Raw genomic sequence first — 57,671 nt, 5'->3', positions numbered from 1 at the left:
AAATGCTACATATGCATTGTTATCAATTAAAAAATAGGGCTGCCGCATTAAATTATGCGGCGCCCTTTTCACATTAGCGATGTTTATCAAGCTAGTAATTGTCTTCTCTAATTTCAAAATAGGAATGTGGATAACCACATATTGGACATTTGTGAGGTGCACAATCGCAGTATTCCATATGTCCACAGTTGGTACAGATCCAGGTAACTTTAGTGCTTTTACAAAATACAGTATCTTTTTTGATATTTTTTGATAATTTTTGAAACTGATTTTCATGATTCCCTTCAATTTTAGCTACGCCATTAAATAGTTCTGCAATTTCCAGATATCCTTCATCTCTTGCGACATTTGCATAATTACGATACATTTTACTTGCAATATAATGTTCTCTTGCAGCGGCTTCTTTTAAGTTTTCATAAGTAGATGGGACTTCGCCGCATTTCAGGCATTTTAGCCAGATTTTAGCGTGTTCTTGTTCATTCCATGCGGTTTCATCAAATATATTACCAATTTGTTCATAACCATCCTCCCGTGCCTTTATACTATAAATCTTATATTTTGAACTTGCTTTTAATTCGCCATCAAAAGCAGAGAGTAAGTTATTATAAGTTTTACTGCGTCGAAAATCCAAAACAGACCCTCCTTAGATACTTATTTCACTGATTATTATATTCTATGTAATTTTTTGTAGGGTTGTGCTGAAATAGATGTATAAGTGACTTGATATTCATATGAAAAATAGAATAATTATAATTTGTTTAAGAATATATATACAATATACTTGTGAAAGCAGGAGGATTCTGTTATAATCGGTGTCAATATATCTTTAATTTATCTGATAAATATAAATAATGGAGGACGAAAAATGAATGCAGGAACCTTACAAATATTTATTACCATGAGCTGCTATATGGCATTAGTAATTGGAATTGGTCTGTTTTATGCTAAGAGAGCGAATACGAATTCTGAGAACTATTTCCTGGGGGGAAGATCACTAGGTCCGTGGGTTGCTGCCATGAGTGCAGAAGCATCTGATATGAGTGGATGGCTTCTTATGGGATTACCTGGAGTAGCGTATTGGTCAGGATTAAGCGATGCAATATGGACAGCGATTGGTCTTTTGGCAGGAACATATATAAATTGGTTAATTGTAGCAAACAGATTACATGGATATTCTATTGTGGCAGGAGATTCTATCACTATTCCAGACTTTTTCAGTAATCGTTTCAAAGAGCAGAAAAAGATAATCATGACAATTTCTGCAGTTTTTATTCTAGTATTCTTTACAATTTATGCAGCCAGTTGTTTTGTAACTGTTGGTAAATTATTTAATTCTTTATTTGGTTTTTCTTATCATTCATTGATGATTGCAGGTGCCATATTTGTTATTATCTATACTTTTCTAGGTGGATTTTTAGCTGAAAGTGTATCAGATTTTATGCAGGCAATTGTAATGATACTGGCCCTTATACTTATTTTAATCACCTCAGTTGTATATGCAGGAGGTATTGGTGCAGTTATTGATAATTTAAAGGAGATTCCGGGATTTCTTACTTTCTTTGGAATATCTTCTCCTGAAGTTCTTGATGGAGTTCAACAAGTGAATGGAAATGCAGCAATTTTTGGTGAAGCAAAAACATATGGTCTCATTACCATATTATCAACACTTTCCTGGGGACTGGGCTATTTTGGAGTTCCTCAGGTATTATTACGTTTTATGGCAATCAGAAAACATTCTGAAATTAAGAAATCAAGGAGAATTGCAACTATTTGGTGTGCTATCTCTTTATTTGCAGCAGTATGCATTGGATTAATTGGCAGGTCCATTTATCCGACTCTTTTACTGACGCCAAGTGATGCGGAAAGTATTTTTATCTCAATGTCCACGAGATTATTGCCAACGCTCCTGGCAGGTCTGGCAATGGCTGGTATCCTTGCTGCAACGATCAGCTCTTCCGATTCTTATCTATTAATTGCTTCTTCTGCATTCTCTAAAAATATTTATCAGGGAATATTGAAGAAGAATGCTACTGATAAAGAAGTTATGAATGTATCACGTATTGTATTATTAATCGCTGCGCTCATTGGTATCATTATCGCTTTGGATGAAAACAGTGTGATATTTACTGTGGTATCCTTTGCGTGGGCAGGGTTTGGTGCTACCTTTGGGCCTATTATGCTATTCTCTTTATTCTGGAAGAGAACTACAAAAGAGGGTGCTGTGGCAGGTATGTTGTCAGGAGCAATGATGGTATTCTTATGGAAATTAGTGATTAAACCAATAGGGGGAATTTTTGGCATATATGAATTGCTGCCTGCATTTATAGTTTCCTGTATAGTAATTATTGTTGTTTCATTAGTAACAAAAGAGCCATCGAAAGAAATTCAGGATGAATTTCAACAGGCAAGAGTATATGTTGATTGATTATAATTGACATTTTTATTCTATCTTTGTAAAATAAATATAAGATTTATCTGATTAAATAGGGGAAAGTGAATTTAAATCGCTTTCCCCTTACATATATTAGATTAGGTTAGATAATTGTGAATATCTGGAGGTATAATATGAAAGAACCAGTATTGGTAATAATGGCAGCGGGAATGGGCAGCAGATACGGTGGATTAAAGCAGATTGATCCAGTGGATGAACAAGGTCATATGATTATTGATTTTTCCATTTATGATGCAATTCGTGCAGGATTCAAAAAGATTCTCTTTATTATAAAAAAAGAAATAGAAGAAACATTTAAAGAATCCATAGGAGAAAGATTATCAAAGCATATCGAAGTAGAATATGTTTATCAGGATATTAACAATCTGCCAGTTGGATTTCGGGTGCCGGAAGGAAGGAAAAAACCTTGGGGAACCGGCCATGCAGTTCTAAGTTGTCTTGGTAAAATAGATGGACCATTTGCAGTAATCAATGCAGATGATTATTATGGAAAACATGCATTTTCCCTGATCTATAATTATCTGATCAGAGCAAAGGATGAAGAAAAATATCAATATGCCATGGTTGGATATATACTAAGTAATACATTAACTGATTATGGATATGTAGCCAGAGGTGTTTGCCAAATCAATTCTGATTCGTCTCTGATTGGGATTCGTGAAAGAACACATATTGAAAAGAAGAACGGGAAAGCGTATTATACAGAAGATGATGGAAAAACTTTTAATGAGATCTCAATGGATAGCACAGTTTCAATGAATATGTGGGGATTTACCCCAAGCATTTTAGAGGAATTAAATATAAGATTCCGATTATTTCTACAGGAGAATATAAAAAGCAACCCGTTAAAGGCAGAGTACTTTTTGCCTAATGTGGTTGGAGATCTTATTAATGAAAGCAAAGCAGGGGTTCAGGTTTTAAAAACTCCGGATAAATGGTATGGTGTTACTTATAAAGAAGATAAGGAAGAAGTAGTAAAAGCAATAGCCAGATTAAAAGAGGAAGGGATTTATCCGACCCATCTATGGTAATACGGAGGTAGAATATGTATGTATTAATTACAGGTGCTTCAAGTGGCATTGGTCTAGAAATTGCCAAATTACTGGCAAAAAAGGAATATGACCTGATTTTAGTTGCCAGGCGAAAGAATCGATTATTGGGTTTAAAAAAGCAATTAGAAGCAAGATATAAGGTCAAGGTAATTACGAAAGAATGCGATTTGTCTGAGGAAGAAAATTGCTATCAATTATTTGAAGAAATCAAAAACTTAGATATTACAGTACTGATAAATAATGCGGGATTTGGTAAAATTGGATATTTTGAAAACATATCATTAGAAAATGAACTTGATATGATTCGTACCAATATTATTGCACCTCATATTCTAACCAAGTTATTTATAAAAGTGAAACAAAAAGGGTTTATACTTAATGTGGCAAGTATGGCAGGTTTTCAGCCAGGGCCAGTCATGGCAACTTATGGTGCTACAAAAGCTTACCTTTTAAATCTTAGTCTTTCCATAAATTATGAGCTGCAAAGAAGTAATAAGAATATTCATATTACAACTCTTTGTCCGGGACCTGTGGATACCGAATTTAATAAAGTGGCAAATGCAGATTTTAATTTAAGTTCAATTACTGCAAGACAATGTGCAAAAGAAGCAATTAGGGGATTGTTTCAAAGAAAAGAATTAGTGGTTCCAGGTATGAATATGAAATTATTAAGGATAGCATCAAAATTTGCACCTCTTAAAATCATTCTGCCAATGGAATTCAGAATACAGACTAAGAAAACAAACCTTTGATACCGAAATATAGTAATATTTTGCTATTCGGCATATATTGACAAAGTGCTATTATAATTATAATATAAAATGGTACGTAGAAAGGGGATTTAAGGATGAAACAAAGAGACATAGCAATTAGTGTTATTTTATCAATTATCACATGTGGTATCTATGGAATATATTGGATGATTGTTCTGACCGATGATATTGCAAAAGCAAGTGATGATTATTCAGTTAGTGGTGGTATGGCTTTTCTATTAAGTCTTATCACATGTGGAATTTATTCAATCTATTGGGCATATAAAATGGGACAGAACATTACAATAGCAAAACAAAAGAGAGGAATGGATACGAACGGACAAGATATGTCCATTATTTATCTGTTACTTCAAGTATTTGGTCTCGGAATTGTTAACTATTGTTTAATGCAATCAGAATTAAATAAAATGGATCTATAACGAAAGATTAACGCAGAAAAAGAGTGCTCACGTTTGAGCATTCTTTTTTAATGCAGCAGGAAAGACAGATAAAATATATTTTTATAAGTTTCCATTTTATATTATTGACATATAATATTATATGATGTATAGTATTGATAACAAAATAATATTATATCAATAAAAGGAGATGTTCGGATGATATTCAATACTGGAGCAGCACTACTGGATGCAATTGTTTTGGCAGTTGTTTCAAAGGATAGTGAAGGCACCTATGGTTATAAAATAACCCAGGATGTTAGAGAAGCGATAGACGTATCAGAATCCACCCTTTATCCAGTCCTAAGGCGCTTACAAAAGGATAACTGCCTTGAAGTTTATGATATGGAGTACGGAGGAAGAAATAGACGTTATTATAAAGTAACAGCCAAAGGAATGGTTCAGCTTAAATTATATTATGAAGAATGGAAGAGCTATTCTAAAAAAATCAATAAAATGTTCGAGGGGGTAGAATAATGACCAAAATAGAATTCATGAACCAACTGGAAGAATTATTAAGGGACCTTCCGTCAGAAGAAAGGGAAGCGGCTTTAACATATTATGATGATTACTTCGAAGATGCTGGTCCTGATAATACAGATGCAGTTATCAGTGAATTAGGTTCACCGGAAAGGATTGCAGCATTTATCAAATCAGATCTAAATGATAATTCTTTTAAAGACTCTGAAAAATTTATTTATACAGAGAATGGGTATAAAGATACTACAATTGAAGAAGATCGCTATGAAGTTGTGAGCAATGATTACCAGGAATTTGAAGAGGAGAAATCTTCTGCTGATAGTGAAAGCAAAACCACTTATAGTAAAGTGACCGGTAAGGATAACAATAATACTTCTAAAATACTATTAATCATTATTATTTGTATTGTTGCAATACCGTTGGGTGTCCCTGTTCTGGGAACTGCCTTTGGTCTGATCGTCGGTATATTAGCAACCATATTTGGTTTATTTGTTGCATTAGTAGCCATTGCAGGATCCTTTTTAATAGGTGGCCTGGTATTATTTATAGCAGGTGTGGTGCAATTATTTATTACACCAATCAATGGAATACTAATGTGTGGCGCGGGGCTGATCCTGTTTGGTTTAGGCACTCTTGGTGCTATATTGACAATGTTAGTATGCACCAAAGTAATACCTGTTATGGTAAGAGGAATTGTGGACTTATGCAGAAAACTATTTAAAAAGAGGGGGACGACACAATGAAATCATTTTATAAAGTATGTGCTAAAGTAGCATTAGGGCTTATTGGCATAGGTATCATTCTTACAATTATCGGTATCACCTCAGGTGCATCATGGTATAGTTTAAATGTAGGACCTTTCAGGATACATGACAGAATAATTAACAGAGATAATAACAATAATAATATAAATGATAATAATTCAAATAACTCAAGCGATTCTTTAAAAGAAACTTATAGTGGTGTAAAATCTGTTGATATTGATATTCACTATGGAGAAGTATTGATAAAAAAAGGTGAGGAATTTGCAATTGAATCTAAGAATATAAGTCGGAATAATTTGAAAAGCTATATGGATGGAGACACTTGGAGAGTGGAAGATAAGAGTAATTATAATATAAACTTCTTTGGAATCCATATAGGAAATGATGGCATAGATATTAATAATAGAAAGTCATCTATAACAATTTTCATACCAGAAAATTTTAATGGTGAGAAAATTAATATCAGTCTGGGGGCAGGTGAAATCGAAATTGATGAGATATCAGGAGATGAAGTCACTTTTGATGTTGGCGCAGGCAGAATGCAGGTAAATAAACTTGTGGCATATAAGGAAGCTGATTTAACCGTTGGTGCCGGAAAAATTAATATTGATAATATTCAAGCCGAAGAAACGGATATTGAATGCGGAATGGGTAACATAACAATTAAGGGTGTGATAGCAGGTGATAGCAATGTTGAATGTGGTGTCGGACAGATAAGTATGTATCTGGATGGACAAGAGGAAGATTACAATTATTATATTGATTCTGGTGTCGGAAATGTTATAATTAATGATGATGAATATACATTTACCAGTTCAACAAAGAAAGTTAACGACAATGCAGAGTTCGACTTTAATATAAATTGTGGAGTCGGCAATGTAACCATTAAAGTAGATTAGGAAGGAGTATGATATTATGGGACCAAAAAAACTTTACAGATCTGAAACTAATAAAATGTTATGCGGTGTTTGTGGAGGATTAGCAGATTATCTTAATTTAGATGCGACAATCGTCAGATTATTATTTGTCTTATTTGGTTGCACCGGTACAGGTATCGTAGCTTATGTAGTCGCTGCAATTATCATGCCAACAGAATCAAATATAGTGTAATATGAAATATTATGTTTATATAGAAAAACCGGAGAAACTTTATTGATTCTCCGGTTTTATCTATTATGTTCAATTTTTTTCATCTGCTACTTTAGAAATGATTGAAATAATTTGTTCTGGTTCAAATGGTTTGGAAATATATTCTGTAGCACCATGTTTTAATGCATCCACCATTTTATTCTTTTGACCAGCTGCGGTCACCATAACCACTTTTGCCTTTTCATCTTCATTCATGATCAGCTTTAATGCTTCCAGTCCATCAAGTACAGGCATTGTAATATCTAAAGTCGTAATATCTGGGCGAAGTTCTTTAAATTTAGCAATACCATCTTCCCCATTCACAGCTTCACCTACTATAACATGTCCCTCTGCTTCCAGTAAATTTCTAAGAATTTTCCTTGAAGTTTTAGAATCATCTATTATAAGTATATTAGCCATCTCATATCCCTCCTATAATTTAATTATAAATGTTTATTGTATTACATCAATTGCATTATCCATTGATAATAATAAATCAACTTCATTTCCACTGATCACAACCGGTATAACATAGATATTACCGTTTGCAATTAATTTCTGGCCTGCATATGAAACAGGTGGTAATAAATCAATATCAATATCTTCATCACTTAGCTTTGATGCAAATAAACCATTTATGCAATTTATAAACTCACAGATTGAATCAAAAGCGTCTTCATCGACTTCACTAAAGTTTTCTTTTGCGAAAGGATTTGCAATAGAAAGTAATGAATCATCTTTACCGGCAAAACCAAACAATATATTATGTTCTCCTTTTAAGAATTGGCTTGCTAAATTATCAAAAGAATATTCTGTAACAGAATAGTATTTCTTGATCAAAATCTGATTATCAATAAAACGGATAATATTACGAAGTGCCAAGCCTATATGATCATTACATAATGGATTGTCAGTAGTAGTGAAAATTGGGGCAATTCGATCTATATCGCCGCTTTTTATAGCTTCCAGATTATCATCAGATAAAAGGTTCTCTTCTTGATATCCCTTCACATATTTTTCAATATCCGATTGTGTCATATCTGTTTTGTCTATTAATGCCTGAACAAATTGATGATACGGGCTGCCCTGCAGATTTAATAAGAAATCAACCTGTTCCTCTGTTAAATATCCATGTTCAATAGCAATATCACCAAATCTTTTATCCATTTTGATCTGCAGGTTATTAATCTCATCTGCCTGTCTGCTGGTTAAAAGTTTTTCTGTAATAGCTATAGTACCTAATTTAACTCTTAATGTTTTCTGATATTCAACAATCATATCTAGTTGGGATTTTGTAATAAGATTATTTTTTACAAGATAATCCCCTAAAAAATGTCCGAACATGTTATGTCTCCTTTCGCTATGAGAAATATATTATATATAATATACACTATTTGTTATAAAAAATATAGGGTTTTATGACAAAAAATATAATTTCTTAGTAAATTGTTATATTTTATTAAAAGTATGTATAAATATTGTAAATGTTATCAGCTTCATAACTGGTACTTAATCAGGCGAATCGTCATTGACAAGTAAAAATGGAACTTATATAATAAGCAATAAAAGATAAATAATAAATAAATACAATATTAAATGAAAATTCATTAATAATAAATGTTTATTTATGCTAAGCAAGCCTTGGAGGAAACGATGAAGAAAATAATCGATTTAATTTCAAATGAAATCAAAGAAGCATTTGACAAATGCGGATATGACAAAGAATATGGCATGGTCACACTATCTAACAGACCGGATTTATGTCAGTATCAATGTAATGGAGCCCTGGCAGCTGCCAAAGCATACAAGAAGGCACCTATCGTTATTGCCAATGAAGTGGTAGATATATTATCTGAAAGTAATACATTTAAAGATATTCTAGCGATTATGCCAGGATTTATTAATATTACAATAAGTGAAGAGTTTCTGGGAAATTATATAAATGAAATGAAAACTGCTGATTATTTTGGCTGTGAAAAAACTGTTTCACCGAAAACAATTGTGATTGATTACGGCGGACCTAATGTTGCAAAACCTCTTCATGTAGGTCATCTTCGTTCTGCCATTATTGGTGAAAGTGTGAAAAGAATAGCAAGATTTCTTGGACATAATGTAATCGGAGATGTTCATCTTGGAGACTGGGGATTACAAATGGGCCTGATCATTACTGAGTTAAAGAAACGTAAGCCGGAACTGGTGTATTTTGATGAAAGCTTTGAAGGTGAATATCCGGCAGAGGCTCCTTTTACCATCTCAGAACTTGAGGAAATCTATCCGGCAGCCAATGAATATTCCAAGTCACATCCAGAATATAAGGAAGAAGCCAAGAATGCAACTTTCCTGCTTCAAAATGGGAACAAAGGATATGTTGCTTTGTGGAATCATATTTTAAATGTATCTATTACGGATTTGAAGAAGAACTATGAAAATTTGAATGTTGAATTTGATCTTTGGAAGAAAGAAAGCGATGCCCAGGAGTATATCCCGGATATGGTGGAATATCTAAAAGAGAGCGGACATGCAAGAATAAGCGAAGGTGCTTTGGTTGTAGATGTAAAGGAAGAGACAGATACAAAAGAAATGCCTCCTTGCATGATCTTAAAATCAGACGGAGCTACCTTATATAACACAACAGATCTTGCAACTATGGTAGAACGCAAAAAATTATTTCAGCCAGATGGAATCATATATGTTGTAGATAAAAGACAGGAGCTATATTTTACCCAGGTCTTCAGATGTGCCAAGAAAACCGGATTATTAGATACAGAGGTAGATTTAACGTTCTTAGGATTTGGTACCATGAATGGGAAAGATGGCAAGCCATTTAAAACAAGAGATGGCGGAGTCATGAGACTTGAAAATCTAATATCTTTGGTAAATGAAGAAGTATATAAGATGATTATGAGTAATCGTGAGATGCCTGAAGAAGAAGCAAAGGATATTGCTAAGAAAGTGGCACTGGCGGCAATAAAATATGGAGACTTATCCAATCAGGTATCAAAAGATTATATCTTTGATATTGAACGATTTACTTCTTTTGAAGGGAATACCGGTCCATATATCCTTTATACCATCGTCCGCATTAAATCAATTCTTAACAAATATAAAGAAATAACAGGAAAAGAAATAAAAGAGGATATTAAGATCATGCCGCCTTCAAGTGAAAGCGAGACAGCTCTTATGCTTGAAATAAGTAAGCTTAATGAAACCATATATAATGCATTTGCAGAAAATGCACCAAACAGGGTATGTCAGTATATTTATGATCTGGCGAATGCCTTTAATAAGTTTTATCACGGCAACAAAATCATTTCAGAAGAAAATCCAGAGAGAAGAGATTCATGGATCTCTCTTATTACACTCGCTTATGGTATTCTGAATACCTGTATTGAGCTGCTTGGATTTGAGGCTCCAGAACGTATGTAAATTTATTAATTAATTCATATTTAATATGAGTACAAGAAACGAAGGTTGATAAGATGTATAAATTAACATCAAAGTTAGTAATCTACAGAGATTTTGGTAAGGATTGTATCTTATTAAATCTTGCGGATATCATGAAAGATTATGAGCACGATCATGGGAAGAAAGAAGATATTATCACTAGAATTTATGAACAGATTCATAAGCTGCTTGATATAGCAACAATTTATGGATTTGATGAAAATTTATGGCATAATTATTTAAGCTACCTGATTGCAACCAATGAAAATCCTTTTGCCATTACAAGTGAAAAAGTTGGGGCCAATGAAGGCAGTGTGAATCAATTTGCAAGAAATGATTTTAAAATATTTAAAGCACTTTTTGATTATGATTTTTCAAAAATAGAAGCTGAGTTAGATATTAATTGCTTTCAAATTATTCTAAATTATAAGGCTGTTAAAAAGAGCGGCAAAAGATATAACAAAAGTGTCAGTGATAAAGTAAGGTTATTAAGTAAACAAATCGAAAATAGTAAAGATGAAAATGAAATATTTACAGTCGTGATGAATTTCTATAAAGACTATGGAGTTGGCAAATTTGGTTTAAATAAAGCTTTTCGAATTAAAAAAGAGAAGAATGAAATTGAGTTAGTTCCTATTACGAATACACAGGAGATTCTCCTAAGTGATCTGATTGGATATGAAATCCAAAAGAAAAAATTAGTGGATAATACGAAAGCCTTTGTTGAGGGACGAGAATCCAATAATGTTCTTCTGTTTGGTGATAGTGGTACAGGTAAATCAACAAGTGTAAAAGCTATATTAAACGAATATTATGACCAAGGACTTAGAATGATAGAAATCTATAAGCATCAGTTTGAAGACTTATCAGCGGTAATTGCCAGTGTAAAAGATCGAAATTACAGATTTATTATATATATGGATGATTTATCTTTTGAAGAATTTGAAATCGAATATAAATATCTAAAAGCAGTCATTGAAGGCGGCCTGGAAACAAAGCCAGACAATGTTTTAATTTATGCAACTTCAAATCGAAGACATCTTATAAGAGAGACATGGAGCGACCGCTCTGATATTTCTAAAGATGAGCTGCATCATTCTGATACTATGCAGGAAAAATTATCTCTGGTTGCCAGATTTGGAATTTCTATTAATTATTCCAAACCAACACAAAAAGAATATTTTGAGATAGTGAAAGAATTAGCTAAAAATCATGCAAATATTAAATTGTCAGAGGAAGAATTATGTCGGGAAGCAAATATATGGGAGTTAAGCCATGGTGGAATCTCAGGACGGACGGCACAACAATTTATTAATTATTTAGCAGGGAAAGAAGAAAAGGAAATTTAATTCAGATATGGTTTTGACCGGTTATCAGATAAGAGAGAATAGTCCGTTATTATAAATAGCGGATTATTCTATTTTTTTGTTTGTATCTATATCGAAATATTACACATACTATTCCAGGAAGGAGAATTCTTTATGGAAAATAAAAATTTTGAAGATTTTAATATCGCTAAGATCTCTGAGGAAGATGTTAAAAATATATCTGAATTAGAAAAAACCTTAAGTTCAAAGGCAGAAAATGATATAGTTCTGATTGCATATCAGCCAAAAGATAAAGGGGATTTTGCAAAAAGATAAGATTCTCTGAATATTGAGAAGAACTTTATATTTCTCGAAATATAAAGTTTCTTCTAAATTCCAGAAAATATATTTTGCAAAAGCCCCTTTACCTCATATATAGAAATCTGTGTTACATAGGATAAAATCTTTGTTATAGTGAAAATTTACAGGTAATAAAATGTCAATAATATATTTGATCTTTACCCTGAATGGTATCATATATGGTTTTCTTAGACCAACAGATAGCTCCTTCCACATCTTTCTTTTCAATAAACTGCCAAAGGGTCTCTGTATTTGTAAATAATTTTTCCCGGCCATGGAGAATGCAAAATCTTTCCCAAAGCATAAGCACTGCTTCTTTAAACGAATAATAAACCAGCGGCAAAAGCATATTGCCAGATAGAATGGAAAGCTCATGATGAAATTCGAAGGCTCTTTCACTGGCTTCTTTATTTGTTGAGGATTTTCCAATACCGTCTACATATTTACGAAGAGAGTTTATATCTTTCTCTGTTAGTTTAGGAATGGTCAGTCTGAAGGAAAGTTCACTTAATGCGAGGCGTATTTCAAGGATGGAGCGGATTTCACCAGATCTTAGAACACCACCGTTATATTTAAGTATGGAGATAAGTGTCTCAAGGGTTCCTGTCCGCCGATAGTCTGCTATAAAAGTACCAACACGTGGTTTTATGATCAGAAACCCTTTTCTGGACAATTCCAGAATGCCGCTATTTACAACGGTACGGCTGACTTGCATAGTCTTAGCCATTTCACGTTCCGGAGGCAATTTTTCTCCTACCGCTAATTTTCCAGATAAAATCATTCCTTCTAATTCCTGTACAAATAATTCTTTTAGCGATGGTGCGGATAATTTTGTGAATTCCATATTTTGCTCCTTTCTGTCACTGGTCTGTCCAGGTACCACACTCCAATTATATTGTATCATTTGTCTAAAAACAAGTATGGATTATAATAAAAATGCCGAATAAATTTATAATTATTGACTTTTTTCGAGATTGTTAGATAATAGACATATAGTGGTATATGCATATTGGTATGACCAGATGCAGAACGTATAATGAAGGATAGGGAAAGGGAGCGATAAGATGTTTCGTTTTAATTATGATGCAGGAGCCAGTGCAGTAATGGTCTGGCTTGTGTGGATTTTAGTATTTGCCATATTATTTATAGCAAATGAATTATCAAGAAGATATATATCCGTTGGTTTTATCTGTTTCATAGTATTACCTGGGATTTTATCAGTTTTATGGTTTACCGTTTTAAAAGATACTACATATACAGATTGGTTTCACTTGGCAAAGGTATATTCATCAACAGCCGGCTGCATTGGATTTTGGTGCATAAGACATTTACATGGTACCAGTAAAAAGACCGGAAAAACCTGGAGGTTATCAGAGAATAAATGGGCTTTGTGTTTCCCGCCATTAATTTTAGCAATTAATATTTTAGAAGCAGTAGCCAGAGATATCCAGGTTGGTCTGACTTACCCACAAGGAGGTATCCTTGCGGATGACGCCATGTATGTACTTGGCGGTTCATGGAATTTTATGAATGCAGCAGCAGGGATTTTAAACATTATTACCATTACCGGATGGTTTGGAATCTGTATCCGCAGGGTTACAAAGAAAGATGGCAGCAAAGACATGCTTTGGCCGGATATGCTCTGGTTCTGGATCATTGCATATGATTTGTGGAATTTTGCCTATACATACAACTGTCTGCCGGGTCATGCATGGTATTGCGGATTTGCCTTATTATTAGCTCCGACTTTATGTGCATTTACCATTGGAAAAGGTGCATGGTTACAGCATCGTGCCCAGACATTAGCATTATGGTGCATGTTTGCCCAGACATTCCCGGCATTTATTGATGAGGGCGCATTTGCAGTAGCATCTACATATAATAGAACTCCATTGTTCTTCTGGAGTTTTGCGGCACTTGCTGCCAATATCATTGTTTGTATCTACATGATCTATAAAGCAATAAAAACAAAAAGAAATCCATATACTTCTGAATTATATGTTGACCTGGAGAAATATAAGGAAATAAAAGCATTAGCTGAGTAATCCAAAAGGAGGCTGCAAAACAAAAGAGCATATTATTTGTGTGTTTTGCAATCTCCTTTTTATGTAATAAAGTAAATAGGAGGGAAATTGAATGAGTCAATTTAAAATTTTAGAAATAAAACAGAATGTTTTTGATGACAACAACCGGCAGGCAGAAATTTTAAGAAAAGAACTTAAAAAGAATAAAACTTTTCTATTAAACCTTATGTCTTCCCCTGGCTCAGGGAAAACAACAACATTGGTAAAGACAGTCAATACCTTAAAGGATGAAATGAAAATTGGGGTAATGGAAGCAGATATTGATTCTGATGTGGATGCCCGTACCATCTCTGAAACCGGAGTAAAGGTAATACAGCTTCACACAGGGGGAATGTGTCATCTTGATGCGGATATGACAAAACAAGGCTTAGAGGCTCTGGAGACAGATGAAATAGACTGTGCTATTTTAGAAAATGTAGGAAACCTGGTATGTCCGGCAGAATTTGATACAGGCGCATCAAAAAATGCCATGATTCTCAGTGTTCCGGAAGGAGACGATAAACCGCTAAAATATCCGCTGATGTTTTCTATTGTAGATGTTTTACTAATTAATAAGATCGATGTATTGGATTATTTTGAGTTTGATCTGGAAGCCTGCATAGAACATGCAAAACGTTTAAATCCAAATGTTAAAATTATAACAATTTCGGCTAAAACTGGGGAAGGAATTGAGGAATGGGCGGATTGGCTTCGCAATGAAGTAAAAAAATGGAATGAAAATTAATAAAAACTAAAGGTGGAGGTTTATGGAATGGTAAAAACGAAGGTATTGGAATTGGCAAATCATATCAGTCGAAAGAAAATGGGCTCAAAAAATGGTATTACAGAAAAAGATCCGGAATATATGATCTTAGAACCTGTTGTGACGGAAGAGATGGCGGAAGTAGTACTTTGTATGGAGATACGTAAAAAGACCACTGCCAAAGAACTTGCTCCTTTGTGTGGCAAATCATTAGAGAAAACAGAAGAACTATTATGGAAATTAGCGGATGCCGGTGTCTGTTTTGTAAATGAAATTGATGGGGTGGACACCTATTGGTATGATACCTGGGTTCCGGGAATTATGGAAATGATGGTAAACCACAAGGAAAATGTAAAAAAATTTCCTCAAATTGCGGAAGCATTTGAAGCATATGGAAGAGTAAGAGGTCCTAGAACAACAGGAGCATTTCCAGTTGGCGTTGGTTTAATGAGAGTGATACCAATCGAAAAAGCTATTGATGGAGAAACAAGAAGAGCTTCTTACGAAGAAGTGTCTAAATATTTAAATGACAATAATATCTTTTCTGTTTCTGATTGTTCCTGCCGTACTGCAAGGGAAGCTATGGGTGAAGGATGCGGTCATTTGAAGGAAGATATGTGTATCCAGATGGGCCATGCCGCTGAGTATTATATCCGCACAGGGCGAGGACGCCAAATAACCCGTGAGGAAGCTTTTGAGATTATCAGGAAGGCAGAAGAAAATGGCCTGATGCACCAGATTCCAAATCTGGATGGTTCCGGAAAGACACATGCGATCTGCAACTGTTGTGGTTGCTCCTGTCTGGCTTTAAGAACTGCTGAAATGTTTAAGAATGTGGATATGGTTCGTTCCAATTATGTTTCCCATGTAGATAAGGATAAATGTGTTGCATGCGGTGAATGTGTGGAAACATGTCCGGTAAATGCATTACAGCTGGGTCAGAAATTATGTACGGTTACACCTTTGCCAAAAAAGAAAATAGAAACTCCCCGTGATATGGAATGGGGCCCTGAAAAATGGAATCCTGACTACCGGATCAATCGAAAAGATGTGGTTGATAGCGGAACCAGCCCTTGTAAAACAGAATGCCCGGCCCATATAGCAATACAAGGCTATATTAAACTGGCATCTCAAGGAAGATATACAGAAGCCCTTGAACTTATTAAGCATGAAAATCCATTCCCTGCAGTATGCGGCCGCGTCTGTCCAAGAAAATGTGAATCTGCCTGTACCAGAGGAGATATTGATTCACCTATAGCAATTGATGAAATCAAAAAATTTATTGCAGAACAGGATTTGAACAAAGAGGAGCGTTACATACCTGAAAAACGTCATGAATATGGTAATAAAATAGCTGTCATCGGAGCAGGACCTGCAGGTCTTTCCTGCGCTTATTATTTAAGTATTGATGGATATAATGTCACGGTATTTGAGAAGGAAGAAGTGCTCGGTGGTATGTTGACACTTGGTATCCCTTCTTTCCGGTTAGAAAAGAATATAGTGAATGCGGAAATCGATATACTAAGAGAATTAGGGGTTAAATTCAAAACAGGTATTGAAGTTGGCAAAAATATTACATTAAATGATTTAAGGGATCAGGGATATGAAGCATTCTATCTTGCAATTGGAGCAAAGGCCGGAAGAAAGCTTGGAATTGAAGGAGAAGATGCAGACGGAGTGATTACCGGTATTGATTTCTTACGTAATGTTAATTTAGGAAAAATTAATGAATTTAAAGGTAAGACAGTTGTGATCGGTGGTGGTAATGTAGCAATTGATGTTGCAAGAACAGCCATGAGATTAGGTGAAAACAATGTATCAATGTACTGTCTGGAAAGCCGTGAACAAATGCCTGCTCTGGAGGAAGAGATTGAAGAAGCAATGGCAGAAAACATTGTGATCCATAATTCATGGGGACCAAAGAGAATTCTTGTGAAAGATGGCCGGATCACAGCGGTGGAATTGAAGAAATGTCTTTCAGCATTTGATGAAAATGGCAGATTCTACCCAATCTACGATGAAGATAATACGATCATTGCAGAGGCAGACAATATAGTAATTTCTATAGGGCAGGCTATAGACTATGGCAATCTTATTTTAGATAGTAAGATAGAGTTAAACCCAAACAATACAGTAAAAGCAGATCCGTTTACTTACCAAACCAATGAGCCGGATGTATTCACTGGTGGCGATGTATATACCGGGCCCAGATTTGCAATTGATGCAATTGCAGCAGGCAAACAAGGGGCGATTTCAATTCACCGCTATGTTCAGCCAGGACAAAGTTTAATCATTGGCCGTGATAGAAGAGAGTATCAATCTCTGGATAAACAAAATCTTGATTTTGAAGGGTATGATAGCCTTCCAAGACAGAGTATGGGTCATGTGGATGGTTCCAGATCCAAAGAAACCTTTAAAGATCTACGGGGTACTTTTACTATGGAACAAGTTATGGAAGAAACAAAAAGATGTCTTAGCTGTGGCGCTACTGTAGTAGATGAATTTTTATGTGTAGGATGTGGCGCATGTACGATGAAATGTAAGTTCGATGCAATATCACTGATACGGAAATATGACGGCGAAGGGGTAGCCTTTGAAAATTTAAAACCTGTAGTATTAAAACACATCATAAAACGTAAGGGAAAGATTGCAGTGAAAAAGGCAGTGAATATCTTTCAAAGAGATTAACATTTCTTATAATATTAAGCCTTAAACAGAGGAGAGAAGTAATATGCATGAGATCGGAGTTTTACTGGAAGTTGTAAAGAGTGTAGAACGATATGCATTAGAGAATGATGTTAAAAAAATAGAAACTTTGGTTTTACAAATAGGTGAGCTCTCTTCAATGATTCCTAAATATATGATGAAACTTTATCCGGCAGCAGTTGATGGAACCATATTAGAAGGTTCTGAGTTAGAAATTGAAGTTTTATCTGCCAACGGGTTGTGTACGGATTGTAAAAAAGTGTTTAGAGTTTTAGAGAATCATGGCATATGTACAGTATGTGGAAGTAAAAACTTTGAGTTATTAAGTGGAAAGGAATTCTATATAAAGGAAATAGAATGTTATTAAATATATATCACTTATAAAATGAAGAGGATTGCTGATTGATATGCTATATTGAATTTTGTGTAAATTTATATTAGTATACAGGTAGATTGAATTTGTGAAGGAGTATAAGAGATGAAACCTACGTTGGTTAAAGTTTTATTTGGACTTAGTATTGTATTACTGATATGTTTTTTGGGTGGTTTAGTATATATACATTATGATTATTATAATAAGACCCTCCCTTCATATGGTTCTACGCCGATTGATGTTTATTATGTCATTCATGGAGTAATATTTTTGATACCTAGTATTCTTTGTTTTGTAATTTCTCTAATATTAAATTTTACTGTAAAGAAGAAATAATAAATTAAGATTATATGTGATAATATCGAAACAGCGTATATTATAACGAGGGTACGATTATACCATAGTTATATATACGCTGTTTTTGATTTATTAAGCTTTAAATGGAGGTACGTAACAATTGCGGCAGCGGGGTTCATAGCTGTCAGTATCTCCGATCAATTCGATGGGTCCTTCTTTGGCAGGAAAACCATCTACTAATCTTTGGGTAAAACGGGCAGGGCGTCCACAGCATGGGCAGAATGCAGTCTTTTTAATTACTTCATCTGCAATTGTCATTAATTCTCCCATATAGCCAAAAGGTTTGGCTCTAAAATCAAGATCAAGTCCCGCTACAATAACATGACTGCCGCGATAAGCAATTTCCAATACAATATCAACAATTTTTTCACTAAAGAATTGCGCCTCATCAAAAGCTACGATATCACAGCCTTTACTTGACTTAAGTATTTCTTCTTCCAAATCATCATTAATCATCTTATTGATAGAAACAGCTTTCATTTTAAGCCCTAAACGACTTACGATTTCATCTTCGGCAAATCGATTATCATTACTTGGTTTAAATGCGATCACTTTTTTACCGGCATATTTTTCTTCTTTCATACATCGATTGACCAATTCTCCACTTTTCTCTGCAAACATCGGTCCGGAAACCACTGTTATAAAACCAGATCTGCCATCATAAAAAGTCATATTCTTTCCCCTTTTAAAATTCGTAAATCAACGAGAATCGTATCTATATGTCCTCGTTTCTTCCAATATGTAATTTATCTAAATTAACACTCAAATATATTTTATAAAAAACATGTGGAAGTATCAAGTGATAATCATTATAATATTAATTTTTATTTTTGACTTTTTTAACAAATACATATATTTCTGTCACGACAAAAGAAAATAAAAGATAGAATAATCCAAATTTATTGATTGTTTTTGAGTATTCTATATTTTGATTGGATAATAAAAGCAAAGCTGATATTAAATATAGAACAGACCCAATTAAAGTTAAAAGTCCAAAGCATTTATTTGTCCATGACCAAACATTTTTCAGGATATTTTTAATATTATATTAAAAAGTACTTGACAATACTAATATACCAGTGTACTATATGACTATGACACTGGTATGCGTTCTGTAGTGAATATTATGGAAGGAGGAAAAGGATGGATTTTAACAATAATATACCTATATATATTCAAGTAATTGATGATATAAAGATGAATATTATAAAAGGCAACTTAAGTTTGGGAACAAAACTTCCATCGGGCAGGGATTTAGCATTACAATATAAAATCAATCCCAATACAGCAAGCCGCATTTATAAAGAACTTGAAATGGATGAGATATGTTTTACCAAAAGAGGTCTTGGTACCTATGTAACAGAAGATAAGAATAAATTATTAGAAATGAAGGCAGATATGTCCAAGCAGTTAATAGAAGATTTTATTATGGGAATGAAAAACCTGGGATTTATAAAAGAAGAAGTCATTGGGATCTTAGAGAAAAAGTATTAGAGAAGAAAACTATAAAGTTTAAAAGGAGTATAAAAATGTTAGAATGTAAAAATGTCGTTAAAAAATATATAGCAAAAACAGCAGTAAATGGAATAAGTTTAGAAATTGACAGCGGAAGGATTTATGCTTTATTAGGACCAAATGGAAGTGGAAAAACGACTCTTATGAAAATGGTCGCAGGACTAATAAAACCTACCAATGGATCAATCACTTATCAGGGACTTCCTATTGGTGTAGAATCCAAAGCAGCAATCGCTTATATGCCAACTGAAACTTTTTTTTATAACTATATGACGGTAAGGGATGTTGGCAGATACTATAAGGATTTCTTTCCTGATTTTAATGAAAAACGTTATGAAGATTTAGTTCAGAGAATGGATTTGAATATGAAGGATAAGGCTAAAAGTTTATCCTCCGGTCTGGCAGCTAAATTAAAGATTGCCGCAACACTTGCAAGAGATGCAGAACTTTATATGTTAGATGAACCACTTAATGGGATTGATATTATAACAAGGGAAAATATCATCACTACCATACTTGAATCAGCAAAAGAGAATAAGACAATAGTGATATCAAGCCATCTTGTAGATGAATTAGAGAAGATCATCGATCATGCCATATTCATTAAGAATGGTTCGCTGGAATTAATCGGTGATGCAGAAGATTTAAGAGAAACTAAGGGCAAGTCAATTGTAGAAATTTATAAAGAGATTTATGCGTAGATAGGGAGAGTAAAATGATAAAATTAATGAAATATGAATTAAGAAAACAAGCATTTTCCAAAGGAATTATTTTGGCTATTTTAGCACTTCTTGAAATAGTATTTTTATTTGGTATATTATCAAGTAATGAAAAGGTATTAGGACTGAGCATTGGATTTTTATTATTAATTACGTATGCTTCCATCCTTTATGTAGCTTTTGAAAATATAATAACTTATTCTAATGATTTAAATTCAAAGCGTAGTTACATGCTATTTTTAACACCTAGATCAAGTTATCAGATTGTTGGGGCTAAAGTATTAACTGCAGGAATTCAGGTATTAGTCACTGGATTTGCATTTTTATTGGTTGGTATTGCAGATATAGGGATAGTTATTGCAAAATACGATATGCTGGCAGAAATCAGGGATATGATTGTAACTACAGCAGAACAAATTATAAAAGCAAATGTGGATACAAAAACAGTATTACTTATCTTTCTTCTGCTTCTGCTTAGCTGGATCAGTATCATGACCATTGGATTTTTCTCGATAACTTTAAGTACAACATTTTTAGCAAATAAAAAGTTTAAAGGGGTCGTAAGTTTTGCAATCTTTTTAGTTATCAATTTCCTATATTCTTTTATAACAGAAAAAACAATTGGTGGTAATTTCAGTGAAACTTATATTATTATGAATTGTTTATATACATCGTGTTTTATTGCCATTACTTATTTTGGTACTGCGTGGATGTTAGATAAAAAAGTATGTGTTTAATTTTCATAGAAACATTTTTATAGAATATTAGTATTATTATAGAAGAAACTATATTATCCTGACAATTTCTGCACAGCAAATTATCAGGATAATATAGTTTCTTCTATGAATAGTTAGTAAAAAATTTTACAAGGAAGTAAATTTATAGAACATATTGATACTGAATATTTATGGAAAAATTTATATATTTTTAAGAATCTTAAACTTAGAATTATAGACTGATATTAGAATTGATGTTATAATATCCACGATAAGCAGATTAGTCCATGAGACTCAGAACACTTATCAAGCTTGCTTGAATAAGTGTTCTGAGTCTCATGGATAAGTGCAACGTGAGCTTAAAAACGTAGTTTTTAAGCTCCTAATCTGCGTAATTTATGAAAGCATATGGTATGAATAAAGTTGGTATACTAACTAAAGGTATGCAACAATACAAGAAGATATAGGAAAAGAGAGAATACATGAAGAAGAAAGATTTTGATTTTTACTTACCAGAAGAATTGATCGCCCAGGATCCTTTATTAGACAGATCCAGTTCAAGATTATTAATTTTAGACAAGGAAACTGGCAGGACAGAGCATAAAATATTTAAGGATATCATTGATTATATACGACCAGGTGACTGCCTGGTTTTAAATAATACAAAAGTTATTCCGGCAAGGCTGATAGGATCTAAAGAAGATACAGGAGCCAGTGTGGAATTGCTATTATTAAAACGTAATGAAGGAGATATATGGGAGACTCTTGTGAAACCAGGGAAAAAAGCCAAAAAAGGTGCAAAACTGGTATTTGGGGAGGGGCTTCTTAGAGCTGAAGTGGTTGACATAGTAGAGGAAGGAAACCGCCTTGTAAAATTCCATTATGAAGGTATCTTTGAAGAAATCCTTGATAAATTAGGTCAAATGCCACTTCCTCCATATATTACCCATACATTAAAAGATAAAAATCGCTATCAGACCGTATATGCAAAATATGAAGGATCTGCAGCGGCACCTACTGCAGGTCTCCACTTTACCAATGAATTATTAGATGGGATTCGGGCAAAGGGGATAGCCATTGCTAATGTGACGCTCCACGTTGGTCTTGGAACATTTCGTCCGGTAAAGGAAGAGGATATCTTAGCACATCATATGCATTCAGAATTCTATCAGATTGATTCAGAAGCCGCAGATATTATTAATAATACGAAGAAGAATGGCGGACGTATTATATGTGTAGGTACTACAAGCTGCAGAACTATAGAATCTGCTGGGGATGAGAATGGAATGCTAAAGGCCTGCAGTGGAAATACCGAAATATTTATTTATCCAGGATATAAATTTAAAATATTAGATGCATTAATTACGAACTTCCATTTACCAGAATCAACGCTAATTATGTTGGTTTCTGCACTTGCAGGAAGAGAGAATGTTTTAAATGCTTATAAAATTGCAGTAGAAGAGAAATATCGTTTTTTTAGTTTTGGGGATGCCATGTTCATCACCGATTTAGAAAAATAATGCCACTTTAAGAAAGTTGGGATGATATGAAGAAAAAAATGTTATTTGTTTATAATCCAAATGCAGGAAAAGGTAAGATTAAAACCAGATTGTCTGATATTGTTGAAATCTTTGTAAAAGCAGATTATGAAGTGACAATATATGCTACAAGAGGGAAACAGGATGCCACCAGGATCGTGAAAAATAGTGCGAAAGAGTATGATTTAATTGTCTGTTCCGGAGGGGATGGAACACTTAATGAAGTAACGGCTGGTGTAATGACCCTTGAAAAACGTCCGGAAATAGGGTACCTGCCGGCTGGAACAACGAATGATTTTGCTGCCAGTCATAAAATACCTAAAAATATCTTAAGGGCAGCAGAAGTGGCAGTGAACGGAGAACCTTATTATTACGATGTAGGCTCTGTGAATGATGAATTTTTTGCTTATGTTGCGGCATTTGGAGCTTTTACGGAAGTGTCTTACGAAACGCCCCAGACAATTAAAAACACCCTCGGCCGGGTTGCTTATCTGTTAGAAGGAATGAAACGCCTCCCAAGTCTAAAAAGTTATAAAATGATAGTAAAATATGATGATAAGGTCATAGAAGAAGAATTTATATTTGGCATGATAACCAATTCCAGTTCTGTGGGAGGATTCAAAGGCTTTATAGGCAAGGAAATTTTATTAGATGATGGTCTGTTTGAAATATGTCTTATTAAAGTTCCTAAGAATCCAATTGAATTACAGGCTATTATCAATACTCTGATAACCAAAGACACAAGTACCAATTTAATTTATTCATTTCGGACCAATCGTATGTCAATAGAAGCAAAAGAGGAAGTTCCATGGACTCTGGATGGGGAATTTGGTGGTAATTTCAGCCAGGTAGATATTAAAATTTACAAACAGGCAATAGCTTACCGAATCGAACCTAAAAAAGCATTAATTTCAACGAAAAATACTGAAGTTAAAGCAGCTTTGATTGATAATAAAATGAAAATGTAATAATTTAGAGAAAGACAATGGTTCATCTGAATATAAAAAGTTGTATTAATTTTAGAAAAATTGATACAACTTTTTTTCCTTGACAAAAGAAATGATTCGTATTATATTTTGAATATCAAATAATTTGAAATTCAAAATATGATGAATTTTGTCAGAAGGATGAATTAAAGGAGACTATTATATGTTAGAAAATATTAAAAAAATCATAGCAGATCAATTAAATGTACAGGAATCAGAAATTCAATTAACTTCAAGTTTTAAAGAAGACTTAGGAGCAGATTCTTTGGATTTATTTGAACTTGTTATGGCTATTGAAGAAGAATATGAAGTAGAAATTCCAGCAGAGGACCTTGCCAATATAGCAACTGTTGAAGGTGTTATTAGTTATTTAAAAGACAAAGGTGTAGAAGCATAATATATTATAATATTACAGTTCAGCATTAAGCTTGATTTCACTTTGCTACATCTGTGGACTGTAACAAATATTTCTACAAAGAAAGGTCAGGATAGTATATGAAAACAAGAATATGTGAGCTGCTTCAGATAAAGTATCCAATTATACAAGGTGGAATGGCATGGGTAGCTGAACATCATCTTGCAAGCGCAGTATCAAACGCGGGTGGGTTAGGAATTATTGCAGCTGGGAATGCTCCAGTTGAAGTTGTCAGAGCTGAAATCAGAAAAGCAAAAGAATTAACAAAGAATCCATTTGGGGTCAATATTATGTTACTAAGCCCTCATGCGGAGACAATTGCCAGATTAGTTGTAGAAGAAGATGTAAAAGTGGTAACGACTGGTGCTGGAAATCCAGAAAAATATATTGGCATGTGGAAAGAAGCAGGAATCAAAATCATCCCTGTAGTTGCTTCCGTGGCATTAGCGAAAAGAATGGAGAAATATGGAGCTGATGCTGTTGTTGCAGAAGGATGTGAAGCCGGTGGACATATTGGTGAACTTACCACTATGGCTTTGATACCACAGATTGTAGATGCAGTTAATATTCCCGTAATTGCAGCCGGTGGAATTGGTGATGGCAGAGGTCTGGCTGCAGTATTTGCATTAGGGGCAGAAGCAGGTCAGATAGGAACCAGATTTGTTGTTTCTCATGAATCCATTGTACATGATAATTATAAGAAAAAGATTATTGAATCAAAAGATATAGACTCAGCAGTAACAGGACGTTCTACAGGACATCCGGTAAGATCTTTACGTAATAACATGACAAGAGAGTACCTTAAATTAGAGAAAGCCGGAACAAGTTTCGAAGAACTTGAGCTTTTAACTCTTGGGTCTCTAAAGAAAGCAGTTGTGGAGGGAGACACTGTAAATGGATCGCTTATGGCGGGACAAATTGCAGGTTTAGTCAGCAAAGAACAATCTTGCAAAGAGATTATTGAAGAAATTATAGAAGAAGCAAATACAATATTAAAGGTAAGAGATTAAGCAAAATCTATAATGGATTCCCGAAGGAGATATGAATTAGAATATATTTGTCTTCGCGACAAATATATTTTTTTGTCAAATACTTTGATAATCAAAATAATAATGGAAATACATGGAAAGGAAAAAGATCGTAATGGCTAAAACCGCATTTATATTTCCAGGTCAAGGTGCCCAATACATAGGTATGGCGCAGGACTTTTATGAAACATATGAAGAAAGTAAAGAAATATTTGATAAAGCAAAAGAGATACTTAATATAGATATTGCAGAAATTTGTTTTACAGAGAATGAACAATTAAATATTACAGAGTATACACAAGCAGCCATATTAACAGTTTGTATTGCTATTCTAAGAAAAGTGGAATCTATGGGAGTGAAAGCAGATGTTACTGCAGGACTCAGCCTGGGAGAGTATCCAGCGCTGGTGGCCAGCAAAGTTTTAACTTTTGAAGATGCGCTAAAAGTAGTAAGGCAACGTGGAATTTTAATGCAGGAGGCAGTACCTGTAGGACTGGGAGCCATGGCTGCAGTCTTAGGGTTAGATGAAAAGCTGACAAGTAAAATCTGCGAAGAAACACCGGGGATTGTGACAGTTGCAAATTATAACTGCCCGGGGCAGATTGTTATATCCGGTGAGGCGAAAGCAGTAGAGGAAGCGGGGATACGTATTAAGGAAGCAGGAGCTAAGAGAGTACTGCCTCTTAATGTAAGTGGTCCTTTCCATTCACCCATGTTAGAGGGAGCAGGAAAGGAACTGGGTAAAGTTTTAGATTCTGTTACGATTCATAGGCCAGTTATTCCATATGTAGATAATACAAATGCACAGTTTGTTACAGAAGGAGAAGGAATTAAAAATTTATTGGTAGATCAGGTTTCATCCTCTGTAATGTGGCAGCAAAGTGTAGAACAAATGATAGCGAACGGAGTAGATACTTTTATTGAGATAGGACCTGGTAAAACACTCACTTCTTTTGTGAAAAAGATCTCAAAAGAGTGCATAACCATAAATATTGAAAAAATATCTGATTTGGAAAAGTTGCAGGAGGTACCGAAATGCTAGAAGGTAAGATAGCTCTGGTAACAGGGGCAAGTAGAGGAATTGGCAGGGCGATTGCTATTACCCTGGCGAATGATAAAGCTACAGTTATTGTAAACTATCAGGGATCAAAAGAAAAAGCGGAAGAAGTTGTGAATGAAATAAAAGAGAATGGCGGGAGCGCTATTAGTTATCAATGTAATATTTCTGACTTTGAAGCATGCAAAACAATGATTTCTGATATAGAGAAACAATTTGGACATATTGACATATTAGTGAATAATGCAGGAATCACAAGAGATAATCTCATTCTGAAAATGAGTGAAGAAGATTTTGATAATGTAATTGCAACGAATTTAAAAGGTAGTTTTAACTGTATAAAACATGTTTCTAAAAATATGTTAAAACAAAGATCAGGTAGAATTATCAATATGTCTTCTGTGGTGGGAGTTACAGGTAATGCAGGCCAGGCAAATTATTCTGCTTCTAAAGCCGGAATCATCGGGATGACAAAATCCCTTGCAAGAGAATTCGCTTCCAGAGGAATTACAGTAAATGCCATAGCACCAGGATTTATTGAAACTGAGATGACAGATGTTTTAAGTGATAATGTGAAAGAACAAATTTTATCTGGAATACCATTAAAGAGAATGGGAAAAGTTATGGATATTGCTCACACAGTTGCATTTCTGGCATCAGAAAACGCAGGTTATATTACCGGCCAGACCATCGGAGTCGATGGCGGCATGGGCATGTAACGAAAGGAGATTTTATGAAGAGAGTAGTAGTTACAGGTATGGGTGTTATTACACCTATTGGAAATAGTGTAGATAAATTTTGGAGTAATATAAAAAATCAAACAGTAGCAATTAAAGACTTAACCCGTTTTGACAATTCTGATTACAAAGTGAAATTGGCAGCACAGGTTGATGATTTTGATCCAACAGAATATATGGATTTTAAGACAGCTAAGAGAATGGATCTATTCTGCCAATATGCTGTTGCCGCAAGTGCTCAGGCTATTCAGGATGCAGGTCTTGACCTGGAAAAAGAAGATCTGACCAGAATTGGTATCTCTGTAGGCTCAGGGATTGGTAGTCTTCAAGTATTAGAAAAAGACCATGAAAAATTATTAAACAAAGGACCAAATAGAATTTCACCACTTATGGTACCTATGATGATATCTAATATGGCGGCTGGAAATGTTTCAATTGCCTTTGGACTAAAAGGAAAAAGTATAAATGTTGTTACTGCATGTGCAACAGGTACTCACTCCATTGGTGAAGCTTATCGTTCCATTCAATGTGGGGATGCTGATGCCTTTGTTGCGGGTGGTACAGAAGCTGCAATCACTCCTCTTGGTATTGCCGGATTTGGCGCATTAACAGCACTTAGCACAGCAACAGACCCTAAGAGAGCTTCGATTCCTTTTGATAAAGAGAGAAGTGGATTCATCATGGGTGAGGGTGCAGGTGTAGTAATACTTGAATCTTTGGAACATGCGAAAGCCAGAGGTGCCAAGATATTAGCAGAAGTTGTAGGTTATGGTGCAACAAGTGATGCATATCATATCACTTCTCCAGCAGAAGATGGTGAGGGGGCAGCCAGAGCTATGCTTCTTACCGTAAAAGAAGCTGGAATCAGCCCGGAAGACGTTGATTATATTAATGCCCATGGAACAAGTACACATCACAACGATTTATTTGAAACAATTGCGATAAAAAGAGCTTTTGGTGATCATGCGTATAAATTAAATGTGAACTCAACAAAATCCATGACAGGTCATCTATTAGGGGCGGCAGGTGCAGTTGAATTTATTACCTGTGTAAAATCAGTTATGGAGAATTATATCCATGCTACTGCCGGATATCAAGTGCCAGATGAAGAGCTTGACTTAAACTATACAAAAGAACCAGTAGAAAAAGAAGTAAATTATGCCATCAGTAATTCTTTAGGATTTGGTGGACATAATGGAAGCATTATGGTGAAAAAGTATGTTGAATAAGGAGGGCGACACCATGGATATGGAACAAATTATTACGTTAATTAATGTGGTTTCAAAATCTTCTCTGAGTTCTTTTACTTTAGAAGAAGGAAATATGAAACTTTCCCTAGAGGCGAATAGAGGAGTTACTTTTGCAGAGGCACCTGTAAAAGTAAATTCATCTGTTGTGGTCAATAATAATGAAGAAGTGAATATCGTTACTGAAAAACCAGGTAAATTAATTACTTCACCATTAGTTGGAACTTTTTATGAAGCACAGGCAGAAGGCGGAAAACCATATGTACAGGTTGGAGATACGGTGAAAAAAGGCCAGATCATTGGAATAGTAGAAGCTATGAAACTAATGAATCATATTGAAAGTGAATATGATGGGGTGGTGGATGAAGTTTTAGTATCTAATGAACAGATGGTAGAGTACGGTCAACCACTGATCCGTATTATTGAGAATAAATAATTGGGCAACTCTATTCTTTGTCTATTGATGTTCCCAATTAACTGGATTTGAAACAAATAAGGAGATATATCATGTTAGGTATAAAAGAGATACAAAAGATAATCCCACATAGAACGCCCTTTCTTTTGATTGATCGAATTGATGAATTGGAATTAGGAAAAAGAGCAGTTGGACGCAAATGTATTACTTATAATGAACCGTTTTTTGCAGGCCATTTTCCGGAAGAACCGGTGGTACCAGGTGTTTTAATGGTAGAAGCACTTGCCCAGGTTGGAGCCGTATTGATTCTTTCTGAAGAGAGACACTTAGGAAAGACTGCATATTTCGGTGGTATTAATAAAGCAAGATTTCGTCGTAAAGTGGTACCAGGAGATGTTTTAATCCTGGAAGTAGAACTTACCAAATTGAAAGGGCCTGTTGGAGTGGGACTTGGTAAGGCATATGTTGATGGAGAAATTGCTGTAGAAGCAGAAATAACCTTCATGGTCGGATAAGGAGAGCAATATGTTTAAAAAGATATTAATTGCCAATCGAGGTGAAATTGCAGTTCGTATCATAAGAGCTTGTCGCGAGATGGGAATTCGTACAGTGGCAGTGTGTTCAGAAGCAGATAAGGATGCATTACATGCACAACTTGCAGATGAGACTGTTTGTATCGGACCAGCACCTTCTAAGGAAAGTTATCTTAATATGGAGAGTATTATTAGTGCTACCATAGCTACAAAAGCAGAAGCAATCCATCCAGGATTTGGCTTTCTATCTGAAAATAGTAAGTTTGCCTGTATGTGTGAAAAATGTAATATAACCTTTATAGGACCTTCTTCATCAGTCATTGATAAGATGGGTAATAAATCGGAAGCAAGAAATACCATGATAGAAGCCAATGTACCAGTAGTACCCGGGACAAAAGAACCTGTATATGATGCAGATGCTGCATTAAAATTTGCTAAGGAAATTGGATTTCCAGTAATGATCAAGGCAAGTGCCGGTGGTGGTGGCAAAGGTATGAGAGTTTCAGAAGCAGAAGATGATTTTATCAGCAACTTTAATACAGCTAAGAAAGAAGCTGAAAATGCATTTTCTGATGGAACAATGTACATTGAGAAATATATAAAGAATCCAAGACATATTGAATTCCAGATCCTTGCGGATAAGCACGGGAATGTAATTCATTTAGGTGAACGTGATTGCTCCCTCCAGAGAAAACATCAAAAGATGATAGAGGAAGCTCCGTCTATTGTTATTGACGATAAATTAAGAAAAGAGATGGGTGACGCAGCAGTGAAAGCTGCAAGATCAGCCGGTTATTATAATGCGGGCACCATTGAATTTATATTAGATAAAGAAAATAACTTCTATTTTATAGAGATGAATACAAGAATTCAGGTAGAACATCCAGTTACAGAGATGGTTACTGGAGTTGATCTGATTAAGGAACAGATTCGAATTGCTTACGGCGAAAAACTAAGTATTACACAAGCGGATATCAAAATCAATGGGCATGCGATTGAATGCAGGATCAATGCTGAAAATCCGGATAAGAATTTTATGCCATGTCCAGGATTTATCAGTAACATTCATTTCCCGGGAGGAATGGGAATCAGGGTAGATTCTGCTCTTTATTCCGGCTATAAGATTCCTCCATACTATGATTCAATGGTTGCAAAGTTAATTGTTCATGATGCAACGAGAGAGTTAGCAATTCATAAGATGAAGAGTGCTTTGGGTGAATTCATTGTAGAAGGAATCGATACCAATATAGATTTTCAATATGAGTTAATTCGTAATGAAGATTTTAAAAATGGTAATGTGGATACTGGTTTTATCGAGAGATTAATGAAAAATAAATCAACGGAATCTGAAAAGTAGGTGAAATCGTGTTAAAAGAATTATTCAAGAAAACAACAGAATCTGTATCGGAAAAGAAACATAGTAAAATAAAAGAAAAAATAGCCAGGAGTATGAATGAACCGGAAGTGCCGGAAGGTTTGTTCAAACAATGTGCGGCATGTGGAAATACAGTATATACGGAAGATATTATTGCAAATTATCATATTTGTCCTAAATGCGGCAGCTATTTTAGAATAGATGCAAGAACCAGATTAAGTATGATTCTGGATACGGACAGTTTCATAGAGTGGAATACTTCCTTAGAGACCAGCGATCCACTGGAGTTTCCAGGATATCAAAAGAAGATCACCCATCTTAAAAAACTAACCGGATTAGATGAGGCAGTTATCACTGGGGAAGGTAAGATAAAGGATATTCCTGTTGCGATTGCAGTCATGTCTCCAGACTTCCTAATGGGTAGTATGGGTGAAGTAGTTGGGGAGAAGATAACGAGAACCATAGAGACGGCAACGGGCAGAAGACTTCCTGTGATTATCTTCTGTTGTTCTGGTGGTGCAAGAATGCAGGAAGGTATTGTATCTCTTATGCAGATGGCCAAGACAAGTGGTGCCTTAAAGAAACATGATGAAGCAGGATTATTATATGTCTCAGTTCTTACAGATCCTACTACCGGCGGTGTAACAGCAAGTTTTGCCATGCTTGGTGATGTTATTATTGCAGAGCCTGATGCATTAGTAGGGTTTGCTGGCCCAAGAGTAATAGAGCAGACAATAGGTCAAAAATTGCCGGAAGGTTTCCAAAGGGCTGAGTTCTTATTAGAACACGGACTCATCGATAAGATTGTAGAGCGTAAGAATATGAAACAAGTTTTATATACGCTAGTAAGGAGTTGATTACGTGGAAAATCAATTAAGAGCCTGGGATAGAGTGCAAATAGCAAGAAGTGCAGAAAGACCAACTTCTCTTGATTATATCAGGGGAGTCTTCGACAGCTTTTTAGAATTACATGGAGACAGAGCTTTTCGGGATGATGGTGCGATCATTGGTGGCATTGGTGTTATTAATGGCATTTCTGTAACAATTATAGGTCAGCAAAAAGGGCGAAATATCAAAGAAAATATTCGAAGAAATTTCGGTATGCCATATCCGGAAGGGTACCGAAAAGCCCTTCGTCTTATGAAGCAGGCAGAAAAATTTCATAGGCCGATTATATGTTTTGTAGATACGCCAGGTGCATTTTGTGGTATGGAAGCAGAAGAAAGAGGTCAAGGAGAAGCAATTGCAAGAAATCTTTTTGAGATGTCCAGCCTGAAAGTGCCTATTTTATCTGTTGTAATCGGTGAAGGTGGCAGCGGTGGTGCGCTGGCGCTGGCAGTTGCCAATGAAGTTTGGATGTTAGAGAATTCAACGTATTCTATCCTTTCTCCGGAAGGATTCGCATCCATCCTTTGGAAGGACAGCAAACGTAGTGCAGAAGCAGCAGAGATTATGAAAATTACGGCAGATGATCTAAAACACCACGGTATCATTGAAAAAGTAATTAAAGAAGAAGAACCAGTCAGTCTTGAAAATATAGATAGAGTTACGGATCAAATGAAACAGGGTATCAATGATTTTATAGCGGCTCACAAAGGAAAAGACGTTGATACTTTGGTAAAAGAACGATATGACCGTTTTCGTAAAATGTAGATAGGAGAATTTGCAATGAAATTAAAACCATTAGTAATAGGAGAGCTCACAGCAAGACTTCCTATCATTCAAGGTGGAATGGGAGTAGGAATTAGTTTAAGTTCCTTAGCTGGAGCAGTTGCAGCAGAAGGTGGAATCGGAATCATATCTACTGCCCAAATTGGTTTCAAGGAAGAAGATTTTGATAAAAAACCACTGGAAGCGAATTTAAGAGCAATTGGAAAGCATATAAAAAGAGCCAGAGAATTGGCACCAAAAGGAATTATAGGTGTAAATATCATGGTTGCTACAAAGAATTACGGAAAATATGTGAAAGAAGCAGTTTCTAATGGTATTGACCTTATTATATCAGGAGCAGGACTTCCACTGGATCTTCCCGCCCTTGCTGGTAAGACTAAAACAAAGTTAATACCGATTGTCTCTTCTGTAAAAGCAGCAAATATTATCCTTAAGATGTGGGATAAGAAACATGGTGTGTATCCGGATGCTTTTGTAGTAGAAGGACCAAAAGCTGGTGGACATCTTGGATTTCATCTTGAACAATTAGAGAATATTGAAGAATTAAATTACGATCAAGAGATTAAAGATATCATTAAGCTGGCGAAAGAGTGGGAAGAACAGAAAAATTGTTCTATTCCGGTAATTGTTGCCGGTGGTATTCGAAATCGTGAAGATATTGATTATTATATGAATTTAGGTGCAGCAGGAGTTCAAATAGCATCTAAATTTGTTACAACGAAAGAATGTGACGCCCATATCAACTATAAGAATGCATATTTGAATGCGAAAGAAGAAGATATCATGATTGTAAAAAGTCCGGTAGGTATGCCGGGGCGTGCAATACGGAATAAATTTATGGAAAAAGCTTCTCTTGAAAAAATACCGGTGACAAGCTGCCATTCCTGCTTAGAACACTGTAATCAAAGAGACATCCCTTACTGTATTACGGATGCTTTAATTAATGCGGCAAAAGGCCATGTGGACGATGCGCTATTGTTCTGCGGTGCCAATGCATTTGAGCAGAATGAAATTAAAACCGTAAAAGAAGTTATGGATGAATTGACTAGGGATGAATAATAATCTAAACAGACGCCTTGCCTTGAAGGTTATTATAGCTAGTGCATGACTCAATAGTATTTCATGTTTTTCTTTAGCTCCACAGTATGGCTTATTTGTACGTGCCTATGAGACAAAAAATGTCTCCTATTCACGCACAAATATCACCATACAATGTATCTAAACGAAAAACATCTGAAATTACTATTTGGTCCTTGCACTAGCTTTTTTAACTGTGAGGCAAGGCTGGTTATGAGTTAATGTTTAAATATTACACAGATATCTAACCCTCCATTTCTATTTTAAATTTAATTAATATCAATAGATTATCTCTTCTGTTCTCAAATATTCACTTTCCCAAATGTGATTAAACTATATATGCAGCATTTGATTTAAAATTTAGAGTTGACGAATACTTTTCTTAGTAGTAACATACTAGTATACAAGTTGAAATATTATTAGAGTGATTTAAAAGGAATAGTTGGGAGGTTAAATAATGAAAAAGTTTATGGATGAAGATTTTTTATTGTCATCAGATACTGCAAAAGAGTTGTATCATCATTATGGGAAAGATATGCCAATCTTTGATTTTCACAATCATCTGGCTGTAAAGGAGATATATGATGATATTAATTTTGATAACATTGCTCAGATCTGGCTTGGTGGAGATCATTACAAATGGCGGGCAATGCGTACGTTTGGAATTGATGAATCTTATATTACAGGAGATCAGCCTGATTACGAGAAGTTTAAGAAGTGGGCAGAAGTCATGCCTTATCTAATTGGGAATCCTCTTTATCATTGGACTCATCTTGAATTACAAAGGTATTTTGGAATGAAAGAAACTTTATCTCCAGATACCTGCAATAGAATATGGGAAAAATGTAATGGGCTATTAAGAACCAGGGAGTTCAGTGTAAGAAATCTGCTGCGTAAAATGAATATAAAAGCTTTATGCACAACGAATGAACCGAATGACACCCTAGAATATCACAAAAAATTAAAAGATGAATTTGAAATAAAAGTAATACCTACCTTTCGCCCGGATAAAGCAGTACATATGGGAAACCAAGCTTTTCTTGATTATATCAAAGAGCTCGGGGAAATGGCAGGATATCCAATTCATTCAGCAACTGACCTTAAAAAAGCATTAGTGGAAAGAATTCATTACTTTCATGAAGCAGGTTCAAGAATCAGCGATCTTGGTATGAATGAATTCCGTTATATATCTTGTACCGATGAAGAAGCAGATTTCATCTTTACAAAAGCAATGCAAAAAGATACTGTTTCAGCAGAAGAAACAATTAAATTTGCATCCAATCTTTTAATAGAATTGGGAAAAGTTTATTCCAAACTAGGTTGGGTTATGCAAGTACATATTGGAGCAATAAGAAATAATTCGAAAAGATTATATGAGAAAATAGGATCTGATATCGGTACAGACTCTATCAATGATTGTGTATTTGCAAAAGATTTAAGTGAATTTCTTAATAAATTAGACTATGAAAGCTTATTGCCCAAAACGGTGTTATATTGTCTGAATCCAAGAGACAATGAATTACTGGCAACTATGATTGGTAATTTTCAGGATGGAAGGATTCCGGGAAAGATACAATTTGGTTCAGGATGGTGGTTCAATGATCAAAAAGATGGAATGGAGAGACAGATGGAAGCCCTTAGTCAGCTAGGGTTAATTTCTAAATTCATTGGTATGCTTACGGATTCAAGGAGTTTTTTATCTTTTCCAAGACATGAATATTTTAGAAGGATCCTATGCAATAAACTTGGCAGATTAATTGAAGAAGGAGAATATCCCGCTGATATAGAGTTTGTAGGAAGGATTGTACAGGATATTTCATTTAATAATGCAAAAGAATATTTTGGAATTGAATTATAAGTTGATAACAGGGAGGAAATTATTATGCAGATGACATTACGTTGGTTCGGTAAAAATTATGATTCTGTTACTTTAAAGCAAATCAGACAGATTCCGGGAGTAACAGGAGTGATTACAACACTTTATGATATTCCAGCTGGTGAAGTATGGCCTATGGATAAAATTCTAAATATTAAGAGAGAGGTAGAAGATGAGGGACTGGTAATTGCCGGGATTGAAAGTGTGAATATTCACGATTCAATTAAGATTGGACTACCTGAAAGAGATCAATATATAGGCAATTACATTACAACTCTTGAAAATTTAGGTAAGGCTGACATCCACATGGTGTGTTATAATTTTATGCCGGTCTTTGACTGGACTCGTTCTGATTTGGCGAAAGTCAGATCTGATGGTTCTACAGTATTGTCTTATGATCAGGAACTCATCGATCAAATCAACCCGGAGACAATGTTTCGTCAGATTGATAAAGGCAGCAATGGTTTTATTATGCCAGGCTGGGAACCAGAGAGACTAGCACATGTGAAAGAACTTTTTGAAAGTTATAAAGGAATAGATAATGAAAAACTGTTTTCTAATCTGGTATATTTTCTGGAGAAAATCCGTCCAACTTGTGACAAATATGATATTATGATGGCAATTCATCCTGATGATCCAGCCTGGCCTGTATTTGGGCTGCCAAGGATCATAACTAATAAAGAGAATGTGTTAAGATTATTGAATGCAGTAGATGCTGAATTTAACGGACTTACTCTATGTACAGGATCCTATGGTTCCAATCCGGACAATGATATTTGCCAGATTATACGTGCTGCAAAAGGACGAATCCATTTTGCACATGTAAGGAATATTATCCATTTATCTCAAGGAAAATTTGATGAAGCGGCTCATTTATCCTCTGATGGATCATTAGATATGTATGAAATAATGAAAACCCTTTATGAGATTGGATTTGATGGGCCGGTTCGTCCGGATCATGGACGTACAATCTGGGGAGAAGTTGCTATGCCGGGGTATGGCTTATATGATCGCGCTTTAGGTGCGGCTTACCTAAACGGATTAGCAGAAGCAATTGAAAAGTCAGACATTAGAGGGAAATAGAATATCCAAGAAATCGATAAAATTTCAATCCAGAAAGAAAGGTTGTGCGGAAGATGAAATTAAATAACGAATCATTAAAGAATAAAAAGCAATGGAAAGACCGTGGATTTGAATTGCCCGAATTTGACCGGGAGCAAATGGTAAAAGATACAAGAAATACCCCGGAATGGATTCATTTTGGGGGAGGAAATATTTTTCGTGCATTTCCGGCAGCTGTATGTCAGGATTTATTAAATAGAGGCATTATAAAAACTGGTATTATCGTAGCGGAAGGGTATGATTATGAAATAATCGAGAAAAGTTATAAAAGATTTGATGATCTTAGTGTTCTTGTTACTTTAAAATCAGATGGACAGTTAGTGAAAAAAGTAATTGGAAGCATCACTGAATCTTTGTGTGTAGATACTAATAATACGAAGGATTGGACCAGGCTGATTGATATATTCCAAACTCCAGGCCTTAAGATGGTTTCGTTTACCATCACTGAAAAAGGGTACAGTTTAGTCAATGAAAAAGGAAAGTATCTTCCGGATGTTTTCAATGATTTTTTGATGGGACCGAATAAGGCAATCAGTTATATTGGTAAATTAACTGCATTATGTTATAAAAGATATTTAAAAAACAGATTACCACTCACTTTGGTAAGCATGGATAACTGTTCCCATAATGGTACGAGATTAAAAGAGGCTGTAACAACATTTGCAAGGGTTTGGGTAGAAAATGATCTTGTAGAACCTGAATTTTTATTTTATGTGAACAATGAGATATCTTATCCCTGGTCTATGATTGATAAAATTACTCCAAGGCCTGCAGAGTCTGTTATTCATATGTTAGAATCCATAGGATTCGAAGATACGACAGCTGTAGTAACATCAAAAAATACTTATGTTGCTTCATTTGTGAATGCAGAAGAGTCACAATATCTAATTATTGAAGACACATTTAAGAATGGGCGTCTGCCGCTTGACCAGGGAGGAATTATTTACACGGATAAAGAAACAGTGAATAAGGTAGAAAAGATGAAAGTCTGTACCTGTTTGAATCCACTTCATACTGCGCTGGCCATATTTGGCTGCTTATTATCTTATGAAAAGATTTCAGATGAGATGAAAGATACAGAGTTAGTAGCATTAGTTGAAAAACTTGGTTATGTGGAAGGGTTGCCAGTAGTAACTGATCCAGAAATCATTAATCCGAAAGATTTTATTGACGAAGTTGTTGGAGTTCGTTTGCCAAATCCATTTATGCCAGATACACCACAAAGAATTGCAACAGATACTTCGCAAAAATTGGGAATCCGTTTTGGTGAAACAATGAAAGCATATGCTGCTAATCCTCAATTTCATGTAACAGATCTGACTTTTATTCCCCTTGTATTGGCCGGTTGGTGCCGTTATTTAATGGCTGTTGATGATAATGGAAATGCATTTGAATTAAGTCCAGATCCACTTTTAACATCATTGACACCAATTATGTCAAAGATAAGTTTAGGAAAAACAGAAGGGGTACATAATTTGCTATTGGACATTTTATCTAATAAGGAGATTTTTGGTGTAAATCTATATGATATTGGGTTGGGTGAAAAAGTTGAAGGTATCTTTAAAGAACTCATCAGGGATATTGGGGCAGTAAGAAGTACCCTAAGGAAATATCTAAATACCTGATATTTGACAAATACCTTTGTTATTGCTAAGGTATATTTAATATTAATGAATATTGCTTTTTGTTTACATAATATTTGATTAGGAGAAGAAAATGTACATTACAGAACGTTTGGCTAAAGAAAGTGCAAGAGAATATGCGTATCGGATCTTAAAAGATAATATAGTGTCCTTAGAGTTAAAACCAGGAAGTTTGGTGAGCGAAAATGAGTTGGCATTGAATTTGGGGTTAAGCCGGACACCTGTAAGAGAGGCACTTATAGAATTAAGTAAATTAAGGATAGTTGAAATCTATCCTCAAAGAGGAAGTTTTATTTCTCTGATTGACAGTGATTTAGTTGAAGAAGCCAGATTCCTTAGGCTCACCTTTGAATCAGCTATGATCGAAATGGCCTGTGACGTAGCAAAAGAAACAGATATTATTGAGCTGGAGGAAAATTTGAAACTTCAGGAATTCTATAAGGATAATAATATGAAAGAGAAACAGCTCCAGTTAGATAATGAGTTTCATAAATTATTATTTAAGATAAATAACAAAGAGTTTACTTATGAGCTATTTGAAGGATTAATGACTCATTTTGATCGTGTAAGAAGCCTTAGTTTAAATGTGATCAAAGACAGTAAGGTTTACTCAGATCACAGGGCTATCGCAGAAGCAATCAAGAAGCGTGACAAGGTTTTAGCAAAGGAGATTATAATTAAGCATTTATCCAGATATAAAGTAGATGAAAAAGAATTAAGAAAAGAATATCCTGAGTATTTTAAGTAGGATGCTATATGACGCCTTGCAGAAAAGGATATTGAAAGCTAGTGCTTGGTCAAATAGTATTTCATGTTTTTCGTCAGCTCCACAGTATAGTACGATTTGTTCGTGACTGCGAGCTTAAATACAGCTCTCATTCTCGTACAAATCGTACTCCACAATGTATCTGAACGAAAAACATTTGAAATTACTATTGGACCTGCCACTAGCTTTTTTAGGATATGTGGCAAGGCTGAAATTGGAGTTATATTAATAACCAATAGTTGCCACAAGTAATGTTTTTTAAAGATGAAACAATTCAAATTATCATAGTGGTATTTGAAAATGAATAAGTTAAAAGATATTGACAATTTAAATTTCTTTCTATATACTACCTCTACTTTAAAAGAAATCGATCTTGATTAACTAATTAGTTAATCAAAAATAAGGAGGGATGCTATATGGATTTACAAATATTGATTGGAATATTAAAAAAGAATTTATTAACACAATACAGGGCATATCCCATGAGCTTTTTTGTAGGTAATATACTGACCGGATTATATACGGTTCTGGGAGCATGGTTTATGTATAAGTTATTATTTGAGGGAAGGCTGTCTTCAGATTTCTTTGAATTAACAAAGACAAATGATTATATGGGGTATGTAATTGTAGGAAGCCTGACATATCTCTTTGTAGTTAGAACATGCCTTAATGTAAGCAGAAGCTTAATTACTGAACTAAGGGAGGGCACCCTTGAAGCATTAATGCTGGCCCCTTTTAAAAGGGTAGAATATTTCCTTGGCAATATGCTTGTTCAAACGATGACTACAACGATGGAAATTGTGATTTCTCTTTTTATAGCAATTCCATTCGGATTGAATTTATCCAATATTAATTTATCTGGTTTTATTGTTTCGTTCTTTATTGCACTTTATGCTTTTTTTGGAGTATCTATGATTTTAGGGTGTATTATGCTTTATACCCGTGATACATACATTTCACAAAATACTTTATTTGCCTTTCTATTTTTAGTTTCAGGTATTACATTTCCAACAAAATATTTGCCTGAATGGTTAAACATATGTGCGAACTTTATTCCGATTACAGAAGGAGTTATTTTAATTCGTAATACAGCTCTTTTAGGAATGGGAATTGAGGATCTGCTCTACAGCTATATGAAGGTATTTGTATTAAGTACAATATATATTATAGTTGGATTTGGCGTTATGAAACGATGTGAGGAAGCAGCACTTGAGAAAATTAATGGATAAGGGAGAAAAAGCATGATAATAGCAGAGCATTTACAAAAGACATATTCAGTAAAAGTAGGAAAAGGTTTAAAAACAGAAAAACAACAGATAAGGGCAGTGAAGGATATCTCACTTCAGATTGAAAAAGGAAATATTGTAGGACTTTTGGGAATAAATGGAGCAGGAAAAACTACTACAATTAAAATGCTTACTACATTATTAGCGCCAACAGCAGGAATATATACTATGGATAGTATTGATGCTATTAAATATCCAAAAGAGGTAAAGAAACGAATTAATATGATAGCTGGTGGAGAAAGGATGATTTACTGGCGGCTTACAGCATTTGAAAATCTATGGTATTTTGGACAACTTTATAATATTCCAAATAATATATTAAAGAAGAGAATTGAAGAACTTTTTGATTTGGTTGGATTGAAAGGAAAAGAAAATGTGCCTGTTGAAACTTTTTCAAAAGGAATGAAACAAAGGCTTCAGATAGCAAGAGGATTGGTTAATGATCCAGAGTATTTATTTCTTGATGAACCTACGATTGGCTTAGATGCTGTTGTTTCTAAAGAATTACGACAACATGTAAAATATTTAGCAAAACAACAGAATAAAGGGATTCTACTCACCTCACATTATATGGGGGAAATTGAAGAATTATGTGATTATATATATTTATTAAATGATGGAATATTAATTGAAAAGGGAACGGTAAAAGAACTAGCAAACAAAACATTTCATAGAAAAAATTATTTATTAAATATTTATAATACTACAAATGATATTCTTGATACTTTAGTGACAATATTAAAAAGTATCGATCCATCCGTGATAATTAGGCAGGAAAATGACGGAGTGCATATTAATAGTAAAGATAGCATGTCGCTGGAATTATCAAGGATATGTACTGTGAAGGGTTGGTATATAAAAGAATTGTATGAACAGGAACCTTGTCTAGAGGATACAATACTTCAAATTTCAAAGGAGGTATAATATGAGAGCATTTATAAAAACATTATTAGCAGAAATAAAAAAGCAACATAAAAATTATTTCCATAGCAAGATTATCTACATATCTTTATTTCTCTGGCCTCTTTTAAGTTTTATAACTACCTATTATAGTTTTCAAACATTTGATCTCATGAAAAGCAATGTGATTTACATTACCCAGGGAAATGTGATAATATATTTATTAATAGGATATATGGTTATGAGTTTTTTTCGGTCTCTGGTTCAGTCAGCATGGAATTTTTCTTTTGAAAGAGTAAGCGGTACTCTGGAACTAATCTATCTTTCACCCACCAACCGAGCGGCCGTACTCTTAGGTAATGCTGTAGCTTCTTTATTTGAAAGTATTATAGTAATGCTGGTGTTTTCAGTATTTATGCTAATTCTGAAGAAGGAAGAAATTAATGCAAATGTTATACCATGTGTTGTTTTATTTTTAATCATAATGGTAATGGCATCTTTATGGGGAATGTTTCTTAATTCAATATTTTTATTTTCAAGAGATTCTGGATTTTTATTTACTATCTTAGAAGAACCTATGGAAATCTTTTCGGGCGTTAAGGTTCCAACAGAGTTATTTCCAGTATGGGCAAAAGTATTAAGTGTAATCTTTCCATTAACCTATGCTATTGAAGGAACAAGAAGAGTATTATTATTAGGAAGTTCCCTCTATGATATACGGAACCTTATTTTTATTAGTCTAATTATAATTAGTATATTAATAAGTTCCATAATGATAATCATAAATAAAGTAGAGAAACATACACGTATGACAGGAAATCTTACTTTATTCTAGTAATCATAGTGGAGTCTTAACCATATTTCTTGTGCCCATAGAATACAGTGAATATTTATTTACAGTTTAGGAGAAAGACATGAATATAGGAGTTTATTATCAAGAGGATATCAAAGGTGAATTTATGTTTTCACCACTTTTTGAGATGCTTGCAGCACTTCATGTGATTTCAGCCCCTGACCACCATCTGGATAGATTAAAATGGATAGAAACAACAGCTGGAACAATATCAACAGAATTAATAAGAGATATACAGTATGTTAGTTCTATTACGAATCAATGGCTTATAATTATGGATTTTTCTGAAATGAATCCATATTCAGACTTGAATATCAAAGACGCAATTGCTGAACTTCAAAGGCTAAATTTATATAGATGGAATAAAATATTTAGAAGCTATAATAAGTGCATTAATAATAGTGAAAAAAATTTAATTATAAACGTGATGACTGAATTTTATAACAAGATATTTATAAATGAAATTAAGTATTTACAGCCCTTTTTAATCCGTATTCTAAAAAAGGAATTAAATGAATGTTATAAAGAAGGCTTACTAAATAGGATAAATAAAATTCATGAGAGAATAGAAGTGAATGGAACAGAAATTATATTACATAAGAATAAGGAATATCATTTTGATGCTACTAAGTTAAATAAGATAGTTATTACAGCTAGTACATTTATGAGTCCTCATCTTCTTATGTCTGAAGAAAAAGGAATATTAGGGCTTACAAAATTAGTAGTAATTGAAGAGAAAAAAGGAGTTGTTCCATCAGATCTGGTACTTATTTTTAAAGCGCTAGGTGATGAGACACGTCTTAAAATACTTCACGAGATGAGAAAGGGTCCTGTATCCACACAAAGCCTGGCTTTAGCCCTTAAAATCACTGAAGCAGGGATATCAAAGCATTTAAAATTATTATTTACTGCGGGGTTAGTAGAAAAATACAGACATGGAAATTATATTCATTACATAATTTGTAAAGATGCAATTGATTATATTCCTTATAATTTATATGAATATATAATGAGGTGAGCACGGATTTTTACATGAATGATATTAAAGTATAGGCTAGGCTGATAGTATATTTGTTGAAATTACTATTTAGCCTAGTTTTACACTTTTATTCCTGATATTAATAATATCAACTTTTATATTTCAAACCAGTAATAAGGTTTCTTTTTCAAAAGAGTAAATCCAGCTTTTTGAGCAGTTTTCTTTGAAGGGATATTGGATTCTACACAATTCCATTGCGGCACCAAATGATTGTTAATACATTCATTTACAAAGTACTGTGCCAGAGCAGTAGCCAGCCCTTTTTTTCTATGATTTTCTTCTGTTTCAATGTCAATTGGGATAATATTATTGAATCTGGCAGTCCCAATGATGATTGCAACGATTTTGTTTTGATATAGTGCAGCAAAAGCTATACTTTTATTAAGAAAATTATGATAGGAGCCCCATGATTCTAATAATCGTTTATCTAACAAATCTTTATTTTCATATGCACCTAGTTCTAACAACTGGATAAAATTTTCATTTACCTTTATAATCTTATATTCATTTGATGTATGTATATATGCTTCTACTCGGGTGTTTTTTATAAAGAAATATTCATCTTCATTTTTAATTCGTTTATCAGAAAATACATTTAGCATGATTTTTTCCATCTGTATACTTTCTGCAGAAAATTCGAAGTAATCCTCATCTTTTTTTCTTAACTCCGGAAATAGGTCATGTATCAGAAAATGATAAAAATTATTACAAATAGCTTCCTCCTGAGGATTGCCTAATATTGCGTAACCACCAACAGCATATGAATATACAAGTGCCAGGGAAGGATTTTTAATATCATCTACCCATAAATCACCTTTACATTCCCCTGATACAATTCCCAAAAAGCTTGGATTATTGCCGTATGTAATCTTTTTAATGTTGCAGTTTGCTAATTTATCTACTTTTATCATTGTTTCTCCTCTAAGCCAGAGAAAATCAAGCTGACTTATATTATTTCATTTAAGCGTGGGATAATGTTGGGAACATCATTTTATTATTTGCTATGCATTCTAAATCTTTTCCTAAAATAAATAATATTGTATCGTTCTCTTGTAATAAAGATACCCCATATTTTTCTGTATCATGTGGAGTAAAGCCTAATTCTATTTTAGTGATATTAAAAGAATGAAATGCCTGAATAACTAATTCTATGTTAATAATCTGATCGCTTATCACATCGTGAAGTATTAGAATATTGCCTTTAATTTCTGCAATTGCATAGGTATTAATTTTAGGAATATAATAGATGCAGTCTTTTAGGAAAGATGTAGTATAAAACATTATTAATCCTATATTATTCTTCATAGCAAGTTTAGTATTGCTCACGCTGCTATTAATAGATTCTATAAAAATCTTTTGGTTAAACTTATTCGACATATCTACTTTTTTACAAAGTGTTTTGCAAGGGTTTTGCAAATTGGATATTTCAATTTCTTTATAATATTGATATTCCACACTCTGACTGAATCCAAATTTGGGGTAGAAGTCTAATACAGTATTATTAGCGAAAAGGTATATACCATTTACTTTTTCTTTCCATTCATGTATCACTTTTTGTATTAAGAAACTGCATAAGCCTTGGTTACGATATTCAGGAGTTGTCATGACAGTGCCCAATTGAATATATTGTTTCTTTTGCCCATTTATTTCAAAATCCATAATATTAGCAGATACATTGGCAATGACCCTGTTTCCTTCTACAAGAGAGTAAGGAATATATTTATCCAGCCAATAACCATTCTTATACCATGATTCGAAATCAAATCCATAAGTATTATTTGTAAGTTCATTCAGACTTTTACGCAAAATAGTATTATCTTTGTAGTTAGTTATATAGGTATAGTTTGAAATAGCATTTATTAATCAGTGACTCCTTTATTCATGTACTATATGAAGAATTAGAATGCATAATATACTCAACTAAAGAGTTAATATATTCTTTCCTGGAAAAATCATGTGATTTTTTTATTCCATTAAGCATTCCCTGTTCCTCAGGGGTCTTATTCTTTTTTATCTTGAGCATTCCTCTAAATGCAGCCATCATAATTTTATGGCCAATTCCCATTTTGTCATAATTCAGTCCACTTTGAAGATAGAAAAAAGGAATCTTATCCTTTTGGACAGGAAAATTGGCATTCATGATATCTTCTGGGCTAAGTACTTCTATTGGGGCGGCGCCTGTTGCAAAAATAATCAGTCTGTTATCTTTGCCCTTCATGATATTATTTTTAAAAGATTTCAAGCCATTAATCTGTCCGGCATAGATTCCACCACCATAGATTATGGTTCTATAATTTGATAAATCATTGGAACTGACATCTTTTACTGATAGTGCTTTACAATTTAATTCTTCGGCAATCCATTCTGCGTATCTTTGTGTAAATCCCGTATATGTTTTATAGATAACAATTATATTATCCATATCAACACCTCCTAATTATGGAATTTTCTTCTATAATATTATATAAAATAAAAATATTCAATGTTTTTAAATTTAATTCATATCTGACATACAATAAAAAATGAACCTGCGCTGGAATTGCAGGTTCATTTCCTATAAAAACATATAAAATTATTGAGATAAATCATTTAAATGAGTGTAGAAATCCGGATAAGAAATATTTACACATTCAGCACCAAGAATCTCAATTGGTCCGTCAGCTAAAAGAGCAGCAATTGCAAATGACATGGCAATTCTATGATCCAGTTTACTATCGATAGTTGCACCATGAAGTGTATTGCCACCATTTATGATCATTCCATCTTCTGTTCCTTCTACATCAACACCCATTAATTTAAGATTTTTCACCATAACGTCAATTCGATTGGATTCTTTTACTTTTAATTCGCTTGCATCCTTAATGACGGTTTGTCCTTTGGCTACAGCCGCAAGAATTGCGATAATTGGCAATTCATCAATAAGAGTGGGAATAATGCCTCCTTCAATGATAGTACCGGTTAACTCGCTGGAGCGAACAATAATATCTGCAGTGGGTTCTCCATTGGTATCCGTTATATTTTCAAGCGTAATATTAGCACCCATCTGTTCACATACTTTAATAATTCCATCCCTTGTTGGATTAATTCCAACATTCTTAATTCTAATTTCTGAATTTGGTACAATTAAACCTGCAACTATAAAATATGCAGCAGAAGAGATATCACCGGGAACAACTACTTGACTTGCTGGAAATTCTTTTGCTGGTTGTACTGTTACAGTTGTATTATCCGTTTGAATATCAATTCCAAAGTATTGAAACATTAATTCGGTATGATTTCTTGATACATAAGGTTCTGTAATACTTGTTTCGCCATCTGCATATAGACCGGCTAAGAGTATTCCCGATTTTACCTGAGCAGATGCTACTTCTGAAATATAATGAATTCCCTTTAGTTTGCTTCCAGTTATGAAAAGTGGGGCACATCCATTGCCTTTTATACTTTCAATTTTTGCCCCCATCATAGTTAAGGGAGTTATGATCCTGCCCATTGGTCGTTTTTGAATGGAAGAATCTCCGGTAAGAGTAACTTCAAAATCAGTTGCAGATAATATACCTGAAATCAATCTTGTTGTAGTACCACTGTTCCCTACGTCAAGAATTTCATCTGGCTTTCTAAGACCATGAAGGCCCTTGCCATGAACAAGGATAGTATCTTTATTATTTTCAATATGTATGCCCATCTGCCCAAAACAGCGAATGGTTGACAAACAATCTTCACCTTGCAGAAAATTTGTGATCTCTGTAGTACCTTGGGCGAGGGAACCTAACATTATAGCTCTATGAGAGATGGACTTATCACCTGGAACAGTGACTTCTCCTTTTAAAGAATGGATTTTATGAAATATCATATTCAGTACCTGCCTTTCAAAAGTAAAATGATATGAATATACCCTCGAATTCTCGAGGGTTAATATTTATTATCTTTCATAGATAGTATATCTATATTTTCTAAGTAAATCAACTGCCTGAGCAGAAGATTCTTCATTATAAAATTCAATCCGGAGCACTCCATCCTGAAATTCACGATTATGTATGATTCCAATATTTTTAATACTGATGTTATTACTTGCAAGAATGGTGGCAATAGTAGCAATTGCTCCTGCTTCATCAATAATATCAAGATATACTTCATGAATCTTTGCCATCATACCAATTGCTTTATTTGGGATGGAATCCCGGTATTCTCTCGCGGTATCAAATACCTCATAAAGGAAATCTTCATTTGGATCATTTAAAGCAGAGGAAATATCTTGCAGTGACAGGATATATTGATCCAGAAAACCTTTAATACTCTTTGTATTGGTCAGGCATATATTCTGCCACATGATTGGTGAAGAGGAAGCAATTCTGGTGATATCTTTGAATCCGCCTGCAGCTAAAGCACGCATTTTCTCATCTCCACTATCGGATTTTTTTACTAAATTTACAAGACTTGCAGCTATAATATGAGGTACATGGCTGATTGCAGCGACAATGTTATCATGATCCATGTAATCCAGGATGAGTGGGAGAGCTCCCATATCCTCCACAAGGGAATAGATAAATTCCAGTTTCTTATCAGAAGTTTTAGCGGTTGGTGTTAATATATAGTAAGCATTTTCTAATAGTTTTGAGTTGGAATTTATAAATCCTGCTTTTTCAGAACCTGCCATAGGATGCCCGCCAATGAAATTAGCATCTAAATCTAAGTTAGTTACAGCTTCATGAATATTGCCTTTCACACTTCCTACGTCAGTAAGTATACAAGAGGGCTTAATGATACTCTTTAATTGTTTTAGATACTCAATGTTTGTTAAAACAGGGGCACATAAGAAGATAATATCGCATTTTGAAAAGCCAACGGACAAATCAGTATAGATTTTATCCAGTATCTGTTCTTCCTGTGCGAGTTCAAGACTTTTATTTGGCACATCTTTATTATGGTTATATGCGACTAATGTGGCATTTGGATAAAGTTCTCTCATAGCTCTTGCAATAGAACCTCCGATTAATCCAAAACCAATAAAGCCAGCTGTGATATCTCCCATAGTATATCCTCCTAAAATTTCTTGCCTGCAAGATTTGCAAAAGGTCTAAGATCATTGCACAGTTCTTCAAACTGACTAAAGTTTAAAGATTGTGGTCCATCAGATAAAGCAATAGATGGATTTGGATGAGTTTCGATCATTAAACCATCGGCACCGGCAGCAATAGCACATCTGGAAAGTGGTTTCACATATCCTCTGACACCAGTTGCATGACTTGGATCTACAATCACAGGAAGATGGCTTTTGGTTTTTATTACAGGAACTGCACTAATATCTAAGGTATTTCTGGTAGCAGTCTCAAAGGTTCGAATACCTCTTTCACATAATACAACATTTGGATTGCCCTCAGCGATTATGTATTCGGCAGCATTAAGCCATTCATCAATGGTGGCGGAAAGTCCCCTTTTTAATAAGACTGGTAGACCTGATTTGCCAGCCTCCTTTAATAAATAGAAGTTTTGCATATTTCTGGCTCCGATTTGAAGCATATCAACATATTTTACAGCGGCTTCAATGGCAGCTAAACTTGTTACTTCACAAATTACGGATAATCCGGTTTCTTCTCTTGCTTCCTTCATAAATCTTAAGCCTTCTTCTTCTAACCCTTGAAAAGCATATGGTGAAGTTCTTGGCTTATATGCACCGCCACGGAGTATCTGGGCACCAGATTTTTTGATGGCATGAGCAGTCTCTAATACCTGTTCTTTGCTTTCTACAGCACATGGGCCTGACATAATGACTAATTCATCACCGCCAATGAATACATTACCAACTTGTACAATCGTGGGTTCAGGATGAAATTTTTTGTTTGCTAATTTATAACTTTCTGTTACTGTTACAATTTTATCAACATCTTCGGCAATCTCCAGATTCTGGTTATCCAATTGACTTTTATCACCAACAACACCAATGATAGTAACTTCTTTCCCGGCAGATAAGTGTGCCTGGAGTCCTTTTCTTTCTATAATATCTATAATATTTGTTATAGAAGATTCTTTAGCCTGAGGTTTCATTACAATTATCATATTCTTACTCCTTTTATTCCTTATGCGACTATAAATTAGTATGATATTGGCCATAACATAAAATTTATGACCATAGAAACAATTATACCATAGGTGACAAGTATAAATGTCTTAATTAGTATTGTACTCCAATTAGAATATTATGTCAATACGTCAAAACTGTAAAGTGTTACAGTTTAAAGTAATGCATTAAATTAGTGAAACTTATAAATATTATTTCCGTAAGAACGATATAGACAAAAAAGATGTCAGAATATAAGAGATTATAATAACAATAGACAAAAACTTGTGAAAAATTTCAAAATATATTTGTTTAATATCAATAAAATGCTTGTATGTTTTGAAAGTTTCTAGTAAAATAATCACATGAGATAGGAAAAATCTCTCAATAAATCGATTGGAGGAAAAAAGGATGGATGTTTACACTTCAGAAAAGATTCGAAATGTTGTATTGTTAGGGCACGGTAGCTGTGGTAAGACTACTTTAGTCGAAGCCATGGCATATACTCAGGGAATTACAAAACGTCAAGGAAAGATTGAAGAAGGTAACACTATTAGCGACTATGATAAAGAGGAAGCAAAAAGACTTTTTTCAATTAGTACATCGGTTGTTCCAATTATTTGGGAAGATACGAAAATCAATATTCTTGATACACCAGGTTATTTTGATTTTATAGGAGAAGTGGAGGAGGCGCTTAGTGCAGCAGATGCTGCGGTCATCGTTATTTCAGCGAAAGCAGGAGTTGAAGTAGGTACCCTAAAAGCATGGGATTACTGTGAAAAATATCATCTGCCAAGAATGTTTTTCGTAACAGATATGGACGATGATAATGCAAGTTACAGAGGTGTCATTGATAAACTCACAGAGAATTACGGTAAAAAGATAGCACCATTCCATCTTCCAATTAGAGAGAATGAGAAATTTGTTGGATTTGTAAATGTTGTAAAAATGGCAGGTCGAAGGTTTACAAAATTAAGTGAATATGAAGAGTGTCCGATTCCTGATTATTCGGAGCACAACCTTGCGAAATATAGAGAAGCCTTATTAGATGCAGTTGCTGAGACCAGCGATGAACTAATGGACAAATATTTTAACGGGGAAGAGTTTACGGGGGAAGAAATATCACAGGCTTTAAGAAATAATGTTATTGATGGTTCCATAGTTCCTGTATTAATGGGTTCTGGTTTAAATGCCCAGGGAACAACGATGTTACTTCAAGCGATCGAAAAATATTTTCCGGCTCCATCAAAGAGGGAAATCGCTGGATTAAATATAAAGACAGGAGAGACTTTTAAGGCAGATTATAATGAAGCATTACCAATGACAGCAAAAGTATTTAAAACTATTGCAGATCCATTTATCGGAAAATTCTCACTTATCAAAGTCTGCTCGGGTATCTTAAAATCAGATGCTGCAGTTTATAATACAGATAAAGATACAGAAGAGAAACTTTCAAGACTTTATATGCTGAGAGGAAAAGAACAGATTGAAGTAAAAGAACTTCATGCTGGAGATATCGGTGCAATTGGTAAATTATCAACAACTGCTACCGGTGATACTCTGGCCACTAAATCGAACCCTATTGCGTATGAAAAACCAGAACTATCAAGACCTTATACTTATCAAAGATTTAAAACAAGGAATAAGGGAGATGATGACAAAGTATCACAGGCTCTTGCCAAGATGATGGATGAAGATTTGACTCTGAAGGTCGGCAATGATAAAGAAAATCGACAGACTTTATTATATGGTATTGGAGAACAGCATCTGGAAGTTGCAGTAAGTAAACTATTAATGAAATATAAGGTAGAAATAGATGTAATGAAACCTAAGGTACCTTACCGTGAAACGATACGCGGTAAAGTTAAGATCCAGGGTAAATATAAGAAACAATCCGGTGGTCATGGCCAATATGGAGACGTTCACATGGAATTTGAACCATCAGGTAATTTGGAAGAACCATATGTATTTGAAGAGAAAATATTTGGTGGTGCAGTTCCTAGAAATTATTTCCCAGCAGTAGAAAAAGGAATTGCAGAGAGTGTGTTAAAAGGGCCTCTTGCAGGATATCCAGTTGTGGGGATTAAAGCCACATTGGTAGATGGTTCCTATCATCCAGTAGATTCTTCGGAAATGGCATTTAAGATGGCTACGATTCAGGCATTTAAACAGGGAATATTAGATGCAAAACCAGTTTTATTAGAACCGATCGCTACTATGAAAGTAATTATACCAGATCGTTTTACCGGAGATATTATGGGCGATTTAAATAAGAGAAGGGGAAGAGTACTTGGTATGAATCCACTGCCAGGCGGAAAACAAGAAATTGTGGCAGATATTCCAATTTCAGAAACGTTTGGTTATTCTACGGAATTACGTTCTATGACTGGCGGCATTGGAGAATATTCATACGAGTTTAACCGTTATGAACAGGCACCTTCAGATATTCAGGAAAAAGTAATTGAGGAAAGTGCTAAGAGAAAAGAAGAAGCAGAAGAATAAACAGAATAAGTAATGATGGAGCTGTTGCACTTAGGAATCAAAGCACAGCTCCTATTTTTTCATAAATTATTTGAAGGATAAATTATTATCGGCTATAATAGGAATAATTAAGGATGTATGCAATCACATTTCCTTGTGTATCAAAAATATTAGAGAATTAAGGAGAATATTATGAGACAAATGAAAGTAAATAATGAACTTCTCATACCTCAAATAGTGATTGGGTGTATGAGAATGAATTCGGTTAGTTTAGAAAAGGCTGAAGAATTAATTCAGACAGCATTGGATTTAGATATTAATTTCTTCGACCACGCAGATATATATGGTAAAGGTGAATGCGAAGAAATTTTTGCAAAAGCAATTGGAATGAATCCAAGTATACGTGAAAAAATAATCTTACAGTCAAAATGTGGCATTCGCAAAGGATTTTTCGATTTTTCCAAAGAACATATTTTAAATTCAGTGGATGGAATTTTAAAAAGATTAAATACAGAATATCTTGATATATTATTATTGCACAGACCGGATACATTGGTAGAACCAGAAGAAGTCGGGGATGCATTTCATCAATTGAAGAAATCCGGTAAAGTAAAGTATTTTGGAGTATCCAACCAAAAACCAATGCAGATTGAATTACTGCAAAAGTACGTTGATGAAAAATTAATGTTCAATCAGTTGCAGTTAAGTATAACCAATAGTACGATGATTCAATCAGGGATTAATGTAAATATGGAGAACGAATCAGCTTTGGACAGGGATGGCAGTGTGTTGGATTATTGCCGTTTGAAAGATATAACAATTCAGGCATGGTCCCCATTCCAATATGGTTTTTTTGAAGGTGTATTTCTAGACAATGATAAATTTCCTGAATTGAATGGAAAAATAAATGAAATAGCGGCAAAATATAATGTTTCAAATTCTGCCATTGCAGTAGCATGGATCATGAGACACCCTGCCAATATTCAAACTATTCTTGGAACGATGAACCCAGAAAGGTTAAAAGATATCTGTAAAGCCTGTGAGGTAACATTATCCAGAGAAGAATGGTATGAAATATACCGCAGTGCGGGAAATATATTACCATAAGGTAACGTTGTAACAAAATTAAAAAATATGAATACTTGTGAAATAACAAGAGAATTGCTATAATATAACAATTAACGAATTGTCTAGGAGTGCATTATGCTAAGTAAATTTTATCCGGATCATTATGTGAAATCCAGTTTTTCAATTAATTATGAAAAGCTTTATAAACAAGGTTATCGGGGAATATTATTTGATATTGATAATACCCTCGTAAAACATGGGGCAGATGCCAATGATGAGGTAGTTGAGCTTTTTAAGAGATTAAAAAGTATCGGTTTTAAAATCTGTTTAATGTCAAATAATAAATTAGAACGTGTGGAACGTTTTAATAAACCAATTGCAGTAGATTTCATTTATAAAGCCAATAAACCATTTAAGAAAAGCTATCTTGAAGCGATGAACCGTATTCATACAAATAAATCCAATACCATTTTTGTGGGGGATCAATTGTTTACCGATGTGTGGGGAGCAAAGAGAGTCGGTCTTAGAAATTATCTGGTTAAGCCAATAGACCCCAAAGAAGAGATTCAAATCGTAATAAAGAGATATTTTGAAAGAATTGTTTTATATTTTTATAATAAACAGTCAAAAATCAAATAATTACAAGGTGGTTTAAAATACTTTTTTGGAGGATACGATGGCAGATAATATTATTTTGATCGGGTTTATGGGGTCGGGTAAAACAAGTGTTGGCAAATTACTGGCGAAAAGTCTTTCTTTTCAATTTATAGATACTGATGAAGAGATAGAAGAGAAAAATAAAATGAAAATCTCTAAAATATTTGACGTGTATGGTGAAGAATATTTTAGGGATTTAGAAACAAATTATATTAAGAATCTAATCCATCATATACAATCTTCTGTGATATCTACTGGAGGCGGACTGCCAGTCAGGGAAGGTAATTCAGAAATTCTAAGAGAACTTGGAGTAGTGGTGTATTTAAAAGCAAGAAAAGAGACCATCATCAACAGAGTAAAAGAAGACGATACCAGACCTCTTCTTCAAACAGATGATTTGGAGGGAAGAGTAAATAGCCTGCTGACTTTAAGGGAACCAAGTTACAGGGAAACTGCTCATATAGAGATAGAGACTGATGATTTATCAATTTCTGAAATCATATCAGAAATTATGGGACAATATCATGACATGGTAAAAAAGGACAATCTTTAAGAAGAAGGATAAGGAGGCAGTTATGAAAATATTAGTGCTTAATGGTCCCAATATTAACTTTCTGGGGATTCGGGAGAAAGGAATATACGGGAATAAGGATTATAACCATTTACTTGAGCAATTAGAAGCAAAAGGACGATTAGAGAATATTACGATTGATACTTTTCAAAGTAATGGTGAAGGTGAGATAATAGACCGTATCCAGCAGGCTTACTTAGATGGTACCAATGGAATAATCATAAATCCTGGCGCTTATACACACTATAGTTATGCTATCAGGGATGCCTTGGCATCCATTGAAATGCCTAAAATTGAAGTACATATCTCTAACATACATACAAGAGAAGAATTCAGGCATCATTCTGTAACGGCTCCTGTTTGTAATGGACAAATAGCTGGATTTGGTTTGCATGGGTATCTTCTGGCAATTGATGCTATTCTGGAAATACTAAAAAGTAGAAAGTAAATTTCAACAATAGAAAGGGTAATAAAATGAATAATCATGCTAGAGTTATAGAAATATTAGACAAATTATCTATTGATGCAGTATTAGTATCCAACGGATCTAATATGAGATACTTAAGTGGTTTTTCGGGAGCTACCGGTTATTTATATATATCACGGAAGAAACAGGTAATCTTAACAGATTTTCGTTACACTATCCAGGCAACGAATGAAAGCCTTGGTTTTGAGGTAGTTGAGGTAGATGGTAATCGTGATTATTGCAAATATATTAACGATATCATGCATATGGAAGATGTTAAATTACTGGGATATGAAGATAATGATTTGCTTTGTTCCAGCTTTGTAAAGTTAAGAGAAAAATTAGATGTGAAAGAAATGGTTCCCCTAAAGGATGGGTTAACAAATCTTCGATATGTTAAGACAGAATATGAATTAGAATGCATCAAACAGGCAGAAGCAATTGGAGATATTGCATTTACGAAGATACTTGATATCATTAAACCAGGTATGACAGAGCTGGAAGTGGCAGCACACCTGGAATTTATTATGAAAACCAGTGGTGCGAGCGGCCTTAGCTTTGATTCAATTGTAGCTTCCGGTGTGAATTCTTCTATGCCACATGCAACTCCATCTAATAAATTAATTGAAAATGGCGATTTCTTAACAATGGATTTTGGCTGTATCTATAAGGGATATTGCTCTGATATGACCAGGACCATTGTCATTGGGAAAGCATCCGATGAGCAAAAGAAGATATATAATACAGTTTTACAGGCCCAATTAGCTGCCCTTGACCAAATAAAGGCCGGCTGTTACGGTAAAGATATTGATAAAATTGCCAGAGATATTATTGATGATGCAGGATATGAGGGATGCTTTGGACATGGACTCGGACACAGTGTAGGTTTGGATATTCATGAAGAACCGAGATGTTCTGTTGCTTCCGAAGGAATTCTTCTTCCAAATGTAACAATGACTGTAGAACCAGGTATCTATATTAAAGATTTTGGCGGAGTAAGAATTGAAGATCTTGTGGTAGTAAAAGAAGATGGCCATGTTAACTTTACTCATTCCAGGAAAGAATTAATTGAATTATAGCCTTTTGTGTGCAATTTGTGCACTACCTTCTTCATGGCAGAACTGTAATAAAAAAATAGTTGAAAAAAATAGGTTTTTATTATAAACTATTAAGAGAATTTTAAGGAGGAATATCAAATATGGTATCAGCAGGCGATTTTAGAAATGGCTTAACAATTGAATTAGATAATAATGTATATCAGGTAATAGAATTCCAACATGTAAAACCTGGTAAGGGTGCAGCATTTGTTAGAACAAAATTAAAGAATATAAAAAATGGCGGCGTGGTTGAAAAAACATTCAGACCAACTGAAAAATGTCCTCAAGCTCGTATTGAAAGAGTAGACATGCAATATTTATATTCAGATGGTGATTTATATAACTTCATGGATCCACAAACTTTTGAACAAATTGCTTTATCAAAAGATTCTATTGGTGATTCATTAAAATTTGTGAAAGAGAATGAAACAGTTAAAATCTGTACACATAATAAAGAAGTGTTTGCCATTGAACCACCTTTATTTGTAGAATTACAAATCACAGAGACAGAGCCAGGCTTTAAAGGAGATACTGCACAAGGTGCTACAAAGCCAGCAATCGTTGAAACTGGTGCTACTGTGTATGTTCCTTTATTTGTAGAACAAGGGGATACGATTAGTATCGATACAAGATCTGGTGATTACTTAAAGAGAGTATAATTACTGATTTATATTTTTATCAAGAAATAATATACTTATTATTAAATTATTAAAGGTGCTTTTGCAAAACAGATTATTTATTTGTTTTGCAAAAGCACCTTTTTGTCTATCTTAGTTCATGCAGTCCCATTCTTTATATATTTTCTCAATTACAGAATCATTAATCTTTATATCTAAAAAATATTCTACGGCGTATTTTGCCTGCGCAATTAACATCTCTAACCCGTTCACTGCTTTCATGCTGAGGCTTTCTGCCTGAAGGAGGAGTTCTGTCTTTAAAGGATTATATATAATATCAATGACTGCTTCACATTTAGAAAACTGACGGATATCAATTGGCTTGGAATCTGTCTCAGGATACATGCCGACAGGAGTAGTATTAATAATAATTTCCCCATCCAGGTGATCTTTATAACAATCTTCATATGTAATAGTGCCATCTCTTGGGGTACGGTTCACAACGATAATTTCTCTTGCTTTAAGGTATTTAATAACCCCTATAATAGCTTTAGATGCACCACCATTTCCCAGGACAATTACTTTTTTATCTGCAATAGCAATCTGATTGTGCTCAATGGTATATAAAAAACCATAAAAATCAGTATTATGACCAATTAATTTATTCTCTTTATTTACAATCGTATTTACTGCTCCAATGTTCTTGGCATTCTCGTCTATTTCATCAAGATAGGGGATGACGTCCTGTTTATAAGGGATAGTCACATTAATCGCCTTAAAATCTCGTGACGCCATAAAAGCAGGGAATTCCTGTTTGGTTAGTGGTTGTAAAGTATAAGTATAAGCAGCTAACTTCTCATGTATCTCTTTTGAAAAACTATGTCCCAGTTTTTCTCCAATCAATCCATATTCCATATATTCAACTTCTTTCTAAATCATATTTAATCAATTATTTATAGATCATGGCGTCAACTTTCACTTTATGATAATATAACCGATAAAACTTTGCAATAGAAAAAATAATAATCTATGAATAAATCAATCATCTCATCATATATTGTTTAAAGAGGTGATAAGGTGAATAAAAAAGACGAGCTATTAAAGATATTCTCTTTAGGACTTAGAAACATATTAACTAAAACAAATATGGATTATGAAAAGCTTCAAGAGATAAGACTACGTGCAAATGGGCCACTTATTGTTATCTATGATAATAAAGAATTCTTTGTAACAAATCATTCAAAACTGAGTAAGAATTATATAGATGCAGTAATGATTACCAGAAATGAAATCAAAGAAACGATGGAATACATAAGTAATTTTTCATTATATGCATTTGAAGAAGAAATAAAACAAGGATTTATAACGATACAGGGAGGTCATAGAGTGGGTATTGCAGGTAAAACCATCCTGGATGAGGAAAAAGTAAAAAGTATGAAGCATATTTCTTTTATTAATATCAGACTATCACATCAAATAAAAGGATGTGCCGATAAAGTGATTCCATATATTCAAAGTTCAGACATGAATGATATTTATCATACCTTGATTATCTCGCCGCCTAGATGTGGTAAAACAACTTTACTAAGAGATATTATAAGACAACTATCCAATGGGGAATCTGATATAGATGGATTTACTGTTGGAGTTGTAGATGAACGTTCTGAGATAGGTGCCTGTTATATG

58 protein-coding genes and 1 pseudogene (1 of these 59 only partly in view) are annotated in these 57,671 nt (G+C 34.2%); 47 read left to right on the top strand and 12 right to left on the bottom strand.

Going from position 1 to position 57,671, the window contains the following annotated elements; all coding sequences use genetic code 11:
* Positions 1 to 91 precede the first annotated feature (91 nt).
* Complete coding sequence (locus EDD66_RS12310; RefSeq protein ID WP_123609892.1) at positions 92 to 631, bottom strand: rubrerythrin family protein; 540 nt, start codon at positions 629 to 631, stop codon at positions 92 to 94.
* 234 nt (positions 632 to 865) lie between these two features.
* On the opposite strand from EDD66_RS12310, the gene putP reads away from it, so the two are divergent.
* The 8 genes from putP to EDD66_RS12270 all read left to right on the top strand — a co-directional run bounded on the left by putP (position 866) and on the right by EDD66_RS12270 (position 7,068).
* Positions 866 to 2,425 carry a sodium/proline symporter PutP gene (gene putP, locus EDD66_RS12305; RefSeq protein WP_123609891.1) on the top strand — a complete coding sequence of 520 codons (1,560 nt, stop codon included), beginning with the start codon at positions 866 to 868 and terminating at the stop codon, positions 2,423 to 2,425.
* Positions 2,426 to 2,565: 140 nt separating this feature from the next.
* A complete protein-coding gene (locus EDD66_RS12300; protein ID WP_123609890.1) occupies positions 2,566 to 3,483 on the top strand; it encodes a nucleotidyltransferase family protein in 918 nt (305 codons plus the stop codon).
* A gap of 14 nt (positions 3,484 to 3,497) precedes the next feature.
* Positions 3,498 to 4,256 (top strand): SDR family NAD(P)-dependent oxidoreductase, encoded by a 759-nt coding sequence (locus tag EDD66_RS12295; protein WP_123609889.1) that lies wholly within the window; start codon positions 3,498 to 3,500, stop codon positions 4,254 to 4,256.
* A 95-nt stretch (positions 4,257 to 4,351) separates the two neighbouring features.
* A complete protein-coding gene (locus EDD66_RS12290) occupies positions 4,352 to 4,696 on the top strand; it encodes a DUF4234 domain-containing protein (RefSeq protein WP_123609888.1) in 345 nt (114 codons plus the stop codon).
* A gap of 177 nt (positions 4,697 to 4,873) precedes the next feature.
* Positions 4,874 to 5,191: a PadR family transcriptional regulator gene (locus EDD66_RS12285; protein WP_123609887.1), complete on the top strand. Its 318-nt coding sequence runs from the start codon at positions 4,874 to 4,876 to the stop codon at positions 5,189 to 5,191.
* Positions 5,191 to 5,937, top strand: coding sequence for a DUF1700 domain-containing protein (locus tag EDD66_RS12280; RefSeq protein ID WP_123609886.1), 747 nt, complete (start codon positions 5,191 to 5,193; stop codon positions 5,935 to 5,937). Before EDD66_RS12285 ends, EDD66_RS12280 begins: the two co-directional genes overlap by 1 nt.
* Positions 5,934 to 6,857, top strand: coding sequence for a DUF4097 family beta strand repeat-containing protein (locus EDD66_RS12275; RefSeq protein ID WP_123609885.1), 924 nt, complete (start codon positions 5,934 to 5,936; stop codon positions 6,855 to 6,857). The genes EDD66_RS12280 and EDD66_RS12275 overlap by 4 nt, the downstream gene beginning before the upstream one ends.
* Before the next feature lie 16 nt (positions 6,858 to 6,873).
* Positions 6,874 to 7,068 carry a PspC domain-containing protein gene (locus EDD66_RS12270; protein ID WP_123609884.1) on the top strand — a complete coding sequence of 65 codons (195 nt, stop codon included), beginning with the start codon at positions 6,874 to 6,876 and terminating at the stop codon, positions 7,066 to 7,068.
* Positions 7,069 to 7,137: 69 nt separating this feature from the next.
* Here the strand turns inward: EDD66_RS12270 and EDD66_RS12265 are convergent, their stop codons facing one another.
* Positions 7,138 to 7,506, bottom strand: a complete 369-nt coding sequence (locus EDD66_RS12265) for a response regulator (RefSeq protein WP_123609883.1) — start codon at positions 7,504 to 7,506, stop codon at positions 7,138 to 7,140.
* Positions 7,507 to 7,539: 33 nt separating this feature from the next.
* The gene (locus EDD66_RS12260; RefSeq protein ID WP_123609882.1) at positions 7,540 to 8,430 is read right to left on the bottom strand and encodes a chemotaxis protein CheX; all 891 of its coding nucleotides are present in this window, start codon (positions 8,428 to 8,430) and stop codon (positions 7,540 to 7,542) included.
* Positions 8,431 to 8,739: 309 nt separating this feature from the next.
* Between EDD66_RS12260 and argS the strand changes: the two genes are divergently transcribed.
* The 3 genes from argS (at position 8,740) to EDD66_RS18485 (ending at position 12,173) form a co-directional block, all read left to right on the top strand.
* Positions 8,740 to 10,512, top strand: coding sequence for an arginine--tRNA ligase (argS, locus tag EDD66_RS12255; RefSeq protein WP_123609881.1), 1,773 nt, complete (start codon positions 8,740 to 8,742; stop codon positions 10,510 to 10,512).
* A 53-nt stretch (positions 10,513 to 10,565) separates the two neighbouring features.
* The gene (locus EDD66_RS12250; RefSeq protein ID WP_123609880.1) at positions 10,566 to 11,879 is read left to right on the top strand and encodes an ATP-binding protein; all 1,314 of its coding nucleotides are present in this window, start codon (positions 10,566 to 10,568) and stop codon (positions 11,877 to 11,879) included.
* A gap of 132 nt (positions 11,880 to 12,011) precedes the next feature.
* A complete protein-coding gene (locus EDD66_RS18485; RefSeq protein WP_170164344.1) occupies positions 12,012 to 12,173 on the top strand; it encodes a hypothetical protein in 162 nt (53 codons plus the stop codon).
* Positions 12,174 to 12,336: 163 nt separating this feature from the next.
* Here EDD66_RS18485 and EDD66_RS12245 read toward each other — a convergent pair whose 3' ends face one another.
* Positions 12,337 to 13,041: a FadR/GntR family transcriptional regulator gene (locus EDD66_RS12245; protein WP_123609879.1), complete on the bottom strand. Its 705-nt coding sequence runs from the start codon at positions 13,039 to 13,041 to the stop codon at positions 12,337 to 12,339.
* A gap of 220 nt (positions 13,042 to 13,261) precedes the next feature.
* On the opposite strand from EDD66_RS12245, the gene EDD66_RS12240 reads away from it, so the two are divergent.
* The 5 genes from EDD66_RS12240 to EDD66_RS12220 all read left to right on the top strand — a co-directional run bounded on the left by EDD66_RS12240 (position 13,262) and on the right by EDD66_RS12220 (position 18,438).
* Positions 13,262 to 14,242 carry a DUF5692 family protein gene (locus tag EDD66_RS12240; protein WP_123609878.1) on the top strand — a complete coding sequence of 327 codons (981 nt, stop codon included), beginning with the start codon at positions 13,262 to 13,264 and terminating at the stop codon, positions 14,240 to 14,242.
* Between the two features lie 91 nt (positions 14,243 to 14,333).
* Positions 14,334 to 15,005, top strand: a complete 672-nt coding sequence (gene hypB, locus EDD66_RS12235) for a hydrogenase nickel incorporation protein HypB (RefSeq protein WP_123609877.1) — start codon at positions 14,334 to 14,336, stop codon at positions 15,003 to 15,005.
* Positions 15,006 to 15,032: 27 nt separating this feature from the next.
* Positions 15,033 to 17,711 carry an FAD-dependent oxidoreductase gene (locus tag EDD66_RS12230; protein WP_123609876.1) on the top strand — a complete coding sequence of 893 codons (2,679 nt, stop codon included), beginning with the start codon at positions 15,033 to 15,035 and terminating at the stop codon, positions 17,709 to 17,711.
* A gap of 43 nt (positions 17,712 to 17,754) precedes the next feature.
* Complete coding sequence (locus tag EDD66_RS12225) at positions 17,755 to 18,096, top strand: hydrogenase maturation nickel metallochaperone HypA/HybF (RefSeq protein ID WP_123609875.1); 342 nt, start codon at positions 17,755 to 17,757, stop codon at positions 18,094 to 18,096.
* A 111-nt stretch (positions 18,097 to 18,207) separates the two neighbouring features.
* On the top strand, positions 18,208 to 18,438 hold the full coding sequence (locus EDD66_RS12220; protein WP_123609874.1) for a hypothetical protein: 231 nt from the start codon (positions 18,208 to 18,210) through the stop codon (positions 18,436 to 18,438).
* Positions 18,439 to 18,531: 93 nt separating this feature from the next.
* Here the strand turns inward: EDD66_RS12220 and EDD66_RS12215 are convergent, their stop codons facing one another.
* Positions 18,532 to 19,131, bottom strand: a complete 600-nt coding sequence (locus EDD66_RS12215; RefSeq protein WP_123609873.1) for a thymidine kinase — start codon at positions 19,129 to 19,131, stop codon at positions 18,532 to 18,534.
* 471 nt (positions 19,132 to 19,602) lie between these two features.
* On the opposite strand from EDD66_RS12215, the gene EDD66_RS12210 reads away from it, so the two are divergent.
* From EDD66_RS12210 to EDD66_RS12095, 23 genes and pseudogenes are all read left to right on the top strand, one after another.
* Positions 19,603 to 19,953 carry a GntR family transcriptional regulator gene (locus EDD66_RS12210; protein WP_123609872.1) on the top strand — a complete coding sequence of 117 codons (351 nt, stop codon included), beginning with the start codon at positions 19,603 to 19,605 and terminating at the stop codon, positions 19,951 to 19,953.
* 35 nt (positions 19,954 to 19,988) lie between these two features.
* Entirely contained in the window at positions 19,989 to 20,675 is a 687-nt protein-coding gene (locus EDD66_RS12205; protein ID WP_123609871.1) for an ABC transporter ATP-binding protein, read from the top strand.
* Positions 20,676 to 20,689: 14 nt separating this feature from the next.
* The gene (locus tag EDD66_RS12200; RefSeq protein WP_123609870.1) at positions 20,690 to 21,430 is read left to right on the top strand and encodes a hypothetical protein; all 741 of its coding nucleotides are present in this window, start codon (positions 20,690 to 20,692) and stop codon (positions 21,428 to 21,430) included.
* Between the two features lie 461 nt (positions 21,431 to 21,891).
* Positions 21,892 to 22,929, top strand: a complete 1,038-nt coding sequence (gene queA, locus EDD66_RS12195; RefSeq protein WP_123609869.1) for a tRNA preQ1(34) S-adenosylmethionine ribosyltransferase-isomerase QueA — start codon at positions 21,892 to 21,894, stop codon at positions 22,927 to 22,929.
* A gap of 26 nt (positions 22,930 to 22,955) precedes the next feature.
* Positions 22,956 to 23,915, top strand: a complete 960-nt coding sequence (locus EDD66_RS12190) for a diacylglycerol/lipid kinase family protein (protein WP_123609868.1) — start codon at positions 22,956 to 22,958, stop codon at positions 23,913 to 23,915.
* A 181-nt stretch (positions 23,916 to 24,096) separates the two neighbouring features.
* Positions 24,097 to 24,330: an acyl carrier protein gene (acpP, locus tag EDD66_RS12185; protein WP_123609867.1), complete on the top strand. Its 234-nt coding sequence runs from the start codon at positions 24,097 to 24,099 to the stop codon at positions 24,328 to 24,330.
* A 98-nt stretch (positions 24,331 to 24,428) separates the two neighbouring features.
* Positions 24,429 to 25,358 (top strand): enoyl-[acyl-carrier-protein] reductase FabK, encoded by a 930-nt coding sequence (gene fabK / locus EDD66_RS12180; protein WP_123609866.1) that lies wholly within the window; start codon positions 24,429 to 24,431, stop codon positions 25,356 to 25,358.
* Between the two features lie 133 nt (positions 25,359 to 25,491).
* On the top strand, positions 25,492 to 26,418 hold the full coding sequence (gene fabD, locus EDD66_RS12175; RefSeq protein WP_123609865.1) for an ACP S-malonyltransferase: 927 nt from the start codon (positions 25,492 to 25,494) through the stop codon (positions 26,416 to 26,418).
* On the top strand, positions 26,412 to 27,152 hold the full coding sequence (fabG, locus tag EDD66_RS12170; protein WP_123609864.1) for a 3-oxoacyl-[acyl-carrier-protein] reductase: 741 nt from the start codon (positions 26,412 to 26,414) through the stop codon (positions 27,150 to 27,152). Before fabD ends, fabG begins: the two co-directional genes overlap by 7 nt.
* Before the next feature lie 14 nt (positions 27,153 to 27,166).
* On the top strand, positions 27,167 to 28,399 hold the full coding sequence (gene fabF, locus EDD66_RS12165) for a beta-ketoacyl-ACP synthase II (RefSeq protein ID WP_123609863.1): 1,233 nt from the start codon (positions 27,167 to 27,169) through the stop codon (positions 28,397 to 28,399).
* Between the two features lie 13 nt (positions 28,400 to 28,412).
* Entirely contained in the window at positions 28,413 to 28,853 is a 441-nt protein-coding gene (gene accB, locus EDD66_RS12160; RefSeq protein ID WP_123609862.1) for an acetyl-CoA carboxylase biotin carboxyl carrier protein, read from the top strand.
* A 71-nt stretch (positions 28,854 to 28,924) separates the two neighbouring features.
* Positions 28,925 to 29,347 (top strand): 3-hydroxyacyl-ACP dehydratase FabZ, encoded by a 423-nt coding sequence (gene fabZ / locus EDD66_RS12155; protein WP_123609861.1) that lies wholly within the window; start codon positions 28,925 to 28,927, stop codon positions 29,345 to 29,347.
* A gap of 10 nt (positions 29,348 to 29,357) precedes the next feature.
* Entirely contained in the window at positions 29,358 to 30,722 is a 1,365-nt protein-coding gene (locus EDD66_RS12150) for an acetyl-CoA carboxylase biotin carboxylase subunit (RefSeq protein WP_123609860.1), read from the top strand.
* 8 nt (positions 30,723 to 30,730) lie between these two features.
* Positions 30,731 to 32,393, top strand: a pseudogene (locus EDD66_RS18945) (acetyl-CoA carboxylase carboxyltransferase subunit alpha).
* A 15-nt stretch (positions 32,394 to 32,408) separates the two neighbouring features.
* Positions 32,409 to 33,470 (top strand): NAD(P)H-dependent flavin oxidoreductase, encoded by a 1,062-nt coding sequence (locus tag EDD66_RS12135; protein WP_123609857.1) that lies wholly within the window; start codon positions 32,409 to 32,411, stop codon positions 33,468 to 33,470.
* 475 nt (positions 33,471 to 33,945) lie between these two features.
* Positions 33,946 to 35,346 (top strand): glucuronate isomerase, encoded by a 1,401-nt coding sequence (gene uxaC / locus EDD66_RS12130; RefSeq protein WP_123609856.1) that lies wholly within the window; start codon positions 33,946 to 33,948, stop codon positions 35,344 to 35,346.
* A gap of 24 nt (positions 35,347 to 35,370) precedes the next feature.
* A complete protein-coding gene (uxuA, locus tag EDD66_RS12125; protein ID WP_123609855.1) occupies positions 35,371 to 36,447 on the top strand; it encodes a mannonate dehydratase in 1,077 nt (358 codons plus the stop codon).
* Positions 36,448 to 36,500: 53 nt separating this feature from the next.
* The gene (locus EDD66_RS12120) at positions 36,501 to 38,111 is read left to right on the top strand and encodes a mannitol dehydrogenase family protein (protein WP_123609854.1); all 1,611 of its coding nucleotides are present in this window, start codon (positions 36,501 to 36,503) and stop codon (positions 38,109 to 38,111) included.
* A 91-nt stretch (positions 38,112 to 38,202) separates the two neighbouring features.
* Positions 38,203 to 38,877, top strand: a complete 675-nt coding sequence (locus EDD66_RS12115) for a GntR family transcriptional regulator (RefSeq protein WP_123609853.1) — start codon at positions 38,203 to 38,205, stop codon at positions 38,875 to 38,877.
* A gap of 434 nt (positions 38,878 to 39,311) precedes the next feature.
* A complete protein-coding gene (locus tag EDD66_RS12110; protein ID WP_123609852.1) occupies positions 39,312 to 40,124 on the top strand; it encodes an ABC transporter permease in 813 nt (270 codons plus the stop codon).
* 12 nt (positions 40,125 to 40,136) lie between these two features.
* Entirely contained in the window at positions 40,137 to 41,105 is a 969-nt protein-coding gene (locus EDD66_RS12105) for an ABC transporter ATP-binding protein (RefSeq protein ID WP_123609851.1), read from the top strand.
* Position 41,106: 1 nt separating this feature from the next.
* A complete protein-coding gene (locus EDD66_RS12100) occupies positions 41,107 to 41,916 on the top strand; it encodes an ABC transporter permease (RefSeq protein WP_123609850.1) in 810 nt (269 codons plus the stop codon).
* A 79-nt stretch (positions 41,917 to 41,995) separates the two neighbouring features.
* Entirely contained in the window at positions 41,996 to 42,952 is a 957-nt protein-coding gene (locus EDD66_RS12095) for an ArsR/SmtB family transcription factor (RefSeq protein WP_123609849.1), read from the top strand.
* Between the two features lie 116 nt (positions 42,953 to 43,068).
* On the opposite strand, the gene EDD66_RS12090 is transcribed toward EDD66_RS12095, so the two are convergent.
* The 6 genes from EDD66_RS12090 to aroF form a co-directional block, all read right to left on the bottom strand.
* The gene (locus tag EDD66_RS12090; protein ID WP_123609848.1) at positions 43,069 to 43,884 is read right to left on the bottom strand and encodes a GNAT family N-acetyltransferase; all 816 of its coding nucleotides are present in this window, start codon (positions 43,882 to 43,884) and stop codon (positions 43,069 to 43,071) included.
* 49 nt (positions 43,885 to 43,933) lie between these two features.
* On the bottom strand, positions 43,934 to 44,779 hold the full coding sequence (locus EDD66_RS12085) for a GNAT family N-acetyltransferase (RefSeq protein WP_243115349.1): 846 nt from the start codon (positions 44,777 to 44,779) through the stop codon (positions 43,934 to 43,936).
* A 73-nt stretch (positions 44,780 to 44,852) separates the two neighbouring features.
* Positions 44,853 to 45,395, bottom strand: a complete 543-nt coding sequence (locus tag EDD66_RS12080) for a flavodoxin domain-containing protein (protein ID WP_123609846.1) — start codon at positions 45,393 to 45,395, stop codon at positions 44,853 to 44,855.
* Between the two features lie 150 nt (positions 45,396 to 45,545).
* Entirely contained in the window at positions 45,546 to 46,823 is a 1,278-nt protein-coding gene (gene aroA / locus EDD66_RS12075; protein ID WP_123609845.1) for a 3-phosphoshikimate 1-carboxyvinyltransferase, read from the bottom strand.
* 69 nt (positions 46,824 to 46,892) lie between these two features.
* A complete protein-coding gene (locus tag EDD66_RS12070; protein WP_123609844.1) occupies positions 46,893 to 48,002 on the bottom strand; it encodes a prephenate dehydrogenase in 1,110 nt (369 codons plus the stop codon).
* Between the two features lie 11 nt (positions 48,003 to 48,013).
* On the bottom strand, positions 48,014 to 49,027 hold the full coding sequence (gene aroF, locus EDD66_RS12065) for a 3-deoxy-7-phosphoheptulonate synthase (RefSeq protein ID WP_123609843.1): 1,014 nt from the start codon (positions 49,025 to 49,027) through the stop codon (positions 48,014 to 48,016).
* Between the two features lie 412 nt (positions 49,028 to 49,439).
* On the opposite strand from aroF, the gene EDD66_RS12060 reads away from it, so the two are divergent.
* The 7 genes from EDD66_RS12060 to efp all read left to right on the top strand — a co-directional run bounded on the left by EDD66_RS12060 (position 49,440) and on the right by efp (position 56,027).
* A complete protein-coding gene (locus EDD66_RS12060; RefSeq protein ID WP_123609842.1) occupies positions 49,440 to 51,530 on the top strand; it encodes an elongation factor G in 2,091 nt (696 codons plus the stop codon).
* 171 nt (positions 51,531 to 51,701) lie between these two features.
* On the top strand, positions 51,702 to 52,616 hold the full coding sequence (locus EDD66_RS12055; RefSeq protein WP_123609841.1) for an aldo/keto reductase: 915 nt from the start codon (positions 51,702 to 51,704) through the stop codon (positions 52,614 to 52,616).
* Positions 52,617 to 52,712: 96 nt separating this feature from the next.
* Entirely contained in the window at positions 52,713 to 53,216 is a 504-nt protein-coding gene (locus tag EDD66_RS12050; protein ID WP_123609840.1) for a YqeG family HAD IIIA-type phosphatase, read from the top strand.
* A gap of 37 nt (positions 53,217 to 53,253) precedes the next feature.
* A complete protein-coding gene (locus EDD66_RS12045) occupies positions 53,254 to 53,787 on the top strand; it encodes a shikimate kinase (protein WP_123609839.1) in 534 nt (177 codons plus the stop codon).
* A gap of 22 nt (positions 53,788 to 53,809) precedes the next feature.
* A complete protein-coding gene (gene aroQ, locus EDD66_RS12040; RefSeq protein ID WP_123609838.1) occupies positions 53,810 to 54,253 on the top strand; it encodes a type II 3-dehydroquinate dehydratase in 444 nt (147 codons plus the stop codon).
* A 26-nt stretch (positions 54,254 to 54,279) separates the two neighbouring features.
* Positions 54,280 to 55,350, top strand: a complete 1,071-nt coding sequence (locus EDD66_RS12035) for a M24 family metallopeptidase (RefSeq protein WP_123609837.1) — start codon at positions 54,280 to 54,282, stop codon at positions 55,348 to 55,350.
* 119 nt (positions 55,351 to 55,469) lie between these two features.
* Complete coding sequence (gene efp, locus EDD66_RS12030) at positions 55,470 to 56,027, top strand: elongation factor P (RefSeq protein ID WP_123609836.1); 558 nt, start codon at positions 55,470 to 55,472, stop codon at positions 56,025 to 56,027.
* A gap of 111 nt (positions 56,028 to 56,138) precedes the next feature.
* Here the strand turns inward: efp and EDD66_RS12025 are convergent, their stop codons facing one another.
* A complete protein-coding gene (locus tag EDD66_RS12025) occupies positions 56,139 to 56,900 on the bottom strand; it encodes a shikimate dehydrogenase family protein (protein WP_123609835.1) in 762 nt (253 codons plus the stop codon).
* 162 nt (positions 56,901 to 57,062) lie between these two features.
* Here EDD66_RS12025 and spoIIIAA point away from each other — a divergent pair, with 162 nt between their 5' ends.
* Positions 57,063 to 57,671: the 5' portion of a stage III sporulation protein AA gene (gene spoIIIAA / locus EDD66_RS12020; RefSeq protein ID WP_243115348.1), read on the top strand. It continues 354 nt past the right edge of the window; only the first 609 of its 963 coding nucleotides appear in the window; its start codon is at positions 57,063 to 57,065; its stop codon lies beyond the right edge, outside the window.

Source organism: Mobilisporobacter senegalensis (assembly GCF_003752155.1).
GTDB classification, from domain to species: domain Bacteria; phylum Bacillota; class Clostridia; order Lachnospirales; family Lachnospiraceae; genus Mobilisporobacter; species Mobilisporobacter senegalensis.
Note: the sequence above shows the minus strand (reverse complement) of the source record. Positions and strands in the feature narration are given on the sequence as shown.

Coding starts and splice junctions, on each gene's coding strand:
- EDD66_RS12080 (WP_123609846.1), bottom strand. CDS start 45,395: ATGGATAATATAATTGTTATCTATAAAACATATACGGGATTTACACAA.
- EDD66_RS12055 (WP_123609841.1), top strand. CDS start 51,702: ATGAGACAAATGAAAGTAAATAATGAACTTCTCATACCTCAAATAGTG.
- EDD66_RS12025 (WP_123609835.1), bottom strand. CDS start 56,900: ATGGAATATGGATTGATTGGAGAAAAACTGGGACATAGTTTTTCAAAA.
- EDD66_RS12100 (WP_123609850.1), top strand. CDS start 41,107: ATGAGAGCATTTATAAAAACATTATTAGCAGAAATAAAAAAGCAACAT.
- argS (WP_123609881.1), top strand. CDS start 8,740: ATGAAGAAAATAATCGATTTAATTTCAAATGAAATCAAAGAAGCATTT.
- EDD66_RS18485 (WP_170164344.1), top strand. CDS start 12,012: ATGGAAAATAAAAATTTTGAAGATTTTAATATCGCTAAGATCTCTGAG.
- EDD66_RS12290 (WP_123609888.1), top strand. CDS start 4,352: ATGAAACAAAGAGACATAGCAATTAGTGTTATTTTATCAATTATCACA.
- EDD66_RS12200 (WP_123609870.1), top strand. CDS start 20,690: ATGATAAAATTAATGAAATATGAATTAAGAAAACAAGCATTTTCCAAA.
- fabD (WP_123609865.1), top strand. CDS start 25,492: ATGGCTAAAACCGCATTTATATTTCCAGGTCAAGGTGCCCAATACATA.
- EDD66_RS12220 (WP_123609874.1), top strand. CDS start 18,208: ATGAAACCTACGTTGGTTAAAGTTTTATTTGGACTTAGTATTGTATTA.
- fabZ (WP_123609861.1), top strand. CDS start 28,925: ATGTTAGGTATAAAAGAGATACAAAAGATAATCCCACATAGAACGCCC.
- EDD66_RS12110 (WP_123609852.1), top strand. CDS start 39,312: ATGGATTTACAAATATTGATTGGAATATTAAAAAAGAATTTATTAACA.
- EDD66_RS12150 (WP_123609860.1), top strand. CDS start 29,358: ATGTTTAAAAAGATATTAATTGCCAATCGAGGTGAAATTGCAGTTCGT.
- EDD66_RS12120 (WP_123609854.1), top strand. CDS start 36,501: ATGAAATTAAATAACGAATCATTAAAGAATAAAAAGCAATGGAAAGAC.
- EDD66_RS12295 (WP_123609889.1), top strand. CDS start 3,498: ATGTATGTATTAATTACAGGTGCTTCAAGTGGCATTGGTCTAGAAATT.
- hypB (WP_123609877.1), top strand. CDS start 14,334: ATGAGTCAATTTAAAATTTTAGAAATAAAACAGAATGTTTTTGATGAC.
- queA (WP_123609869.1), top strand. CDS start 21,892: ATGAAGAAGAAAGATTTTGATTTTTACTTACCAGAAGAATTGATCGCC.
- EDD66_RS12265 (WP_123609883.1), bottom strand. CDS start 7,506: ATGGCTAATATACTTATAATAGATGATTCTAAAACTTCAAGGAAAATT.
- fabF (WP_123609863.1), top strand. CDS start 27,167: ATGAAGAGAGTAGTAGTTACAGGTATGGGTGTTATTACACCTATTGGA.
- accB (WP_123609862.1), top strand. CDS start 28,413: ATGGATATGGAACAAATTATTACGTTAATTAATGTGGTTTCAAAATCT.
- EDD66_RS12095 (WP_123609849.1), top strand. CDS start 41,996: ATGAATATAGGAGTTTATTATCAAGAGGATATCAAAGGTGAATTTATG.
- uxuA (WP_123609855.1), top strand. CDS start 35,371: ATGCAGATGACATTACGTTGGTTCGGTAAAAATTATGATTCTGTTACT.
- EDD66_RS12300 (WP_123609890.1), top strand. CDS start 2,566: ATGAAAGAACCAGTATTGGTAATAATGGCAGCGGGAATGGGCAGCAGA.
- EDD66_RS12045 (WP_123609839.1), top strand. CDS start 53,254: ATGGCAGATAATATTATTTTGATCGGGTTTATGGGGTCGGGTAAAACA.
- aroF (WP_123609843.1), bottom strand. CDS start 49,027: ATGATAATTGTAATGAAACCTCAGGCTAAAGAATCTTCTATAACAAAT.
- EDD66_RS12060 (WP_123609842.1), top strand. CDS start 49,440: ATGGATGTTTACACTTCAGAAAAGATTCGAAATGTTGTATTGTTAGGG.
- EDD66_RS12240 (WP_123609878.1), top strand. CDS start 13,262: ATGTTTCGTTTTAATTATGATGCAGGAGCCAGTGCAGTAATGGTCTGG.
- EDD66_RS12280 (WP_123609886.1), top strand. CDS start 5,191: ATGACCAAAATAGAATTCATGAACCAACTGGAAGAATTATTAAGGGAC.
- EDD66_RS12070 (WP_123609844.1), bottom strand. CDS start 48,002: ATGGGAGATATCACAGCTGGCTTTATTGGTTTTGGATTAATCGGAGGT.
- EDD66_RS12275 (WP_123609885.1), top strand. CDS start 5,934: ATGAAATCATTTTATAAAGTATGTGCTAAAGTAGCATTAGGGCTTATT.
- acpP (WP_123609867.1), top strand. CDS start 24,097: ATGTTAGAAAATATTAAAAAAATCATAGCAGATCAATTAAATGTACAG.
- EDD66_RS12090 (WP_123609848.1), bottom strand. CDS start 43,884: ATGATAAAAGTAGATAAATTAGCAAACTGCAACATTAAAAAGATTACA.
- EDD66_RS12230 (WP_123609876.1), top strand. CDS start 15,033: ATGGTAAAAACGAAGGTATTGGAATTGGCAAATCATATCAGTCGAAAG.
- EDD66_RS12250 (WP_123609880.1), top strand. CDS start 10,566: ATGTATAAATTAACATCAAAGTTAGTAATCTACAGAGATTTTGGTAAG.
- EDD66_RS12135 (WP_123609857.1), top strand. CDS start 32,409: ATGAAATTAAAACCATTAGTAATAGGAGAGCTCACAGCAAGACTTCCT.
- EDD66_RS12225 (WP_123609875.1), top strand. CDS start 17,755: ATGCATGAGATCGGAGTTTTACTGGAAGTTGTAAAGAGTGTAGAACGA.
- aroA (WP_123609845.1), bottom strand. CDS start 46,823: ATGATATTTCATAAAATCCATTCTTTAAAAGGAGAAGTCACTGTTCCA.
- efp (WP_123609836.1), top strand. CDS start 55,470: ATGGTATCAGCAGGCGATTTTAGAAATGGCTTAACAATTGAATTAGAT.
- EDD66_RS12215 (WP_123609873.1), bottom strand. CDS start 19,131: ATGACTTTTTATGATGGCAGATCTGGTTTTATAACAGTGGTTTCCGGA.
- fabK (WP_123609866.1), top strand. CDS start 24,429: ATGAAAACAAGAATATGTGAGCTGCTTCAGATAAAGTATCCAATTATA.
- EDD66_RS12210 (WP_123609872.1), top strand. CDS start 19,603: ATGGATTTTAACAATAATATACCTATATATATTCAAGTAATTGATGAT.
- EDD66_RS12035 (WP_123609837.1), top strand. CDS start 54,280: ATGAATAATCATGCTAGAGTTATAGAAATATTAGACAAATTATCTATT.
- EDD66_RS12190 (WP_123609868.1), top strand. CDS start 22,956: ATGAAGAAAAAAATGTTATTTGTTTATAATCCAAATGCAGGAAAAGGT.
- EDD66_RS12115 (WP_123609853.1), top strand. CDS start 38,203: ATGTACATTACAGAACGTTTGGCTAAAGAAAGTGCAAGAGAATATGCG.
- EDD66_RS12270 (WP_123609884.1), top strand. CDS start 6,874: ATGGGACCAAAAAAACTTTACAGATCTGAAACTAATAAAATGTTATGC.
- EDD66_RS12285 (WP_123609887.1), top strand. CDS start 4,874: ATGATATTCAATACTGGAGCAGCACTACTGGATGCAATTGTTTTGGCA.
- EDD66_RS12205 (WP_123609871.1), top strand. CDS start 19,989: ATGTTAGAATGTAAAAATGTCGTTAAAAAATATATAGCAAAAACAGCA.
- EDD66_RS12260 (WP_123609882.1), bottom strand. CDS start 8,430: ATGTTCGGACATTTTTTAGGGGATTATCTTGTAAAAAATAATCTTATT.
- EDD66_RS12105 (WP_123609851.1), top strand. CDS start 40,137: ATGATAATAGCAGAGCATTTACAAAAGACATATTCAGTAAAAGTAGGA.
- putP (WP_123609891.1), top strand. CDS start 866: ATGAATGCAGGAACCTTACAAATATTTATTACCATGAGCTGCTATATG.
- aroQ (WP_123609838.1), top strand. CDS start 53,810: ATGAAAATATTAGTGCTTAATGGTCCCAATATTAACTTTCTGGGGATT.
- EDD66_RS12245 (WP_123609879.1), bottom strand. CDS start 13,041: ATGGAATTCACAAAATTATCCGCACCATCGCTAAAAGAATTATTTGTA.
- uxaC (WP_123609856.1), top strand. CDS start 33,946: ATGAAAAAGTTTATGGATGAAGATTTTTTATTGTCATCAGATACTGCA.
- EDD66_RS12050 (WP_123609840.1), top strand. CDS start 52,713: ATGCTAAGTAAATTTTATCCGGATCATTATGTGAAATCCAGTTTTTCA.
- fabG (WP_123609864.1), top strand. CDS start 26,412: ATGCTAGAAGGTAAGATAGCTCTGGTAACAGGGGCAAGTAGAGGAATT.